The sequence below is a fragment of the Proteus hauseri ATCC 700826 genome (genome assembly GCF_001654965.1).
GTDB classification, from domain to species: Bacteria; Pseudomonadota; Gammaproteobacteria; order Enterobacterales; family Enterobacteriaceae; genus Proteus; species Proteus hauseri.
On sequence record NZ_LXEV01000037.1, the window covers coordinates 1 to 56,745 of the forward strand.

44 protein-coding genes are annotated in these 56,745 nt (G+C 37.1%); 17 read left to right on the forward strand and 27 right to left on the reverse strand.

Translation table 11 applies throughout. The annotated features are described in order from the left end of the window. The 3 genes from M997_RS16765 to yddG all read right to left on the reverse strand — a co-directional run. Positions 1-373 (reverse strand): hypothetical protein (locus M997_RS16765; RefSeq protein ID WP_156510832.1); only part of this gene is annotated, 373 nt, incomplete at its 3' end. Between the two features lie 129 nt (positions 374-502). Further along, positions 503-1,777, reverse strand: coding sequence for a bifunctional O-acetylhomoserine aminocarboxypropyltransferase/cysteine synthase (locus M997_RS16770; RefSeq protein ID WP_064721302.1), 1,275 nt, complete (start codon positions 1,775-1,777; stop codon positions 503-505). Between the two features lie 211 nt (positions 1,778-1,988). Further along, positions 1,989-2,903: an aromatic amino acid DMT transporter YddG gene (gene yddG / locus M997_RS16775; RefSeq protein ID WP_064721262.1), complete on the reverse strand. Its 915-nt coding sequence runs from the start codon at positions 2,901-2,903 to the stop codon at positions 1,989-1,991. 1,246 nt (positions 2,904-4,149) lie between these two features. Here yddG and M997_RS16785 point away from each other — a divergent pair. After that, positions 4,150-4,452: a helix-turn-helix domain-containing protein gene (locus M997_RS16785; protein WP_064721264.1), complete on the forward strand. Its 303-nt coding sequence runs from the start codon at positions 4,150-4,152 to the stop codon at positions 4,450-4,452. Between the two features lie 144 nt (positions 4,453-4,596). Here the strand turns inward: M997_RS16785 and potD are convergent, their stop codons facing one another. The 6 genes from potD to cuyB form a co-directional block, all read right to left on the reverse strand. Continuing rightward, complete coding sequence (gene potD / locus M997_RS16790) at positions 4,597-5,640, reverse strand: spermidine/putrescine ABC transporter substrate-binding protein PotD (RefSeq protein WP_064721265.1); 1,044 nt, start codon at positions 5,638-5,640, stop codon at positions 4,597-4,599. 114 nt (positions 5,641-5,754) lie between these two features. Further along, positions 5,755-6,537 (reverse strand): spermidine/putrescine ABC transporter permease PotC, encoded by a 783-nt coding sequence (gene potC / locus M997_RS16795; RefSeq protein ID WP_064721266.1) that lies wholly within the window; start codon positions 6,535-6,537, stop codon positions 5,755-5,757. Further along, complete coding sequence (gene potB, locus M997_RS16800) at positions 6,534-7,394, reverse strand: spermidine/putrescine ABC transporter permease PotB (protein WP_064721267.1); 861 nt, start codon at positions 7,392-7,394, stop codon at positions 6,534-6,536. Before potB ends, potC begins: the two co-directional genes overlap by 4 nt. After that, on the reverse strand, positions 7,378-8,493 hold the full coding sequence (gene potA, locus M997_RS16805) for a spermidine/putrescine ABC transporter ATP-binding protein PotA (protein WP_064721268.1): 1,116 nt from the start codon (positions 8,491-8,493) through the stop codon (positions 7,378-7,380). The genes potB and potA overlap by 17 nt, the downstream gene beginning before the upstream one ends. 712 nt (positions 8,494-9,205) lie before the next feature. Beyond that, entirely contained in the window at positions 9,206-10,507 is a 1,302-nt protein-coding gene (locus tag M997_RS16810) for an anaerobic C4-dicarboxylate transporter (RefSeq protein ID WP_064721269.1), read from the reverse strand. Positions 10,508-10,655: 148 nt separating this feature from the next. Then, the gene (cuyB, locus tag M997_RS16815; RefSeq protein WP_064721270.1) at positions 10,656-11,357 is read right to left on the reverse strand and encodes a cysteate racemase; all 702 of its coding nucleotides are present in this window, start codon (positions 11,355-11,357) and stop codon (positions 10,656-10,658) included. 438 nt (positions 11,358-11,795) lie between these two features. Between cuyB and hypT the strand changes: the two genes are divergently transcribed. Next, positions 11,796-12,704: a hypochlorite stress DNA-binding transcriptional regulator HypT gene (hypT, locus tag M997_RS16820; protein WP_064721303.1), complete on the forward strand. Its 909-nt coding sequence runs from the start codon at positions 11,796-11,798 to the stop codon at positions 12,702-12,704. A 79-nt stretch (positions 12,705-12,783) separates the two neighbouring features. Here the strand turns inward: hypT and M997_RS16825 are convergent, their stop codons facing one another. Both M997_RS16825 and cbrC read right to left on the reverse strand, forming a co-directional pair. Beyond that, positions 12,784-14,079, reverse strand: a complete 1,296-nt coding sequence (locus M997_RS16825) for a S8 family peptidase (protein ID WP_064721271.1) — start codon at positions 14,077-14,079, stop codon at positions 12,784-12,786. Positions 14,080-14,257: 178 nt separating this feature from the next. Further along, a complete protein-coding gene (gene cbrC, locus M997_RS16830; protein ID WP_064721272.1) occupies positions 14,258-14,848 on the reverse strand; it encodes a PF03691 family colicin E2 tolerance protein CbrC in 591 nt (196 codons plus the stop codon). A gap of 275 nt (positions 14,849-15,123) precedes the next feature. Here cbrC and dusA point away from each other — a divergent pair, with 275 nt between their 5' ends. Next, on the forward strand, positions 15,124-16,158 hold the full coding sequence (gene dusA, locus M997_RS16835; protein WP_064721273.1) for a tRNA dihydrouridine(20/20a) synthase DusA: 1,035 nt from the start codon (positions 15,124-15,126) through the stop codon (positions 16,156-16,158). A 53-nt stretch (positions 16,159-16,211) separates the two neighbouring features. Here the strand turns inward: dusA and M997_RS16840 are convergent, their stop codons facing one another. Both M997_RS16840 and M997_RS16845 read right to left on the reverse strand, forming a co-directional pair. Beyond that, on the reverse strand, positions 16,212-16,526 hold the full coding sequence (locus tag M997_RS16840) for a hypothetical protein (protein ID WP_064721274.1): 315 nt from the start codon (positions 16,524-16,526) through the stop codon (positions 16,212-16,214). A gap of 183 nt (positions 16,527-16,709) precedes the next feature. After that, positions 16,710-17,693 (reverse strand): quinone oxidoreductase, encoded by a 984-nt coding sequence (locus tag M997_RS16845; protein WP_064721275.1) that lies wholly within the window; start codon positions 17,691-17,693, stop codon positions 16,710-16,712. 155 nt (positions 17,694-17,848) lie between these two features. Between M997_RS16845 and dnaB the strand changes: the two genes are divergently transcribed. The 3 genes from dnaB to M997_RS16860 are packed head-to-tail and all read left to right on the forward strand — an operon-like array spanning position 17,849 to position 21,641. Next, positions 17,849-19,258 (forward strand): replicative DNA helicase, encoded by a 1,410-nt coding sequence (dnaB, locus tag M997_RS16850; RefSeq protein WP_064721276.1) that lies wholly within the window; start codon positions 17,849-17,851, stop codon positions 19,256-19,258. Positions 19,259-19,299: 41 nt separating this feature from the next. Continuing rightward, positions 19,300-20,391, forward strand: coding sequence for an alanine racemase (gene alr / locus M997_RS16855; protein WP_064721277.1), 1,092 nt, complete (start codon positions 19,300-19,302; stop codon positions 20,389-20,391). Between the two features lie 53 nt (positions 20,392-20,444). Continuing rightward, positions 20,445-21,641 carry an amino acid aminotransferase gene (locus M997_RS16860; protein ID WP_064721278.1) on the forward strand — a complete coding sequence of 399 codons (1,197 nt, stop codon included), beginning with the start codon at positions 20,445-20,447 and terminating at the stop codon, positions 21,639-21,641. Positions 21,642-21,736: 95 nt separating this feature from the next. Here M997_RS16860 and M997_RS16865 read toward each other — a convergent pair whose 3' ends face one another. The 3 genes from M997_RS16865 to uvrA all read right to left on the reverse strand — a co-directional run bounded on the left by M997_RS16865 (position 21,737) and on the right by uvrA (position 27,979). Next, complete coding sequence (locus M997_RS16865; protein ID WP_064721279.1) at positions 21,737-23,086, reverse strand: L-cysteine desulfidase family protein; 1,350 nt, start codon at positions 23,084-23,086, stop codon at positions 21,737-21,739. A 64-nt stretch (positions 23,087-23,150) separates the two neighbouring features. Continuing rightward, positions 23,151-24,482 (reverse strand): SLC5/6 family protein, encoded by a 1,332-nt coding sequence (locus M997_RS16870; protein WP_064721280.1) that lies wholly within the window; start codon positions 24,480-24,482, stop codon positions 23,151-23,153. A 662-nt stretch (positions 24,483-25,144) separates the two neighbouring features. Further along, entirely contained in the window at positions 25,145-27,979 is a 2,835-nt protein-coding gene (gene uvrA / locus M997_RS16875) for an excinuclease ABC subunit UvrA (protein ID WP_064721281.1), read from the reverse strand. Between the two features lie 249 nt (positions 27,980-28,228). Between uvrA and M997_RS16880 the strand changes: the two genes are divergently transcribed. Beyond that, on the forward strand, positions 28,229-28,759 hold the full coding sequence (locus M997_RS16880; protein ID WP_064721282.1) for a single-stranded DNA-binding protein: 531 nt from the start codon (positions 28,229-28,231) through the stop codon (positions 28,757-28,759). A gap of 335 nt (positions 28,760-29,094) precedes the next feature. Then, entirely contained in the window at positions 29,095-29,625 is a 531-nt protein-coding gene (gene zur / locus M997_RS16885; protein ID WP_064721283.1) for a zinc uptake transcriptional repressor Zur, read from the forward strand. A 98-nt stretch (positions 29,626-29,723) separates the two neighbouring features. On the opposite strand, the gene lexA is transcribed toward zur, so the two are convergent. Together lexA and M997_RS16895 are read right to left on the reverse strand one after the other, a co-directional pair. Beyond that, positions 29,724-30,335, reverse strand: coding sequence for a transcriptional repressor LexA (gene lexA / locus M997_RS16890; RefSeq protein ID WP_064721284.1), 612 nt, complete (start codon positions 30,333-30,335; stop codon positions 29,724-29,726). Between the two features lie 127 nt (positions 30,336-30,462). Further along, entirely contained in the window at positions 30,463-30,834 is a 372-nt protein-coding gene (locus M997_RS16895) for a diacylglycerol kinase (RefSeq protein ID WP_064721285.1), read from the reverse strand. A gap of 130 nt (positions 30,835-30,964) precedes the next feature. Here M997_RS16895 and plsB point away from each other — a divergent pair, with 130 nt between their 5' ends. Next, positions 30,965-33,442, forward strand: coding sequence for a glycerol-3-phosphate 1-O-acyltransferase PlsB (gene plsB / locus M997_RS16900; protein WP_064721286.1), 2,478 nt, complete (start codon positions 30,965-30,967; stop codon positions 33,440-33,442). A gap of 123 nt (positions 33,443-33,565) precedes the next feature. Here plsB and ubiA read toward each other — a convergent pair whose 3' ends face one another. The 3 genes from ubiA to pgi form a co-directional block, all read right to left on the reverse strand. Then, on the reverse strand, positions 33,566-34,420 hold the full coding sequence (ubiA, locus tag M997_RS16905; protein WP_064721287.1) for a 4-hydroxybenzoate octaprenyltransferase: 855 nt from the start codon (positions 34,418-34,420) through the stop codon (positions 33,566-33,568). Positions 34,421-34,449: 29 nt separating this feature from the next. Beyond that, positions 34,450-34,959, reverse strand: coding sequence for a chorismate lyase (gene ubiC, locus M997_RS16910; RefSeq protein WP_064721288.1), 510 nt, complete (start codon positions 34,957-34,959; stop codon positions 34,450-34,452). A 220-nt stretch (positions 34,960-35,179) separates the two neighbouring features. Beyond that, positions 35,180-36,826: a glucose-6-phosphate isomerase gene (pgi, locus tag M997_RS16915; RefSeq protein ID WP_064721289.1), complete on the reverse strand. Its 1,647-nt coding sequence runs from the start codon at positions 36,824-36,826 to the stop codon at positions 35,180-35,182. A 265-nt stretch (positions 36,827-37,091) separates the two neighbouring features. Between pgi and lysC the strand changes: the two genes are divergently transcribed. Next, positions 37,092-38,465: a lysine-sensitive aspartokinase 3 gene (gene lysC, locus M997_RS16920; RefSeq protein WP_064721290.1), complete on the forward strand. Its 1,374-nt coding sequence runs from the start codon at positions 37,092-37,094 to the stop codon at positions 38,463-38,465. A 151-nt stretch (positions 38,466-38,616) separates the two neighbouring features. Further along, the gene (locus M997_RS16925; RefSeq protein ID WP_064721291.1) at positions 38,617-39,441 is read left to right on the forward strand and encodes a hypothetical protein; all 825 of its coding nucleotides are present in this window, start codon (positions 38,617-38,619) and stop codon (positions 39,439-39,441) included. Positions 39,442-39,485: 44 nt separating this feature from the next. Here M997_RS16925 and M997_RS16930 read toward each other — a convergent pair whose 3' ends face one another. Continuing rightward, complete coding sequence (locus tag M997_RS16930; protein ID WP_064721292.1) at positions 39,486-40,064, reverse strand: hypothetical protein; 579 nt, start codon at positions 40,062-40,064, stop codon at positions 39,486-39,488. Between the two features lie 125 nt (positions 40,065-40,189). Then, positions 40,190-43,870, reverse strand: coding sequence for a methionine synthase (gene metH / locus M997_RS16935; RefSeq protein WP_064721293.1), 3,681 nt, complete (start codon positions 43,868-43,870; stop codon positions 40,190-40,192). 516 nt (positions 43,871-44,386) lie between these two features. Here metH and iclR point away from each other — a divergent pair. The 3 genes from iclR (at position 44,387) to M997_RS16950 (ending at position 48,118) form a co-directional block, all read left to right on the forward strand. Continuing rightward, positions 44,387-45,223 carry a glyoxylate bypass operon transcriptional repressor IclR gene (gene iclR / locus M997_RS16940; protein WP_064721294.1) on the forward strand — a complete coding sequence of 279 codons (837 nt, stop codon included), beginning with the start codon at positions 44,387-44,389 and terminating at the stop codon, positions 45,221-45,223. 327 nt (positions 45,224-45,550) lie between these two features. Next, entirely contained in the window at positions 45,551-47,407 is a 1,857-nt protein-coding gene (gene edd / locus M997_RS16945; RefSeq protein ID WP_064721295.1) for a phosphogluconate dehydratase, read from the forward strand. 69 nt (positions 47,408-47,476) lie between these two features. Next, positions 47,477-48,118: a bifunctional 4-hydroxy-2-oxoglutarate aldolase/2-dehydro-3-deoxy-phosphogluconate aldolase gene (locus tag M997_RS16950; RefSeq protein ID WP_064721304.1), complete on the forward strand. Its 642-nt coding sequence runs from the start codon at positions 47,477-47,479 to the stop codon at positions 48,116-48,118. A gap of 78 nt (positions 48,119-48,196) precedes the next feature. Here M997_RS16950 and aceK read toward each other — a convergent pair whose 3' ends face one another. The 3 genes from aceK to aceB all read right to left on the reverse strand — a co-directional run bounded on the left by aceK (position 48,197) and on the right by aceB (position 52,979). Then, entirely contained in the window at positions 48,197-49,933 is a 1,737-nt protein-coding gene (gene aceK, locus M997_RS16955; RefSeq protein ID WP_064721296.1) for a bifunctional isocitrate dehydrogenase kinase/phosphatase, read from the reverse strand. 77 nt (positions 49,934-50,010) lie between these two features. After that, positions 50,011-51,318, reverse strand: a complete 1,308-nt coding sequence (gene aceA, locus M997_RS16960) for an isocitrate lyase (protein ID WP_064721297.1) — start codon at positions 51,316-51,318, stop codon at positions 50,011-50,013. Positions 51,319-51,386: 68 nt separating this feature from the next. Next, positions 51,387-52,979, reverse strand: coding sequence for a malate synthase A (gene aceB / locus M997_RS16965; protein WP_064721298.1), 1,593 nt, complete (start codon positions 52,977-52,979; stop codon positions 51,387-51,389). A gap of 340 nt (positions 52,980-53,319) precedes the next feature. On the opposite strand from aceB, the gene metA reads away from it, so the two are divergent. After that, positions 53,320-54,249 (forward strand): homoserine O-acetyltransferase MetA, encoded by a 930-nt coding sequence (gene metA / locus M997_RS16970; protein ID WP_064721299.1) that lies wholly within the window; start codon positions 53,320-53,322, stop codon positions 54,247-54,249. 57 nt (positions 54,250-54,306) lie between these two features. Here the strand turns inward: metA and M997_RS16975 are convergent, their stop codons facing one another. Further along, a complete protein-coding gene (locus M997_RS16975; RefSeq protein ID WP_064721300.1) occupies positions 54,307-55,410 on the reverse strand; it encodes a glycerol dehydrogenase in 1,104 nt (367 codons plus the stop codon). A gap of 263 nt (positions 55,411-55,673) precedes the next feature. On the opposite strand from M997_RS16975, the gene M997_RS16980 reads away from it, so the two are divergent. Further along, complete coding sequence (locus M997_RS16980) at positions 55,674-56,318, forward strand: epoxyqueuosine reductase QueH (RefSeq protein ID WP_064721301.1); 645 nt, start codon at positions 55,674-55,676, stop codon at positions 56,316-56,318. A gap of 125 nt (positions 56,319-56,443) precedes the next feature. After that, a partial coding sequence (locus tag M997_RS16985; RefSeq protein ID WP_156510833.1) for an isopentenyl-diphosphate Delta-isomerase occupies positions 56,444-56,745 on the forward strand: 302 nt, incomplete at its 3' end.

Sequence of the window (56,745 nt, forward strand, 5' to 3'; positions counted from 1 at the left end):
CTATTACTGAGTTATTTTCACCCTTCGAATATTTAAAGCCTTTTACTAAAGTAAGAGACTTTTCATATATTTCAGCATGGTCAGCATGGTCATCTAAATTATCTTTTTTACATTTGCTGTCTAAAAAACACTTTAGAGAGGAGAGCGAATTTGTTTTTCCCTTATCCATACTATGACAATAACTTGCAATATCATATTCAGATGAATAGAATTCCGATTTCATTGAACTCTGTCTAAAAGGAGTACTACTATTAAATAATCCTATTACACTAGAACTAAGACTAGAAAAAAAATCAACAATATTATTGATTGACTTTAGCACTCCTGTAGAAAATTGACTAGCGGTATCTCTAATAAATGAAACAACACCCATAATATATCCTTATATTAAATAGATGAGTATTAAATTTAAGTGTCAGATATTAATAAAACTACAAAGTTTAAATATAAAAAAACCTCCTTTAAATAAAGAAGGCTTAATGTTAATTATTTGAATAGCTAATTAAATACTGGCTTTTAATGCCTGTTCTAAATCATCTAAAATATCGTCAATATGCTCAATACCAATAGATAAACGAATTAAATCTCGTGAAACACCTGCTCGTGCTAATTCTTCATCATTTAATTGGCGATGTGTCGTTGATGCCGGGTGACAAGCTAATGACTTAGCATCACCAATATTTACAAGACGTACAATTAATTGTAACGCGTCGATAAATCTAGCACCTGCTTCTGCACCACCTTTGATCCCAAAAGAGAGAATACCTGCGGGCTTACCTGACATATAACGTACCGCTAAATGGTGTTCAGGATGATTGCTTAATCCTGCATATTTTACCCATGCCACTTGAGAATGACTTTGCAGATATTCTGCCACCTTTTGCGCATTTTCAGTATGTCTATCCATACGTAAAGCCAGCGTTTCTAAACCTTGTAAAATTAAAAAAGCATTAAAAGGTGATAATGCTGCACCTGTTCCACGCAAAGGTGCAACACGACATCTTGCTATATAAGCAGCAGCACCAAAATGCTCAACATAATTCACACCATGATAAGAAACATCGGGTGTATTTAATATTTCAAAGCGATCTTTATGTTCAGCCCACGGAAATTTACCAGAATCCACAACAATGCCGCCAATCGAATTACCATGACCACCTATATATTTGGTTAACGAATGAATAATAATATCCGCACCATGTTCAAAAGGACGACACAAATAAGGTGTTGCAACCGTATTATCAACAATTAAAGGCACACCATGACGATGAGCAGCATCTGCTAATGCTTTAATATCAACAATATTCCCACTTGGGTTTGTTATTGTTTCGCAAAATACCGCTTTGGTATTTTCATCAATTAGCGCTTCAAGTGCAGCAATATCATCATGAGGAGCAAAACGCGCTTCAATACCAATTCGTGGAAATGTATGCGCCATTAAATTATATGTGCCGCCATAAAGCTTAGCGACAGAAACAATATTGTCACCCACTTGGGCAATAGTTTGAATAGCGTAAGTAATTGCCGCCATACCTGATGCCACAGCAACAGACGCAATTCCGCCTTCTAATGCCGCAACCCTTTTTTCTAATACGTCATTGGTTGGGTTCATTATGCGGGTATAAATATTTCCAGGTACTTTTAAATCAAATAGATCAGCACCATGTTGCGTATCATCAAACGCATAAGAAGTCGTTTGATAAATAGGCACAGCGACCGCTTTTGTGGTTGGATCAGGTGAATAACCGGCGTGAACAGAAAGTGTCTCAAGTTTCATAGCAATCCCTTTTTGTTGCATTTGTTCTTATCGTATTACTTAGATACTAAATCGAAGTAGGATCTTTTAGTTTATAACTAATATAGATAAGCTGATATTTCACCTATCGCATAGTGAAATTATTTCAACTTCGATTAATTAACTGAAAGACGAATAGAATTCACTTCTCAATAAATACGCAATTTGGCTTATATTGAAGCTAATTTTCGTGCTATTTAGCCATTTTAGGTGATTTAATCCTTTTTTGACGAGTGGCTAACCAGCAAATTAAAGAGCCCGCTGTCACCATCATCACACCTTGCCAAAAAGAAAAAGAGAGTGCGGTTGATAATAATAAAGATGAGAATGCCGTCGAAATTACAGGAGTAAAATAAGAAAGAGTCGCCAATAGCGTGACATTACCTTTTATCATTCCCATCGTCCAAGCGGCATTAGCCAGACCGATAGCGGCCCCCGTAATTAGCAATAATAAAATACTTTTATTATTTATCACCCATTCAACGGGCGATGAAAAGATGTATTGCCCCCACAAGGCTAATGAAGTCAATAAGAAGAAAGGAACAATGCCGTTATACCCGCCAGAAATAAGGCGCGTTAAGTTACTATAAAATGCCCATAAAATAGCGCCAGAAAACGCCAATATATAACTAACAGGATTAGAACAGATATTTTTCCATAACCCATCTATTGTTAATGGGTTATCACCACTCACAACCCAAATCAAACCACTAAATGAGCATAATAATCCGATAACGAGTAAAATTGAAAAACGCTGCTTATTGAGTATAACCGCCAGTGCTAATGTAAAACTTGGCCATAAATAGTTGACCATACCCAGTTCTATTGCTTGCGTTCGATTTGATGCAAATCCAAGCGCCAATGATAAACAGACTTCATAGGTGACAAATAATAAGCCTCCCCAGAAAAGATATTTTTTAGGATAAAGCGATAACTTAGGCCAACCGAATAATAAAATAAGGAAAAGCGTTCCTGTTGAGTAAATTAATGCGGCACCCCCCACAGCACCAAAATACTCACTGATATTACGAATCAATCCAACAATCGTGCTCCAAAGTAAAATAGCAACAATGCCATACAACGTTCCTTTTGATGAGCTAGAAATCATTTTGTGCCTTCACATGTTAGATTTTGTCATTAGAGTCGATATTAAAACAGAATCCAATTAATTGCTTTAATTACTATCATACAAAAATTCAAAGAGCCTCTGATCAATGAAACATCTTGTTACAATTAATAGCAAAGATAAAAAACACCATTCTACTCTCGCTGGTTGTAAAAAAGGGAGTATCAATTAAAAATGAAAAAATTATCGTTTTTAATTTCAATCAAAAATGAATAAATATTATTTCTATTTTTTTCAATGAAAAATAAATTCATATTTTTTATTTTTATAAAAAATCTTTCCATTCTATATTTCTTACTCAAAAAAATATAAATTTTTGTGATAATGTATAAATAATTTCAGCTTGAAATATGTTCTATGAAACATTAGTTTATCAGTAAATACATCACATCTATTTAAGATGCTCCTTATTAGATCAAATCAAACAAAAAAAGATAAAAATAAAAACAATAAATATCAATGAGATAATAAAGTACACAAAAATACATTAGATAAAATTATGAATTATCTTGTTTTTTAAGTTAAAAAATATCTATAATTATTAATTGATCAATAGGCTTTAACTATAAAAAATCACAAAAATGATCGTTTAAAACGATTTCTCTAATTTATTTAACACATTTATAATTCATGAAAATTTCACTTAAGTGAGCCCAGTAAAGTCATTATTGTTTTTTAAATAACATCATATTTATGGGATAACCTATAGCATTTGAAATAAAATTATTAATATTTAGGTTATTTAGATAAATGCTCTTATTAAAAAAATTAGAGTGAGCAATAAAAAATCGCCAAAAATTATAGTGACTCATTTATAATTATTTTATTACTTTTGATTGATATCTTAATGCTAAGGATGGCATATCTTTTTATCAAAAAAAATAGCCATATGATTTATTAGTCCGTTATTTTAAATTATTATGAAAAAGGTACTTATATTGTTAACCTTCCCTTTATTTATAAAAACAGCTTATTTATATAGTGTTAAATTATTTTTTCTATATGTTTTTTATCACTATAATATAAAAAAAATAAAATTTATTTCTACTTCCATTGAACAATTGAAACAATCTTTAATTAATCGCATAAACTCTAATAACGAAAACTATATATTAAATCTGCCAACACATTATATCACGACTGGAGCATTAAAACCTGATAAAACAAACGGGTTAGCCAGTCTGACTTTTTCTTATCAATAATGATTTGAATTTTTAAGGCTGATTAAATGATTGATAACAGCAAAACCATTAATTTTCGTATAGGACAACGAATACGCCATTTACGAAAAAAATTAAAATGCTCAGGAACATTATTTGCTCAAGAGTTAGGAATAAGTCAACAACAACTTTCTCGCTATGAACGAGGAACAAATAGGATCAGCATTGAACTTATTTATCTAATTTCTGAAAAGTTTGATGTTCATATTAGCTATTTTTTACAAAGTAATTATTTAATTAATATTGAACAACAACATAAAACTCAAGAAAAAAATAATCGACTTGTTGCTGAATGCTGTATAAAAAAATAATATAAATTATACTTATTTTTTTATTATATTTTACTAATTCTGCCTCTCTATTTTATTTTTACTATGATTTTTAATGGAAATTTTTATCTCACTTTGACATAAAAAAAGCCACCTAAAGGTGGCTTTTTAGCAATAAAAACGTAATTAACGTCCTGCTTTTAATTTTTGGTAATAGCTTTCGTATAATATTGTGGCATCACCCACATCATTTTGCCATTCACCTTTATTAATAATCTCTTCACTTGGATAAAGTGAGCTATCTTCAGTAATAACATTTGGCAGCAATTTTTGAGCCGCTAAATTAGGTGTTGGATAACCAATATTTTCAGCGACTTTTGCTGCAACCTCAGGACGTAATAAGAAATCGATAAGCTTATGAGCGCCTTCAACATTCTTTGCATTAGCAGGGATCGCTAAGCTATCCATCCAAAAAATTCCACCTTCTTTTGGCCACACCATATCAATAGGCGCACCCGCATCTCGTGCAATAAAGGCAGAACCATTCCAAATCATCCCTAAATTAACTTCCCCTTGCATATAAGGATTAGCAGGATTATCAGAATTGAAAGCTAATACATTTGGCATTAACTTTTGTAGCTCTTTATAAGCTTCTTCAATCTGTTTCGGATCAGTAGTATTACCTGAATATCCCAGCTTTAATAATGCGATTTGGAAAACTTCGCGGGCATCATCCGTCAGCAGTAAGCTATCTTTATATTCAGGTTTCCATAAATCAGCCCATGAAGTCACGCTGCTCGCATCAATTTCATCGCCATTAATCCCAATGGCTGTAGCACCCCAAATATAAGGAATGGAGTAGTCATTTTCAGGATCAAAAGATTTATGTAATAAACTTGGATCAAGGTTATCAAAATTGGTTAATTTTGATTTATCAATCTTTTGTAACATCCCTTCATGACTCATTTTAGAAATAAAATAAGTTGAAGGAACGACCAAATCATAAGCCCCATCTTTATAGGTTTTTAGTTTGGTATACATGCTTTCATTGGATTCATAGGTTGAATAGATAACCTTAATCCCAGTTTCTTTCGTAAACTGTTCAAGTAAACCAGGCGGCACATACTCCGTCCAGTTGTAGAAATATAATGTTTTACTATCATCAGCCGATGCTGTACTGATGCTCAATGCCATTACGCTGGCAGCAAGCACAGAGGACCACTTTTTCATTTATGTTTCCTTCAGTGGTTGATGCGTTAATATCAAATAGGCAGTCAGCCTACCTCCAACAGATTGGTCCTATAGACCCCAAAAAGTACGAAAAATCGTACTAATACGTGTAAATTACGCCGTTTTCCCTGTTCTATCTCTTAAGATCAACTGGCTAATTAATACTAATACTAATGATAGACCTAAAAGGATCGTTGCTAACGCATTAACCTCTGGTGATACGCCAACTTTTACCATTGAGTAAATTTTTAATGGCAATATTTCGTAACTAGGGCCAGTTACAAAAGAGGAAACCACAACGTCATCCATCGATAATGTAAAACTTAATAACCAACCTGAAGCTATTGCAGGCATCGCAAGAGGCATAATGATTTTACGTAAAATAGTAAATTCACCTGCACCTAAATCTTTAGCCGCTTCTAACATTTTTACATCAAAACCACTGAGTCGTGAGTAAACCGTTACCACAACAAAGGGTAAGCAAAATGTAATATGTGAAAATAACAGCGACCAAAAACCTAATGAAACACCCAGTATCATAAATAATACAAGCAATGAAATTGCCATCACGATATCTGGAGACATCATCACAACAAACAGCATACCACCAACAAATTTCTTACCACGAAAACGATAGCGATATAACGCAACAGCGGCTAACGAACCAATTAATGTGGCAAAAGTGGCTGATGTTACAGCCATTGTTAATGAGTGCCCAGCAGCTTGAAGCAGGCTATCATTATTAAATAAAATGGTATACCAATCTGTGGTAAAACCTTTCCAGTTAATCCCGAAGCGTGATGAGTTAAATGAATTAACTATCAGAATGATAATCGGGATATAAAGATACGCGTAAATAATGGACATAAATCCACCACGCAATAACCGTCCTATCATTCTATTTCTACCTTCTTATGCAGTAGCTTCACGGCGCGATAATAAACAAATAGCATTAACCCCATTACCAGCGTTAAACAAATACTGGTCGCTGCACCAAATGGCCAGTCTCGAATATTTAAGAATTGGCTTTTTATTACGTTGCCAATTAATAAGTTTTTCGCGCCGCCCATTAAATCCGCGACAAAGAATAGTCCCATTGCTGGCAACATCACTAATAAACAACCCGCAATAATACCAGGCATTGTGAGTGGAATAATAATGCGGATAAAAGTCTGCAATTTATTCGCACCTAAATCACGCGCTGCTTCTAAACAAGGTTTATCAAGCTTTTCAATGCTGGAGTAGAGTGGCAATACCATAAAAGGTAATAAGATATAGACCAATCCCAATACAACGGCTTCAGGGGTATAAATAATTCTTAATGGTTTATCAATCAGACCAATCCACAATAGAAATTCGTTAAAATAGCCTTTAGTGCTTAGGAAAATCTTTAATCCATAGATACGAATTAATGAGTTAGTCCAAAATGGCACAATCAATAAAAACAGCATTAACGGTTGTAATTTTTTAGGCATTTTTGCAAGAAAAAAAGCAAAAGGATAACCTAACAATAAACACGCTAATGTCGCCACTAACGCCATATTGATAGAGTGCAGCAGAACTTCTGCGTACATGGGATCAAATAAGCGATAGTAGTTATCGAGTGTAAATACCATTTCAACCAAGTTAGCATCATTACGGGTTAAAAAACTGGTCGCAATGATCATGATATTCGGCAAGAAGACGAACACCATCAACCAACCCACAACACCCGTAATAACGATGTTTTGAAATAGTTTACGTGTTTTCTTCATCAGCCAGCACGACCTCCCAGCTTTCAACCCAAGTAACTGCAATTTTTTGATCTAACGAATGGTCTACATCAGGGTCATCTTCATTAAAGAATTCACTGACCATCACCATTTTGCCATTTTCCATTTCAACAACAGAGTCCAGCGTCATCCCTTTATAGTTACGCTCACGTACATAACCAATAAGTCCAGGGAGGTTCTCCAGATCATGAATTTCTTCTACACGAAGATCTTCTGGCCTTAGTAATACTTTAAGTTGCTGATTAGGTTTCACAGGCAATGTCGTGTAAATATCACACTCATGCCCTTCAACATCTGCTCGAATACATGCTTCATCAATACGATGTAAGACACGAGCATCAAAGATGTTTATTTCACCAATAAACTGCGCAACAAACAGGTTGGTTGGCTCTTCATAAATCTCACGAGGTGTGCCATCTTGCTCAATTCGCCCTTCACGCATAACCACGATGCGATCTGACATTGTCAGCGCTTCTTCTTGATCATGAGTAACAAAAATAAAGGTTATTCCTAATTTTCGTTGTAAGGCTTTTAATTCATTTTGCATCTGTTTACGTAATTTGTAATCCAGCGCAGATAATGATTCATCAAGTAATAAGACTTTTGGTTTATTCACAACAGCACGAGCAATTGCAACACGTTGTTGTTGTCCACCTGAAAGATGTGCAGGACGACGTTGGGCGAAATCTTCAAGTTGCACCATACGCAATGCTTCTTCAACACGGTGATTGATTTCGTCAGCAGGTCTTTTCTGCATACGTAAACCAAACGCCACATTTTCAAACACAGTCATATGTGGAAAAAGTGCATAACTTTGAAATACAGTATTTACAAAACGTTGTTCAGCAGGGAGATGAGTTATATCCTGCCCATCGAGGATGATTTGACCATCATCAACGTCTTCCAAACCTGCGATTAAGCGTAAAACCGTCGTCTTACCACAACCTGAAGGGCCAAGTATTGTTAAAAACTCGCCATGGTTGATAGTGAGATCGAGGCGGGAAATGATTTGTTTTCCGTCGAAACCTTTACTTAAGGATTTTAATTCGACAAGTGGTATCAGAGATGTTTTCTCAGTCATTTAAGGTAATACTCTATCCCGAAGAATAATGCAGATAGAACCGCCGCCGGAAAAGACTGTGTGAGCTGCCGGAGCATTATGCTCCACAGAAGCCCAAAACCAGCAACGCCGTATGTATAATAGTACAAGGGGCAAATGATAAACGCAGCGACGTCAAATTGAAAGCAAAAAGGCACTTTAGATATGAAAAACTATTCATATTTGAGCAATTCCTCATAAATCATCTTTTTATATTTATAAGGAAAAAACATAATAAAATCAGAAAGCTAATATTTATTATATATTAAACCGATTCATTCATTTTTATGATTAATTAATTTTTGCCATCTAAACAACATAATAATAGCGTATTTAAACCAAAACCTAGCTGATTAACTTAATTAGTTCACTATGATAGCAATAAAAATAACAGACTATTTAAAGGGCTATTAGGTTGTTTTCCCTATTATTAAATTTCTATTTTATTTTTATTATTTTGATTAATATTTATCCTTAAAAAGGAAATCCCTGATCACAAATCCATTATGATCAGGGGCAATAAGAGATATGACACGCTCCGCTACTCTGACAAAGCATTTTATTTGTATTTTTCAAGAAGTACCGTTCTTATTTGCGCTTAGAAAGCGGTTTTCTTGATAACACTTTCTTTCTCAATAAAGATTATTTGCTTATTAATATTGTCATTAACGACTTGAATTATTACCCGCCCCTTTTAAACAACCATTGGTGCAACAATAAAGCCAAAAAGTACACCAGCAATAATTCCGCCTAGGCCCGGTAGCATAAATGGATGATTTAATATGTATTTTCCTACTCGCGTTGATCCTGTTGAGTCAAATTCAATCGCAGCAAGTGATGTAGGATAGGTCGGTAATACAAATACACCAGTAACTGCAACGTAAGAAGCCAAAATAGCCCATGTCGGTACATCTAAAGCTATCGCCAGTGGAATAATTAATGGTGTTGTTGCGCCTTGTGAATATAACAACGCACAGGTAAAGAAAAGTACGGCAGCAAGTAAAATAGGATAAGCCGTTAAAATATCCCCTGCGACAGCTTTTATTTCTTCAATATGAAAATCAACAAAAGTAGTACCTAATGTCACGATCCCTAAAATAACCGCTAACGAACTCATGCCAGAGCGAAATGTTGGTGTCATGACAATGGCATCAGGAGACGTTTTACAAAAGACCACCATCAGACAAGCTGCACTTAACATACAAATCACGATGATGTCACGTGTTCCCATTGTTTTTCCCAAATCAAAACCTGGACGTAATTCTGGGAAAGCCGCAAGGACTACGACTGCAATTGTAGATAATAAGAATAATACGACAGAAAATTTAGCCCAAGCGGTATCATTACCTTTTTTCTCTTCGTACTTTTTAACTAAACCCGCTTTTAGACGCTCAATATAAACTTCATCATCTTTTAATTCACACCCTTGGCGAGACGCAATAAACGCAGCGACCATTGCGGCAACAAATGATGCGGGTAAACAAACCGCCATTACAGTGATAAACGACACACCATTCACTTCCATGATCGTCAACATAGCCGCCATTGCAGCACTAATGGGTGATCCTGAAATAGCAACTTGTGAAGCGACCACAGAGCCAGCAAGGGTACGTGAAGGACGAACACCTGAGTCTTTAGCAATTTCAGCAATAACCGGTAAGGTTGAGAAAACAATAAACCCTGTTCCTGCTAAAATGGTCATTGTCCAAGTAATCATTGGCGCAATAATATTTATATATTTAGGATTCTTGCGCATAAATTTGCCCGCAAGACGTACTAAATAATCCATCCCGCCTGCTGCTTGTAATGCAGATGCCGCAACAACAACGGTCATAATAATTAAAATGACATCAACAGGAGGAGAGCCTATTGGTAACCCTAATCCAATAGTTAATATAACTAATCCTAATCCGCCACATAAACCAATACCAATTCCTCCCATTCTAATACCGAAGAATATGGCACCTAATACCACAAGGATTTCTAACCAAATCATAATTGGCTCCAGTAGATATTTAAATTAATAATTCTATTTATGAGATATATATTGTTTAAATTTAATTATTGTGATTGCGCTTATTTATTTTTATTAATTACTTTATGGCTACATTATTAAAAAAATATAAAATTCCATTAGCCTAAAATTAATTTCGCTGCCTTTTTTGATACCAATTAATACCCGCATGAACTAATGCACTGGTTGAATCAATATACTTATCTTTATATTTATCAATCTCTTTATTCAAAATAACAGGTACTTCTGTACAACCAAGAACAATAACTTCGGCACCTTGTTTAAAAAGCTGATCTGCTATTTCTTTCATTAAATTTTCAGCCTTTTCTATTTCCCCCGATTTTAATAAGTAAATACTTTTCATTACTTTTTGTTGTTCTTCTTTATTGGGTGTTAAGCAATTCAAACCTAGCTCTTCTATTTTTTGTTGATATAACCCCATATAAACCGTTGCATTAGTTGCAAGTAATCCAATGTTTTTTTTCTTGGAATTAACGACCTCCTGCATTGTGGAATCAATAATGCTAAGCAGCTCAACATGGCAACTCTCTTTTAATTGAGAAAACCAGTAATGAGCCGTATTACATGGAATAACAATGCATTCTGCACCTGCGCGTTCTAATAAATGTAGATAGTTTTGCATTAATGGTAATGGGGAATTTCCATCATGCATTAATGCTTGCGTACGATCAGGAATATTAGGAATTGAAGAAATAATAAGTGGAATATGCTCTTGATCACAATTAGCTTTAGTAAAAGCAATAAACTTATTAAATAAATCAGCAGTCGCCGCAGGCCCCATTCCACCAAGAACACCAATTAAACCTTTCATAGAAAACTCTCTTTAGTGATAGCCATTTGATAAAAATCATTAATCATTTTCTAAAAAATAAAATAACAAAAGTTGATTACTAATAACTTCTATAAAAATAAGATGATTAATATCTAAGCTTGTTTTTAGCTAAAAGAGAAATGCAAGTAAGTATGGGATTATGCAGATCCCGCATTAAGATTTAAATTACACTTGCTATCTTTAATATATATTTATCAATTAAATTAATAAGATAAATAACATTACAACCAGATAAGCCTAGTATTGATATTTAATTTTATTATGTCGTAATAACTAAAGTGAAGGTGCAATGCATAATTCGAATTAGAATAAAACATAATAAGATAAATTTAATAACTAATATTTAACCATAAATATAAGAATTAAACGTGAATAATGAACATTACATAAAGAATAAATAAAGGGGAAAACATTATGATGAAGAATATAGAAACTAAATGGCTTTATGATTTTCTAACGCTAGAAGCTTGTCGTCATTTTTCACATGCAGCAGAGCAACGTAATATTTCGCAACCTGCGTTTAGTCGACGAATTCAAGCATTAGAATCCGCCATTGGTGTGCCATTATTTGATAGAACAACACTGCCTTTACAACTCACAGAAGAAGGTAAACTTTTTCATTCACAAACGCGAAGTCTTTTACAACAGCTAGAATGTAATTTAAGCGAATTATCTGGCTACAATATTTTGAGTATTCCTAATATTAATATTGCTGCAGCACATTCTTTATCATTAACTTTACTTCCTAAGCTTATTCACTCACTTTCACAATTTAGTGAAGAGTTTGTTTATCATGTAGAAGCCATCGATGTTGTTCAGGTCGTAAACGCCTTACGAGAAGGTCGAAGTGATTTTATTATCTCCTTTTATGATGAAGATTTAATGCAGCCTCCATTTTGTTGTTTAAAAATATTTGAATCTGAAATGTATCCAGTATGTGCAGCAACAGCAGATGGTAAACCAATGTATGATATTTATCAGCCTCAAGTTCCTTTATTAAATTACACCGATGCCTCTTATATGGGCCGTTTGGTAAATAAACGGCTACGCGAAGTCGGTGAAATTACGACTCGTACGCTTTTTATGTCTTCTATGAGCGAATTATTAAAAAATATGACATTAGATGGGCATGGTATTGCTTGGTTACCTATTTACTCAATTGAACATGAGTTAAAAGAAAAAAAACTCGTTCGCCTTAATACTCCTGAATTAACAATTCCGATAGAAGCATATATTTATCGAATGGATACTCGACTCAATAAAACAGCAGAAAATTTTTGGCAGATATTAAAGAAAAGTCTTCCTCACCACTTAGTTAAAAAATAGTTTTCAATTATTAAAAATAAAAGACCACCTTTAATTTTGGTGGTCTTTTATCTTACCTATAAAACTCGCTCTTTTATTATTATTTTAATTTTATAATTCTTTTTAAGTGTAAAATAGCATTATTAACATTAGGCAAAGGCCCTATATTATCTTTCAATAGAGGGAAAGTTCCTGTTTTAATTAATAAATTGCGCATTTGTATTGGGCTTAAAACATTTTGTGTTTTGTTTTTATACCATGACTGAATAACCGCAGCAGCACCCGCAACTAATGCACTGGCTGACGATGTTCCACTAAAATTAGCTGTATATGTATGGTTTTCATCGCTATGAAATAAATCTCCATAACCTGCTGTTGTCACTTCTTCCCCCCATGCTTGCACATGTATGGGGGACCCATAAGTTGAGAAAGGTAATCTATTTAATGTGTAGGGAGAACCCGCGCCTACACGTATTGAGCAATTATCGTTACGTTTTCGATAATTGGCATAAGCGGGTAAATCAAGATTAACACCTCCATTTCCTGCGGCCATAATAACAATAATACCTGCATCAGTTAATGCTCTAGTGGCCTCCCAAATATGCATCTCATAATCAGCTGGTACAAAAGCTTGTTGTTCACAAACTGTTTGCATTTCATACAGAACAATATCACCTTCATTTAATATTCTTTTACTTGCAATAATGGCGTCAATTCGCCCACAAGTAAGTTCTGATATGGCATAAAACATATCTAATTTATGAGCTAACCCCGTGATCCCTTTTCCATCCTTTTTCCCCATAATGAGTCCAGCAACAGCTGTGCCATGATCAGCTTGATTTGTTTTTTCATTAAAAGGCAATAAAGGCGTGATATTATTTGTCGCTAAGTCATGATGAGAAAGATTAAAATCCCATTCAATATCCGCAATTTGAATACCTTGTCCATAAGCTTTTTGCTGCCATGCTTCTTCTATTCCTAATCCTTTTATTTCATAACTATTTAATACTTTATTCGGTGTTTTTAAGTAGTGCTGATGCTGAATAAAATCTGGTGTAAAACTTGGCGGTTCCACCGGTTGAATAGGAATAATTTGTGTATATTCAATATCAGGATGTTGTTTTAATATATCAATTATTTTATCTAACGAATATTCACTATCGTAAGGTGGAACAATATAATAGTAATTATTTAACTCATTAAAATTAATCGCGATTGATACTGTATTTACTCTTGGTGGTATTTGTGATATAGCGGGAACAACAGGTATTAATAATATCTTCGATAAAAAATCGTAATACTTATTACAACAATCATATAATGAAAACCTTTTATTATTATAATTAGATTTATTTATATTCTTTGTTTTTATCAGGATTTTTCTTTGAATATTCATACTCAATGCTCCTTTATTATTTTTTTGCTTTTATAGCGTAAATAATTGAACATTGACTATTTTTATTTTTGATAGGAACAATATAAAATTAAGACTTAACTTTACTATTACAATCTCGTGAGGCTGATTAAAGATAAATTATCCTAACGAGATTGTAATAGTAAATAAAAATAAGTAATTAGCTAAAATCAATATGTAAACGTAATTTATTGCAACAACAACATTTAAATAAATACCCCTGACATGCACCGTCACTCCATAAACGATCAGGTAAATCAGACAACTCAAAGCCGATATTATTAATATCTTGTTCTAAGCAAACAAACTGTTCTAATTTATTAGCAATATCTTTCCATTCAACATAACCAATAAAAGCACAAGGCTCGCCACAATGTATTAACCAATGTTCTTGCTGCCAACCGTGATAACCTGGTGTTCGCTTTGTTAATTCATCAAGTGCATCTTGAGATATCTGGGGCAAGGTAGAGCCACAATATTCCCCTTCATCATCATATAATGTTTCTCCGCCTTCAATACTCGCACTATCTTGAAATTCACCATTAAATGTTTTACTCGCTGAGCCATCAGCAATACACCAAGGGCAAAGTACATCAACATCTTCTACTGAGTAAAAAGGACTCGCATAATAAATATCGGTTTCTTTACCACAGCTATCGCAAATAACCGTGTTACCTGTTAGAAATGCTTCTGTTTTTAATGGTTCAGGATGATACTTAAAATAAGGCAAACTTCTTTTTTTTGATGTCATTATCGTTTCCTTTTTGCTGCTGATTGTTTAGTTTCTATTTTATAAAAAAGTAATTTTTATCTAGAAAAACAATATAAAGCGTATTGAGATAAATTTATCTTTATATTGTACAGTTAAATAACTAAGGGAAGAGATTGTTTTGCAACTTGCTTGTGCTCTATAAAATAAGAGAACTCATACACACGCTATTCTCTATGCTATAATGCGCGCTTATTTTATGCCCTTATCTTAAAATAGGGTTACACTAGCGCCTAAATAGACGAAAGAATCACAGCATGTCCGAAACGAATTTATTAAATAAAACAACAAAAAATCATGATGTTAATAGCAATTCAAAAACGTATAATTTAAACCGTTTTTCGGTTGCTCCAATGCTTGATTGGACTGATCGCCATTGTCGTTATTTCTTTCGTCAATTAAGTAAAAATACGTTGCTTTATACCGAGATGGTAACAACAGGAGCCATTATTCATGGCAAAGGCGATTACCTAAAATACAGTGAAGAAGAACATCCCGTTTCTTTGCAATTAGGGGGAAGTGATCCACAAGCTTTAGCTCAATGTGCAAAATTGGCACAAGAGCGTGGTTATGATGAAATTAACTTAAATGTGGGCTGCCCTTCTGATCGCGTACAAAATGGACGTTTTGGTGCTTGCTTAATGGGAGAAGCACAACTCGTTGCCGATTGCGTAAAAGCAATGCGTGACGTAGTAGATATCCCTGTTACGGTTAAAACACGTATTGGTATTGATGAATTAGATAGTTACGCATTTTTGTGTGATTTTATTGAAAAAGTAAGTGCAAATAATAATTGTGATACTTTTATTATTCACGCTCGTAAAGCATGGCTATCTGGCTTAAGCCCGAAAGAAAATCGAGAAGTACCGCCACTGGATTACCCGCGAGTCTATCAATTAAAACGCGATTTTCCACATCTAACAATGGCAATTAATGGTGGTATTAAGTCATTAGAAGAAGCAAAAGAACATTTAAAACATATGGATGGCGTAATGGTAGGTCGTGAAGCTTATCAAAACCCATCAATATTAGCGCATGTGGATCATGAATTATTTGATAACCAATTAGCTATTGCTGACTCTGTTAGTGCTGTAAGAGCTATGTATCCTTATATTGAAAAAGAACTCTTACAAGGTACTTATCTTGGTCATGTTACTCGCCATATGTTAGGGATTTTTCAAGGCATTCCTGGTGCAAGACAATGGCGTCGTCATTTAAGCGAAAATGCACATAAACAAGGTGCTGATTTGTCTGTTTTAGAGAATGCACTAAAATTTGTGACTGAGAAATAAGACACAAAATAAAACCAGCCTATCAAGGCTGGTTTTATTTATTTTCATATCAATTAAAGTAAAGAAAAAAAACGATTATAGTTTGCAACTAAATAAGCGATTTGGAATTCAAATGCTTCTTTAACTTCACATTTTCCTTCTTCACTACCTTCTTTTTTCTTAATATCAAAGAATGCGTTTTGCATTAATTGAACTGATACATCCATAGATTTTTGAAATGCAGATAAATTATTATTTTCACCAAAACGCATAAATAACGCTTCAATTTTTTCATCAGCAACATCACGAATAAATTGTAATTCAACATTACTTACACGATTATCTTCATATATAAAATCAATAAAGTCTTTTAATTCATCCTTTTGCATAAATACTCCACACTTAGTTAATGAAACCCGATAGAAATATAAATTAAAAGAGAGAAAAATAAATCTAAAATAAAAATAATGGTTATTTCTTGATAATGAAATAAGAAAAATAAATTATCTAGATTAATTAAAGATTAAAATTTACCTAATCTATTTAGGCAAATTTTAATCTTGAAATAATAATTAAGGAATAAGTAAACTTGAACCTTGAGATTGACGACTCTCAAGGTAATAATGCGCTTCTTTAGCATCTGCTAAAGCAAATTTTTGATTCTCTGGCACACTCACATCAATTTTACCACTACCAATCAAATCAAATAGTGCAGCACTAGCCTGATCTAACTCTTCACGAGTCGTGATATAACCTGAAATCGATGGGCGAGTTACGTATAACGAACCATGTTTATTTAAAATACCCAAATCAACCCCCGTTACTGCACCGGATGCGTTACCAAAGCTCACCATTAAACCACGGCGCTGTAAGCAATTTAATGAATCTAACCACGTGGCTTTACCGACAGAGTCATAAACTACAGGTACTTTCTGATTATTGGTCAGCGCTAATACTCGTTCTACAATAGATTCAGTTTGGTAATTAATCACCTCCCATGCACCCGCTGCTTTTGCTGTTGCTACCTTTTTATCACTACCCGCGGTACCTATCATTTTGGCACCTATCGCTTTTGCCCATTGGCTAGCGATTAATCCAACACCACCCGCTGCCGCATGAAATAAGAAGGTTTCTCCTGCCTGCAATTTATGCGTTTGATTGAAGAGATAATAGACCGTGAGCCCTTTTAAGAAAGAGGCTGCAGCTTGCTCAAAAGAGATATTATCAGGCAGGCGAGCAACTTTATTTTCTGGTACATTATGCGTATCGCTATATGCCCCTAGTGGAGATTGCGCATATACAACTCTATCCCCTTCTTTTAGTGAAGTGACGTTAGCGCCCGTTTTTATAACAATGCCTGCTGCCTCAGTTCCTAATCCACTTGGGAATTGATTCACTGGATATAACCCGCTACGCACATAAGTATCAATGTAATTAATGCCAATTGCTTTATTGGCGACTTGTACTTCATTATCGCCAAGAGGTGCTGGGGTAAATGTTGCTAGCTCAAGAACATCTGCACTACCATGAGCTGCAAATTGGATGCGTTTAGCCATTGTGATCTCCATCATTTTTCTAGGGTAAAATAAGCGAGCGTTCTAAAGACCTGAAGAGATAATGACAAATGAAAGTTATTTCTACAAGGCACAGATAATTGGGTTAGCGTATACTGAAGCGCTGATTGACTTTTTTTCGACTTTGCGCAGGATTTATGGCCAGAAATAAGACCACTGACAAGCTGATGTCTGATATCAAAGACCGACAAATGGAGGGGCTGAAACTTCCTCCCCATTCGCTAGAAGCCGAACAGTCCGTGTTAGGCGGTCTGATGATAGATAACGAACGTTGGGATAATGTCTCTGAGCGTGTTACCGCAGAAGACTTTTATAGCCGACCTCACCGTACTATTTTCATGCAGATGCAGCGGTTGCTTGAGTTAGGTAAACCTATTGACCTAATTACTTTATCAGAAGCATTAGAACAAAATAACGAACTAGAAAATGTTGGCGGTTTTGCTTATTTAGCAGAGCTTTCCAAAAATACGCCAAGTGCGGCAAATATCAATGCTTATGCTGATATCGTCCGAGAGCGTGCCGTTGTTCGCGATATGATAAAAGTTGCCAATGAAATTGCAGATGCTGGCTTTGACCCACAGGGTCGCACCAGTGAAGATCTCCTTGATTTCGCTGAATCAAGAGTGTTCCAAATTGCAGAAACTCGCGCCAATAAAGACGAAGGCCCAAAAGCTATTGATGCTATTTTAGAAGAGACTGTCGAAAAAATAGAACAACTGTATCAAAAGCCTCATGATGGTGTTACCGGTGTTTCAAGTGGTTATCAAGACTTAGATAAAAAAACAGCAGGATTACAAAAATCTGACTTAATTATTGTTGCAGCGCGTCCTTCTATGGGTAAAACCACTTTCGCGATGAACTTATGCGAAAACGCAGCAATGACAGAAGATAAACCTGTATTGATCTTTAGCTTAGAGATGCCTGGCAACCAAATCATGATGCGTATGTTGGCATCTCTTTCACGGGTTGACCAAACAAGAATTCGTACCGGCCAGCTTGATGATGAAGATTGGGCTCGAATTTCAAGCACTATGGGTATTTTGCTTGAAAAACGCAATATGTATATTGATGACTCTTCTGGATTAACGCCGACTGAAGTGCGATCTCGTGCTCGCCGTATTTATCGTGAGCATGGTGGTTTAAGCCTTATTATGATTGACTACCTGCAGTTAATGAGAGTACCTTCACTCTCTGATAACCGTACTTTAGAAATTGCTGAAATTTCACGTTCTTTGAAAGCACTAGCTAAAGAACTGCAAGTTCCTGTCGTTGCACTTTCACAGTTAAACCGTAGTTTGGAACAACGTGCTGATAAAAAACCAGTGAACTCTGACTTACGTGAATCAGGCTCTATCGAGCAGGATGCCGACCTTATTATGTTTATTTATCGTGATGAGGTTTATCACGAAAATAGTGATTTAAAAGGCATTGCCGAGATAATTATTGGTAAACAGCGTAATGGCCCTATTGGTACAGTACGACTGACATTTAACGGTCAGTGGTCTAGATTTGATAATTACGCAGGTCCTTCTTACGACGAAGAATAACGACCTAGCATGACCTCAATTAGAAGGAATTTTGGAATAATATGAAAGCGGCAACTGCAGTGATAGACCGCCGCGCTCTGCGTCACAATTTTCAGCATGTGAGAGACTATGCACCACATAGCCGCCTGATAGCTGTCGTGAAAGCAAACGCTTATGGCCATGGGTTACTAGAAACAGCGTTCACCTTAATGGATAATGCTGATTGTTTTGGTGTTGCACGTATAGGAGAAGCACTCATACTGCGTAGTGGCGGTATTGTTAAGCCTATACTGCTGCTAGAAGGCTTTTTTGATGCCGCAGATTTGCCTATCTTAGTTGTTAATCATATTGAAACAGTTGTCCACAGCATTGAGCAACTTGATGCTTTAGAACAAGCTGATTTAGAAGAACCTGTGAAAGTGTGGATGAAGCTAGATACAGGTATGCACCGTTTAGGTGTACGACCAGAAGATGCTGATGCTTTCTATCAACGCCTTTGTGCTTGTAAAAATGTGCAGCAACCGGTCAATATTGTAAGCCATTTTAGCCGCGCGGATGAGCCTGAAATTCCTGAAGTGACACTTAATCAAATCAACCTATTTCAAAACTTTATCCAAAATAAAACAGGAGAGAAGTCCATCTCTGCTTCTGCTGGTATTTTATTTTGGCCACAAGTCCACTATCAATGGGTTCGCCCTGGCATTATCACTTATGGTATTTCACCTACAGGTGATGAAAAAACAGGAACTGACTTTGGTTTAATCCCCGCAATGACACTGAAAACCAGTTTAATTGCTGTACGTAAACATAAAGCTGGTGAACCCGTCGGTTATGGTGGTACATGGGTAAGTGATAAGGATACTTATCTTGGTGTTATTGCCATAGGTTATGGTGATGGTTATCCACGTAGTGCACCTTCAGGTACGCCTATTTGGATTAATGGCAGAAAAGTACCTATTGTTGGTCGTGTTTCTATGGATATGATCAGTGTTGATCTGGGCTCTGAACTTGTTGATCATGTGGGTGATGAAGCTATCTTATGGGGTGATGTTCTGCCTGTTGAAGAAATTGCCAGATATAGTGGTATTAGTGCCTATGAGTTGATCACCAAATTAACCTCTCGCGTCATTATGGAATACCTAGACGAACGATAATACACAAGATATTGTATAAATCTGACACACAAAAAGTGATTGGAGAATAAGCCGTGTTTCAACAGGTTGAAGCGTTTCCGGGAGATCCCATTCTCTCATTGATGGATGTTTATAATAAAGACCCGCGTCAGGATAAAATTAATTTAAGCATTGGTCTTTATTATGATGAAGAAGGCAAAACCCCTATTTTAGGAACTGTTTCTGTTGCGCGTCAGCAACTCAACGCCATGACACCCACCGCAACACTTTATTTACCGATGGAAGGCCTCGCACCTTATCGCAGTGAAATACAGGCATTACTCTTTGGTGCTGATAATCCACTGATAGCCGAGAAAAAAATAGCGACAATACAATCGCTAGGTGGATCAGGTGCATTAAAAGTAGGTGCTGATTTTCTACATCGCTACTTCCCTGAATCACAAGTTTGGATTAGTGATCCTACATGGGATAACCACGCCTCTATTTTTGCTGGCTCTGGCTTTAGAGTGAATTACTACCCGTATTTTGACCCAGAAACCAAAGGCGTTAAATTTGAAGCGCTGCTAGATTGCTTTAAAAATCTACCAGAAAAAAGCATTGTACTCATGCACCCTTGTTGCCATAACCCAACAGGTTCAGATTTAACCACACAACAGTGGGATCAAATCACCGAAGTATTAAAATCCCGCCAAGCAATTCCATTTTTAGATATTGCTTATCAAGGATTTGCTGAGAATTTAGATGAAGATGCTTATGCTATTCGTACTATGGCAGCAGCTGGGTTGCCAGTGTTAATCAGTAACTCATTTTCAAAAATCTTTGGTATTTACGGTGAACGCGCAGGCGGATTATCTATTGTTTGTGGTAATGCGACAGAGTGCGAGCACGTTTTAGGTCAGCTTAAAGCGGGAGTGCGTCGTATTTACTCAAGCCCAGCTAATTATGGTGCTCAAATTGTTAATCAGGTACTTTCAGACCAAGTATTAACTGCGCAATGGCAAAAAGAAGTTGCTCATATGCGTGATCGCATTAAAGAAATGCGCACAACACTTGTTGAAGCACTTAAGGTTGCACTACCTGAAAAAAGCTTTGATCACCTATTGCGCCAACGTGGCATGTTTAGCTATACCGGATTTTCACAATCACAAGTTGATAGACTGCGTGATGAATTTGGCATTTATTTGGTTGGTACTGGTCGTGTTTGTATGGCTGGTGTGAATACCAATAACGTGCAACGTATTGCTCAAGCCTTTGCTGCCGTGAGTATCTAAATGAAAAGAGACCTACTAATAAAAATAAGTAGGCCTCTTCTTTTACTGTTTTTACTACATCACAATGTCTACTGCCACTTTAGGCTTTTAATCTATTATAGGCTGATAGCTTGCTTATTTTCCCCAGCATGTCGACGTGCTTTTTCTTCCATGATCTCAATAATTTGAATATCTGTATGTTGCATAGCATGAGTTGCTAATGCACAAAGATTTGCGATTGAGCTATCGACATCATCACTCACAATTCCGTCAGTTCCTGCAACACCTTGATTTTGCATCGCCATTAAGACAGCTTTATAAGCTGACGCAGCACTGCTCGATACCTTCATGGCACAACTATTAGAAGCACCATCACAAATGATGCCGCTAATGTCGCCAATCATACTGTTGATAGACATGCTGACGGTATTAAAGTCTTTTGTGAGTAACCATGCCATCCCTGCGGCGGCTCCCATTGAGGCGGTAGTCGCAGCACAAAGAGCAGAAAGTGGAGGGAAATGACTATGAACATAAATCGCCATTAAGTGTGATAAAACTAATGCACGTAATAGAGTTTCATCATCAGCCTTAATAAATTCGGCAACAACCATTACAGGCAATGTCGCTGCAATACCCTGATTACCCGATCCTGAGTTACTCATTGCAGGCAATACAGCGCCCCCCATTCGCGCATCAGATGCAGCAGATGCACGTATCATGATTTCATTAAGTAAATCCTTACCTAATAAACCTTTTTCCTGCTGACAAATTAAGGTACGACCAATAGCTAATCCATAGGCATTACGAAGCCCTTCTTCTGATAATGCACCGTTTAAGTGAGCAGCATCGAGCATAAACTCGATATCACTTACCGGAACATTCAGCGCAAATTGATAAATATCTTCTGCACAAACATCAGTAAAAGGTTTATTACTAGCACATTGACTATCATTTGTTAGCGATGTTTTATCTTCTGCAAAAACAACGCTGCCATTGCATTCGCAACGAACAACATGTGTATGCTCTCTAGCAATACTGACTGTTGCATAACCAGACAGGCCATACACTTTAGCTTCAGAGTAAAGTACGTCTTCACAAGGTGATTTCACACCCACTGTAACCTTACCTTGAGCAACTAGTGTTTTAGCTTGCGCTACTGCATCGGGAGAGGCTTTTAGCAGAACTTCTAATCCTGCTTCGGGATCTCCACCTGTGGCACCAAGTGCAGCCGCAATAGGCAAACCGGCCATTCCCGTTCCAGGCACTGTTACGCCCATTCCGTTTTTCATTAGATTTGGCGAAACCCATGCTTCAATACGTATAACTGGCTCACCTAACAATGCAGTGGCTTTCGCGGCTGCAAGTGCTAACGAAATCGGCTCAGTACAACCTACTGCGGGTTTCACACCTTCACGTAATTGACGAACAAACTGTGACCATAAATGAGAATTTCTATTCTGGCTCATAACCTAACACCTTGGATTAATTGTAGTTTCTAAAAACAACTCCTGATAAAACCGAAGCTGGCGACTATGAGAATGCCAAGAACGGAGAGATGCAGAGCAGTAAACCAGTAAAGATAATCAGGTAAAGTGAAGCACCTTTGTATTTATGCAACATCGGTACTTTATAAACCAAATAAGCAGGGATAAGACAACCCACCATACCGAAGATTGGGCTACAAATTGAAGTAAAGCTCAGTACAGGTGCGTTAAGGATGATTGCCCCCCATGCTAATAGCACAGCGAAAATCATGATGCCGTTTTGTACCCATTTTTGGTTAATATTTTCAGCGGGAATATAACGCTGAAGGATGTTCATCACAATCCCTTGTGTTGCTTCACGGAAACCTAAGTAAACACCAAAGAATGCAGTCATTACTGCGAAGATGTTTAGCATTACGCTAACAACCGTTACCCAACCACCAGGGAAGAATTTTGCAGCAATTGCTAAAGCAGAAATATTTTGTTCGTAAGCTTTAACCGCTTCATCATGACCCATCGCTAAAGTGAATGAGATTGCATAGAAGAATACAGTACAGAACAGCACACCAAAGGCGATATTCATTGCACGCAATGCTTTATGACGAGCAACTTCACGATTTTTATTGCGGCCACGGTAAGAAATCACCATTGGACTTAATGTTTGAATAAATAGGATTGAAGTGAGTGTAAATGGCAGTGTAATAATCGCTTCTTTAATTAAACGTCCTGCTGGTGGTAACGCACCAACGTTGTAAAGATGCCACATACCAATCATTGAGATCCCTAATGCAGCGACCACAAGCAGCTTAGTAAGTACCATGAAGCTGGATACTTTAAACAATAATTGTTCACCACGAGAAGAGATAGCCACTAATGCACAGATTAAAATAAGACCATAGAATGGGTTTTCTGATAATAAACCTTCTGTCACACCAAAGGTTTGTAGGTAAGAAGCACTGTCGTTAGTAATAGCGGTTGAATAAACAAACATCCAAATCACTAGCATAACGAAGTAAAGCGCACCTAATAAAATACCCCAGTTTTTACCAAGGTAACCGGTAATAACACTCGGATAGTCTTTACATTCTGGAGATTCTGCCAACGTATTGATAAATAAACGTTGGAATAAATACATTGCTGGATAACCGATAACCGATGAAAGTAAGAAAACCCACAATCCCATTAAGCCAACCTGAACAGGTAAAAACACAATACCTGCACCGATAGCCATACCGATACTCATAATGACCCAGCCCACATCATTGCTGTCGAATTTAATTGCTGCGCGCCATTGTTCTTCTGTCATACCTGCGCGGCGTGCACCAGCACTAGTTGCGGGATAGCTTGTTGTCTCTGTTTTTGAGGAAGCCGTTTCCATGTTAGTACTCACTTTTTATATTGTAATTGTAAATAGCAAAACGAATTTGGGGGTAAAAAAAGGTATTTTCATATTGCGATGACACAATAACCTTACAGCTTGCAGGTATTTCTAGTTATGGCTAAATGATAGGGAATATTACGGAGAAAAAAGTTGTTATAAATCGTGATAGACAGAAATGAATTGGAAAAGTTTTCTCTTGTAAGGAGAAAAGTAGGATTATCTGTTCAAAGAGAACAGTAAATAATAACCTTCCACTTACTGCAACCCTTATAAAAACATAACCACATGATAATATTGGCAAACCTGCTATTGTTATACAATATTAGTCAAGTATAACAATTGAAACAAATCCCTAAATAAACTGTGCTGTCTATCACGATACCCTATGATAATCTTTTCTATTTAACATCTTTCTACCGTATTTAGTTAATGTGTAGTTAAAAAACAGCATATTTAACTATTTAATTTGTTTTTCATAAAAAAAGCGCATTTAGATGATAAAAATATATGAAGAGGATTATCGGCAGAAAGGGACGTTTTTCTAGGAGAATTAAATTCTACAATATTGCTTTGATTTTTTTGAAAGAAAAAGCGCTACATAATGTCATTGACTGACAGTCTGTAGCGCTTAGATTATAAAGGAATAACTAAGTTAGTTATTAATAACCACGTTCTAAAATTGGCTTCAAGAATCTTGCTGTATGTGAGCCTTCAAACTCAGCGACTTTTTCTGGTGTACCTGATACTAAAATCTGTCCACCACCGCTACCACCTTCAGGCCCTAAATCGATAATCCAGTCAGCCGTTTTAATAACATCAAGATTATGCTCAATCACAACAATGGTATTACCTTGATCTCGCAGCTGATGAAGCACTTCAAGTAACAGTTCAATATCAGCAAAATGAAGTCCCGTTGTGGGTTCATCCAGAATATATAGCGTTTGCCCTGTACCACGTTTTGACAATTCTTTCGCCAGTTTGACTCGCTGAGCTTCACCCCCAGAAAGTGTTGTGGCTGATTGTCCCAAACGAATATAAGAAAGCCCGACATCAATAAGCGTTTGTAATTTACGTGCTAAAGCAGGTACGGCATCAAAGAATTCTCTTGCTTCTTCGATAGTCATGTCTAACGCTTCGTGAATATTCTTTCCTTTATATTTCACTTCCAAAGTTTCACGGTTATAACGTTGACCTTTACATTGATCGCAAGGTACATATACATCTGGCAAAAAGTGCATTTCAACTTTAATAACACCATCGCCTTGGCAAGCTTCACAACGTCCGCCTTTTACGTTAAAACTAAAGCGACCCGGTGTATAACCACGAGTACGAGATTCAGGCACTCCTGCAAATAACTCACGAATAGGCGTAAATACACCAGTATAAGTTGCAGGGTTTGAACGAGGAGTTCGTCCTATTGGGCTTTGGTTAATATCAATAACTTTATCGAAATGCTCTAGTCCTTCAACATCTAAATAAGGTGCGGGAATGATATTGGTTGCACCATTTAATTGGCGCTGTGCGATAGGGAATAACGTGTCATTAATTAACGTTGATTTCCCTGAACCTGAAACACCAGTAATACACGTGAATAATCCAACAGGTAATTTCAAATTAACGTTTTGTAGGTTATTCCCTTTAGCACCTAAAATAGTGAGCATTTTCTCACGGTCAACAGGTACTCGTTGTTTGGGTATTTCAATACGGCGTTCACCACTTAAAAATTTACCCGTGAGTGAATCGGGATTATTAATGATGTCTTCTAGTGTTCCTTGAGCAACAATTTCACCACCATGAACACCCGCACCTGGCCCGATATCAATGACATGATCAGCTGCACGGATCGCGTCTTCATCATGCTCAACCACGATCACGGTATTACCTAAATTGCGCAAGTGGATCAGTGTTTCAAGTAGGCGATCATTATCTCGTTGATGTAACCCAATTGAAGGTTCATCTAATACATACATCACACCCACAAGACCTGCACCAATTTGGCTTGCCAAGCGAATACGTTGCGCTTCACCGCCCGATAAAGTTTCAGCAGAACGCGACAGCGTTAAGTAATTTAAACCGACATTAACTAAAAATTTAAGTCTGTCACCAATTTCTTTCAGCACTTTTTCAGCAATCTTAGCGCGTTGACCGCTAAGTTTTAAATTTTGGAAAAAGGTCATCGCATGACCAATGCTGTAATCAGCAATTTCAGGCAGTGTCGTGTTTTCAACATACACATGACGTGCTTCACGGCGCAAACGTGTACCACCACAAGAAGTACAAGAACGATTACTAATATATTTAGAAAGTTCTTCACGTACCGCGCTTGATTCTGTTTCGCGGTAACGGCGTTCCATGTTATTTAATACACCTTCAAATGGATGATGACGAACAACCACATCACCACGATCATTGGTATATTTAAACTCAATATTCTCTTTGCCTGAACCCGTTAAAACCACTTTTTGGATATTATCTGGCAGTGAATCAAACGGCGCTTCAACATCGAAATGATAATGTTCACCTAAAGATCGTAACATCTGAAAATAGTAAAAATTACGACGATCCCAGCCTTTAATCGCACCACCAGCAAGGGAAATTTCACGATTTTGGATGACTAATTCCGGATCAAAAAATTGTTGTACACCTAAGCCATCACAAGTAGGACAAGCACCCGCTGGGTTATTAAATGAGAATAAACGAGGTTCTAATTCGCTCATGCTATAACCACACACTGGACAAGCAAAATTAGCAGAGAAAACAATATCTTCGGCGTTGTTATCGTCCATATCAGAAATAACAGCAGTGCCGCCAGAAAGCGCTAATGCGGTTTCAAAAGACTCCGCTAAACGCTGAGTCAGATCATCTCGTACTTTAAAACGATCTATAACTACTTCAATAGTGTGTTTTTTCTGTAGTTCTAGTGTTGGTGGATCAGAGAGATCACACACTTCGCCATCAATACGAGCACGAATATAACCTTGTGTAGCAAGGTTATTGAGCAACTTGATATGTTCACCTTTTCGCTCTTTAACAACTGGGGCAAGCAACATTAAGCGCTTACCTTCTGGTTGTTCTAAAACGTTATCTACCATTTGGCTGACGGTTTGTGCCGCCAATGGAATATCGTGATCAGGGCAACGAGGCTCACCAACTCGCGCAAATAATAGACGCAAGTAGTCATGAATTTCAGTAATAGTACCCACCGTAGAGCGCGGGTTATGTGATGTCGATTTCTGCTCTATCGAAATAGCGGGTGATAAACCTTCAATATGATCAACGTCTGGCTTTTCCATTAATGAAAGAAACTGACGTGCATAAGCTGAAAGCGATTCAACATAGCGTCGCTGTCCCTCAGCATAGAGGGTATCAAAGGCTAAAGAAGATTTACCTGAGCCAGAAAGCCCCGTAATAACAATAAGTTTATCGCGAGGAATGACCAAATTGATATTTTTTAGATTATGGGTGCGAGCGCCCCGTACTTCGATTTTATCCATGAACATATCCCGGATTAAGAGAGTCGCCGAAAAAGAAATAATCGGATTATTATTACACAAAACCAACTGAATGGATATACAGTATATAAAGTGAAACTTGATGATAATGTAAACGCACGGTTTGAAACATAAAATCTCGACGATCTCCTCAAATGAGAAATTCATCAAGTTCATATTCAAATTTTAGCGTACGTGATAAACTTATTCGCTTATGATTTCAAAAAATTTACTTTCGCAGGAGTACCGCACATGGCGAGCAGAGGCGTAAACAAAGTTATTCTTATCGGTAATTTAGGGCAGGATCCAGAAATCCGTTATATGCCTAGTGGTGGTGCAGTAGCAAACCTGACACTGGCAACTTCAGAAAGCTGGCGCGATAAACAAACCGGTGAAATGAAAGAAAAAACCGAGTGGCACCGTGTGGTAATTTTCGGCAAGTTAGCTGAAATTGCAGGCGAATATCTGCGCAAAGGTTCACAAGTTTATATCGAAGGCCAATTACAAACTCGTAAATGGCAAGACCAAGGTGGTCAAGACAGATATAGCACTGAAGTTGTCGTTAATATCGGTGGCACCATGCAGATGTTAGGTGGCGGCGGTCGAGGACAAGACAACGCACCTTCACAAGGTAGCCAAGGCGGTTGGGGTCAACCACAACAGCCACAAGCATCACAACAATTTAGTGGTGGTGGCGCGCAATCTCGCCCAGCTCAACAACCTGCTGCCCCAGCACAAAACAACGAACCCCCTATCGACTTCGATGATGATATTCCGTTCTGATAGATTTATCTAAGAACTGGTTCGTAAAGAATTAGCCCAGCTTGTCGCTGGGTTTTTTATAATTAGTAAATTATATTTTTTCTTATATAAAGCGCTTTACCTAATAAAGCAGCCTTATACTAGGTGTGTAAAGTAAGCACACATCATTCACATTTATAATCCAAATCAAATACAAAACTGCTTTTTTATCCAAATAAAATGCCAATAAACAATGTGTAACAAAAAAATAAACAAGCAAAGTTATTTTCATAAAACCCCACTTTACACAAAGGTTTACTCTTGAAAAATATGGTAGGATCTGGGCAATTAATAACGTCTGAGAGCATCTTATCCCCATGAATGAAGAGAAATTGCTCGCTCAGGCAGAAAAGATCTGCCAGAAACGAGGTGTTCGCCTGACTTCACAACGTCTGGCAGTATTGCGTCTGATCATGCAGCAACCTTCTGCTATCAGCGCCTACGATTTATTGGATTTACTACGCCAAATTGAGCCACAAGCAAAACCGCCAACGGTTTACCGCGGGCTAGAATTTTTACTCGAGCAGGGATTTATCCATAAAATAGAATCCACCAATAGTTATGTGCTGTGTCATCATTTTGATGATGTTGAGCACACTTCGGTGATGTTGATTTGTGATCGCTGTTTATCTGTTACTGAAAAAAACAGCCATAAAATCGAAGATGCAATAGCAATTTTAGCAAAGGATGGTGGTTTTCATTTACGCCATAGTGTGATTGAAATTCACGGCTTATGTTCACAATGCCATGAAGCACAAGAGTGTACACATCCTGAAGGTTGTCATCATGACCATAGTATTGATGAAAATCTTAAACATAGAAAAACGGGCGACTATAAGCCACGTTGATAGCGTTTAGAACAAACAAAAAATGCAGATGATTTAGTGAATAAACACATCATCTGCATTTTTATAAAATAAGTTGTTTTGACTTACTTTGGTACAAATTATAACCATTCACCGTTACGAATAACACCTACAGCTAAACCTTCAACAGTAAAGCTTTGTTCACGTAAATCGACAATAATGGGTGAAAACTCAGGGTTTTCTGCATGAAGCTCAATTTTATTACCGCTTTTCTTAAAGCGTTTTACCGTAACTTCATCTTCAATGCGGGCAACAATAACTTGTCCGTTATGTACATCTTGGGTTTTATGCACAGCAAGTAAATCGCCATCCATAATACCAATATCTTTCATCGACATACCATTAACACGTAATAAGAAGTCTGCACTTGGCTTAAATAATGCAGGATCTACTTGATAATGGCTTTCGATATGTTCTTGCGCTAAAAGAGGTTCGCCAGCAGCAACTCGCCCAATTAATGGCAAGCCATCTGGCTCTTCTTCTAGTAGCAAACGGATACCTCTAGATGCACCAGAGATAATTTCTATCACGCCTTTACGAGCAAGAGCTTTTAAGTGCTCCTCTGCCGCATTTGGTGAGCGAAACCCAAGTTGAGAAGCTATTTCAGCCCGTGTTGGTGGCATACCCGTTTGCGAAATGTGATCACGAACCAAATCGTAAACCTGTTGCTGCCTTGCAGTTAATGCTTTCATTCCGCCCCCTGTTTGTTTATACAGTCAGACTGTGAGTATATACAGGTATATGCAGATTTGGAACCACAAATGAATATAAAACACTCATCTTTAGATTATTTTCAGGCTAAAACCGACTTTTTTACCTTTAAGAGAAAAAATGCCCCCAAAGAATAGTTCCCCAAGTAAATAATCCCAATATAATAGCAATAAGAACGGCGGCAGAGCCCATATCTTTGGCTCGTCCTGAAAGTTCATGGTATTCAGGGCCAATGCGGTCTACAACAGCTTCTATTGCGCTATTAACCAGTTCTAAAATAACCACCAGCACGACGGAACCGATGAGTAAAATGCGCTCTAGCACACTGACATCAATGAAAAATGTAAGGATAATTGCCACTAACATTACAACGGTTTCTTGTCTAAATGCAGCTTCATTAAGCCATGCTGCACGAATGCCCTTGTATGAATAACCACCCGCTTTTATGATCCGGGTAAAACCTTTATTTTGATTAGCCATAATAAACTCTATCGAAAACAAACTATTATTTTGCCACTTTTCTCTATTAATATTGTCACAGCACCACAGATCTCAGAAAGACTTTCTGTTATGCTTTCAAAGTATTGCTAATAAGAGGCTACAACTATTTATGTCAGCTTGGCGTAAAATATATTATAACACATTGAATTTACCACTAAAATTACTGGTAAAAAGCAAGCGAGTCCCGACTAATCCTATCACAGAATTAGGGTTAGATACGTCGCGATCTTTCCTTTATGTTCTGCCTTATCATTCTAAGGCTGACTTACTTACATTACGACAGCAATGTTTGTCTTTAGGCCTGCCTGATCCACTGCAGCCAATAGACATTAGCGGAACCAAATTACCTGCCTACGTCTTTATTGATGATGGCCCAAGACTCTTTCGCTATTATTCACCAGATCCGCGTAAAGACTCGGTAAAAACGTTTCATGCGTATCTCGATGCGCATCGCAATAACCCTCATCTTGATATAGAGATGTTGCCTGTTTCTGTGATGTTTGGTCGATCTCCTGGTCGAGAAGGTCATAATGGCGTTCCTCACCTAAGATTGCTCAATGGGATCCAGAAATTTATGGCGATCCTGTGGCTTGGTCGAGATAGCTTCGTTCGTTTCTCGCCAACCGTCTCGATGCGAGATATGGCAAATGAACATGGCACTGATACCAGTATAGCGAGAAAACTTGCACGTGTTGCTCGTATTCACTTTTCTCGCCAACGCCTCGCTGCGGTTGGTCCTAAACTGCCAGCGCGCCAAGATCTCTTCAATAAATTATTGGCATCAAAAGCCATTGAAAAAGCAATTGAAGATGAATCAAAAGCGAAAAAAATCTCGTTGGATAAAGCTCGCAAAAATGCCACTGATATTATGGAAGAAATTGCTGCTAACTTCTCTTATGAAGCCGTGCGCATTAGCGACCGAGTATTAAGCTGGACATGGAATAAGCTCTATCAAGGTATTAACGTTTACAACGCTGAACGTGTTCGCCAATTGGCGCAAGATGGACATGAAATTGTCTATGTACCTTGCCATCGTAGTCATATGGACTACTTGCTTCTTTCCTATGTACTTTATCATCAAGGGTTAGTACCACCGCATATCGCAGCAGGAATTAACCTTAACTTCTGGCCAGCAGGCCCGATATTTCGCCGCTTAGGGGCATTCTTTATACGAAGAACCTTTAAAGGCAATAAGCTTTATTCCACCATTTTCCGTGAATATTTAGGTGAGCTATTCTCTCGTGGATACTCTATTGAATATTTTGTTGAAGGTGGACGTTCACGAACAGGTCGATTGTTAGATCCTAAAACAGGAACTCTTTCAATGACTGTTCAAGCCATGTTACGTGGTGAAACTCGCCCTATTTCTGTAGTGCCTATTTATATTGGTTATGAACACGTTATGGAAGTGGCTACTTATGCCAAAGAATTACGTGGTGCAACTAAAGAAAAAGAAGGCTTTATGCAGATGATCAAAGGGTTACGTAAATTGCGTAATCTGGGTCAAGGCTATGTTAACTTTGGTGAACCTATTTCTGTAGCACAATATCTTAATCAAGTTGTGCCACAATGGCGTGACGATATTGATCCTATCGAGCCACAACGCCCAAGCTGGTTAAACCCAGCGGTAAGCTCGTTGGCTGATAACATTATGGTGAATATTAACAACGCGGCATCGATTAATGCGATTAATCTCGTTTCAACAGCACTACTAGCATCGCGTCAGCGTGCACTCACCAGAGAACAGCTGTTAGAGCAAATCGATAGTTATCTTCAACTGTTGCGCAATGTTCCATATTCAAGCGATATGATTGTTTCTGATAAAAATGCTGAAGCATTATTAGAACATGCGCTGCAAACAGATAAATTCCAAGTCGAAAAAGACAGCCTTGGCGATATTGTGGTGCTTCCTCGCGAAAGTGCGGTATTAATGACCTATTATCGCAATAATACGATTCACTTGGTGATAACTCCGTCATTGATCGCCAGTATTATTCTGCACCACGAACGTATCCATCGTGATGATTTAATGAAACAGGTTGAGTTAATTTTTCCTCTTATCAAGTCGGAACTATTTATCCGTTATGAAAAGGAAGAACTTCCTGAAGTCATTAATACTCTGATTGCAGAACTGTGTCGCCAGCGTCTTATTAGTTGTGATAATGATGGCTTACTACGTATCAATCCAGCACGTATTCGTCCATTACAACTTTTAGCGGCCAGTGTGAGAGAAACCTTACAACGCTATGGCATTACCCTCTCTTTACTGAATTTCGCACCAGAAATCAGTCGTTCTTTACTCGAAAAAGAGAGTCGTATCTTGGCTCAGCGTCTTTCCGTGTTGCATGGTATTAATGCACCTGAATTCTTTGATAAGGCAGTATTCTCAACATTAGTCTCGACGCTACGCGAAGAAGGCTATCTCAACGATAATGAAGATATCCTAAAGGCAGATGCTTCTGCGCTTTACCAAGTGATTGCGAAATTGATGTCACCTGAAATTCGTTTAACTATTGAAAGCGTAGGCATTGCTGAAGATAACAATACAGCAATTCCTGAAGATAAAGAGACGACCAAAGCAAGCTGATAAATAATTGCTTATATAGATTGATTTTGGCGACAATATTAATCTAATAAAAAGTAAAAGGGATAAGCCGTGGCTTATCCCTTTTTATTTTATAAATCACTAATAGTTAGCAGTAAACTCAACTTAAAAATAACTAAATACAATACCCGCAAATAAAACAAAGCCAACATAGTTATTATTCATAAAGGCTTGAAAACACGGGGCGCGTTCACGCTCTGCAATAAGTTTTTGTTGATAAATAAACAGCGCTGTAACCAATAAAAGAGACCAATAATAGATACCTTTTAGGTTTAAAATAATACCGATAGCCACTAATAGCGCTAACATTATTAATTGTAAAATACCAATAATAATTTTGTCGTAATGACCGAATAAAATCGCAGTAGATTTCACGCCAATTTTCAAATCATCATTACGATCAACCATTGCATATTGTGTATCGTAAACGACTGACCAAATAATATTGACCAAAAACAGCAGCCAACATACAAAAGGCAAGCTTTCAGAAACAGCAGCGAATCCCATTGGAATTGACCAACCAAATGCCATACCTAAAATAAGTTGAGGTAAGTTACTGAATCTTTTTACAAAGGGATAAAACCATGCCAGCGCTAATGCAGCAACAGATAACCAAATGGTCATCGTATTTAATGTCAGCACTAATCCAAATGAAAAAAGAACCAAAACAATAAAGATTATTTTGCTTTCTTTTTCTGTTACGACTCCACTAGGTAAGGGTCTGTTTTTAGTTCGTTCAACACTGCCGTCAATTTTTCTGTCAGCAAAGTCGTTTATTACACACCCAGCGGCACGCATAGAAAACACACCAATAGTAAATACAATCAGGATATGCCAATCAGGAAAGCCTTTTGCGGCAATCCATAAAGCCCAATAAGTTGGCCAAAGTAATAATAGCGCTCCGATAGGCTTATCTATACGCATTAAACGGCTATATGCCTGCCATTTATTGTGCGTCATACTTCCCTCCAATTTTTAGCTCCCCTTAACTACTTTTCATACACTGGTGATGCTGGTAAGAATACCTCGGTTAATAATAAAGGTTTATCTGAAAGCTGGAAACGAGAACGGCGTAACCAATACCCATTTTGTTGCCCAATATGAATAAAATCACGACTTAGTGCCGTTTCCTGAAACAAATAGCGCCCAAGAGGAACCGTTCTCAAATTCACAAGTTTGCGATCTTCACCTGTCAGTGTCTCTTCTGGTACTAAAGTACGTCCTAACAACCAAGGCACTTCATCACCACACAGCACAACTTCTCTTAACCAATAGCGCCGACTTTGAGGTAAACAGGCTTTCTCATCATCGGGTTCAATAATATCGATAAATCCTTCTTGATAAGGCATTACCGTGACTTTTTGACAATGCTGCTCAAAACGCCGAGTCATTGAGCCTAATTCCATTAACCAACTTAATGTCTCTTCTTCGACATTAGATTGTTCCTCACTAGATAGCCAATGGATAGGTATATGGGTAATTATTGATTTCTTGAGCATTCTTTCATCATCAAACGTTGATGATCCTAACTTTGTGAATCATTATGCCTTAAGGATATCATGATGTGACTACTGGAAGTTAAAAGCTAATAACATTTCGCATAAATAACCTAAAAAATAGCTAAGAACAGAAAATTATCCAACAACTTCCAATAAGAAAAAAAGGAGGTTATATAAACCTCCTTTTATCTAACCTATTACATACACTCGTTTTATTTTATTAACGCCATGCTTTATAACGATTAATTAGGTTGTTTGTTGAGCTATCATGGCTGTTAACACTTTCCTTACCTTTTAATTCAGGAAGAATTCGATTAGCCAATTGTTTTCCTAACTCAACCCCCCATTGGTCAAAGGTGAAAATATTAAAAATAACGCCTTGAACAAAAATCTTATGCTCATACATCGCAATTAATGCGCCCAGTGAATAAGGGGTAATTTCTTTCAGTAAAATAGAGTTTGTCGGGCGATTACCTACAAAAACTTTAAAGGGTGCAACATAATCCATAGTTGCAGGATCTTTTCCTGCTGCGGCAAATTCAGCGTCAACTTGTTCACGAGTTTTACCAAAAGCCAGTGCTTCTGTTTGTGCAAAAAAGTTAGACATCAACTTAGCATGGTGATCACTTAATGGATTATGACTAATTGCAGGCGCAATAAAATCACAAGGGATCATTTTTGTACCCTGATGAATTAATTGGTAAAACGCATGCTGACCATTAGTTCCTGGTTCACCCCAAATAATAGGTCCAGTTTGATAGTTAACTGCGTTACCATCGCGATCAATATACTTACCATTTGACTCCATATTGCCTTGTTGGAAATAGGCTGCAAAACGATGCATGTATTGATCATAGGGCAGAATCGCTTCAGTTTCTGTACCAAAAAAATTGTTATACCAAATGCCAATCAGCGCGAGGATCATTGGTAGGTTATTTTCAGCAGCTGTCGTTTGGAAATGGTTATCCATTGCATGGGCACCTTCCAATAATTGCTCAAAATTATCATAACCAACGGAAAGAGCGATAGACAAACCAATAGCTGACCATAATGAATAACGACCACCAACCCAGTCCCAAAACTCAAACATATTCGCAGTATCAATACCAAACTTTTCAACTTCAGTACTGTTCGTTGATAACGCGACAAAATGTTTGGCAACAAAGGCACTGTCTTTTGCTGATGCTAAAAACCAGTCTCTTGCTGAATGCGCATTAGTCATGGTTTCTTGTGTTGTAAATGTTTTAGAGGCGATTAAGAATAGTGTTGTTTCTGGGTCACATTTTTTCAATGTTTCTGCGATATGCGTACCATCAACATTAGAAACAAAATGCATAGTAAGGTGATTTTTATATGGGCGCAGCGCTTCCGTCACCATATAAGGGCCTAAATCTGATCCGCCAATCCCGATATTGACTACATCAGTAATTGTTTTACCTGTATAGCCTTTCCATTCACCACCAATAATACGCTCACTGAATTTTTTCATTTTATTCAGTACCGCATTAACTTCTGGCATGACATCTTTACCATCAACAATCACTGGGGTATTGCTACGATTACGTAATGCAGTGTGTAATACGCCACGATCTTCAGTGCAGTTAATTTTTTCACCAGCAAACATACTTTTTATCGCGCCAGCAACATCACATTCCTTAGCTAAAGCCTGTAATTTTTCTAATGTTTCTTCCGTAATTCGGTTTTTTGAAAAATCCACTAGAATTTGATCTGAAAACATTTTGGAAAAGCGTTCAAAGCGAGATGGATCCTGTGAAAACAATGTTTTCATTTCAGTGTTTTTGATCACTGAAAAATGGTCTTCTAATGCCTTCCATGCCAAGGTATGAGTTGGGTTTACATTTTTCATTCACAATACTCTCTTAAGGTTTCAATCTAATCTCATCAGATTGTAGCCTGACATTTAATAGTTACAGTCTATTCTTTCTCATTTGATGATATTGGTCAAAAGCATCCAGTAATTCTAGTACTAATTACTAACATAGGTAAAAACGATAATAATCGAGTGATTATTAATTAAATTGATTATTCTTCACTCTGCATTGACTCTCTATTCAATAACCGATATTTCTAATTGTGTCCAACATCTCATTTTTGCCTAAAGGAATACGACAATGACCGATAATACTGCTATGCCCTCTTCTTCGCCTTACACTATTGCTAAATTTGGTGGCACAAGTGTCGCAAACTACTCAGCGATGGAAAAATGTGCAGATATTATCCTGAAACAAAAGTCAGTGCGTGTTGTGGTTCTTTCGGCTTCTGCGGGTATCACTAACCTATTAATTGAACTGGCAGCAGGTGTTGAACCATCTCAACGAGAAAAATTACTTAAGCAAGTGCGTGATATTGAGTATGCCATTATCAACCAGCTATCTCAGCCTGAAATTATTTCTCAAGAAATAAATCGACTACTTGAGAATATTGAAATGTTGTCAGAGGCGGCCTCATTAGCAACTTCTGATGCATTAACAGACGAGTTAGTCAGCCACGGTGAATTAATGTCAACATTACTCTTTGTTGAACTATTACGTGAAAAAGGCGTGCGTGCAGATTGGTTTGATGTCAGAAAAGTAATGAAAACTAACGACCTATTTTGTCATGCAGAGCCTGATATGACGCAATTAACCCAACTCACACAAAGCTTAATTCAACCACGTCTAGAAGAAACGGTAATTGTGACTCAGGGCTTTATAGGTCAAGAATCGAAAGGACGAACCACGACATTAGGTCGGGGCGGTAGCGACTATACCGCAGCATTAATTGGCGAAGCGTTAGGCGTTTGTCGAGTGGATATTTGGACTGACGTTCCTGGTATTTACAGTACAGACCCAAGAATTGTGCCGCAAGCACATCGAATCGACCAAATTGCCTTCGATGAAGCCGCTGAAATGGCTACCTTCGGTGCTAAAATATTGCATCCAGCCACGCTATTACCGGCTGTGCGCAGTGGTATTCCCGTTTTTGTAGGTTCAAGTAAAGCCCCAGAAGAAGGTGGCACATTGGTTTGTGCACAAACTGAAAACCCACCTGTTTTTCGCGCTATTGCACTGCGTAGAAAACAAACTTTACTCACATTACACAGCCTGAAAATGCTTCATGCACGTGGCTTTTTAGCTGAGATATTTACTATTTTATCGCGTCACCATATTTCGGTTGATGTAATAACCACATCAGAAGTAAGCATCGCTTTAACGCTAGATACAACCGGCACCACAAGCTCTTCAGGAAGTCTCTTAACCAATGCATTATTAACTGAGCTTTCAGCCCTGTGTCGTGTTGAAGTTGAAGAAGACTTAGCTTTAGTCGCAGTGATTGGTAACGACTTATCACAAGTGAATGGATTAGGCGTTAAAATCTTTGGCGCATTAGAAAACTACAATATTCGTATGATCACCCACGGCGCAAGTACACATAATCTTTGTTTATTAGTAGATGGCAAAGACGCCGATAATATTGTACGTAAATTGCATGATACGTTGTTTTAATTAATCATTTTATTCCTATCTATAACAGAGAGATAAGTAATTATTTTTCTGTTATTTTTTAACCTTATTTTTATAAATGGCATAAGTTTTGAAGTTACTTTATTTTCTTTGATTAAAATAAAAAATTCATGTAATTAATGGAATAATCCCAATGAGAATAAGTAATAATCTAGATATATATAGCACTATAAATAAGACCGCCAATAAAACATTCGTTTCAAAAGCAAATTTAGAAAAAATAAAAACAAAAATTGACAGTCTTTATAACTCTCCCATTAATAACAACAATATAAATAATAACCAAACTCTTAATCTCTTATATCAAATAGAAAACAATAGTATAAAAACAACAAAATATATACCATCAGAAATAAATATAGAATACTTAAATTCAATGATTAAAATTCATAATAAAGTAAATAAAGAAGCGCCACAAATCAAAGGATATACTATGATATTAAATTCTCTTGAGATAGATAAATATAAAAAAAATAGTAAAACGAGAGACTTTATATATGAAAACCTGATTAAAAAAGAACTATTAAATGAAGTTGACACTTTAGAGAAAAAAATCAAAACAATTGAGATATTTTTAAATTTTATTTTAAAGGAACATAAACTTTATTTTAATAAATTAATGAGTAAATTAGAAAGCTTGGATGTGAAAAAATCATTTGAAGATAAACGAAAAGAGTTTAATAATAAAAACTCGGCTCTATCAACATTAATTGAATTTAAAAAACCAGGATATTTTGATAAACAAGATATCTCAGAAATAGAAAGAAATTTAGCTAAAAAACAAGAACATAATAAAAAATTAGACGATATAATTGAAGTTTTAAAAGAAATTACGTCTCTCTATAATGATAATGATAAAAAAACGACAACAAACACGCCTATCACCTCTGAAAGCATCTTAAAAACTATCAATAATCATATTGATAAATTAAAAGAAATAAATTCAAAAAAAATTTAACTTATTAAAAAGGCTTCTTTCTCTAAGAAGCCTATTCTCTATTTTTAATACACCCGATAACCACCATATTTTTTAGCAAATAGATTAAATTTACCAAAATCAATTAACGCAATTTCTAAAGAACGATGCGCAAGATGAGACATCTTTGCAATTTTTTCGACAAAGACACGATTCTCTTCAAGTAGTTTAACCGTTAATGTTGATGCGATAATTTCACACTCTTTAGTAGTAATAATCCAACCATCATTAGTGGAAAATTTATAAATAGGAATGCAGCCTTCTTTTTCACTCTCTTTAGCTAAAATTGCTTCTTCTTCTTTCATTGCTTGTTTAAATAGCTGAATTTCTTCTTCAACAGGCTCTGGTGACGTAGGAATTTTATGATAAATATAGTCACCAACTTCTTCTATTCTAGCAGGTGTCATTTCAGCTTTTAGCCAGATTTTATCAAATGCTTGATCGTCAATAGTGGCATCGATATCTAAAGCGCCCGTTAACTGCATCAGATTTAAAAAAGCATTAATTAATACTTCATTTAATGGATAAGTACCTTTAGCTAAGGTAGGAAAAGGAAGCTCAGTGCCAGCAGGAGGGGTTTGCTGAAGGTATAAAGTATAGCTCATCATAATATCCTTTTTTCTGATACAGACTCACAGCTTAAACAGGTTTAATGGGAACTGCCAGAAAAAAACCAAAGAGAGAGTAATATCTCTTTGGTTTATATAATAACTTAATGTGATTAATTAGATTATTCCACGTCATATCCCAAATTAGGTGCTAACCAACGTTCAACTTCGCTGATACTCATCCCTCTGCGTTTAGCGTAATCTTCTACCTGATCTTTTTGAATTTGAGCTACTGCAAAATATTTACTCTCAGGATGACTGAAATACCAACCCGAAACAGAAGCTCCCGGCCACATTGCATAAGCATCGGTTAGTTTCATACCAATGCGATTTTCTACATCAAGCAATTGCCAGATTTTAGCTTTTTCAGTGTGTTCAGGACAAGCTGGATACCCCGGAGCAGGCCGTGTACCTTGATACTTTTCTCTAATTAACTCGTCATTAGAAAGATTTTCATTAGGGCTATATCCCCAAATTTTCGTTCTAACTTGCTGATGGAGATATTCAGCAAAAGCTTCTGCTAATCTATCTGATAACGCTTTTACCATAATTTTATTGTAATCATCATGGGCATTATCATAAGCATTAGCCAGCGCATCTTCTTCAAGCCCACCCGTTACCGCAAAAGCACCAAAGTAATCAGCAACCCCACTTTCAACTGGTGCCACAAAATCAGCTAAACAGTAATTAGGAAACTCTTTTTTCTCTGTTTGTTGACGTAAATGACAACTGTGTAATAGCTCGGATTGCCGACTTTCATCTTGATAAATCACAATATCATCACCAAAGCGATTAGCTGGAAATAAACCTACTATTCCTTTTGGCATTAATCGTTTCTCTTCGCTCAGTTTATCAAGCATAGCATTGGCATCAGCAAATACACGTTTCGCCTCTTCACCAACGACCTCGTCTTCTAAAATACGTGGATATTTTCCTGCTAATGACCACGTCATAAAAAATGGCGTCCAATCAATATATTCACGCAATATTTCAATGCTTGCGGTTATCTCTTGTACACCTAATTGATTCGGTTTTGGTGGCGTATAGTTTCGCCAATCAATCTGTAATGCGTTTGCTCTCGCAATTTCTAATGAAACAGGCGGTGTGCGCGGTTTTTTTCTTGCATATTGCTGGCGTACCACTTCATATTCGCGACGTGTTTTCGCAACAAAACCCGCTTTTTGCGTTGCCGATAATAGTGCTGCAACCACGCCCACTGTGCGCGATGCATTCTGTACATAAACGGTAGGATGACTGTAATTAGGTTCTATTTTCACTGCGGTGTGCGCTTTTGATGTAGTTGCCCCCCCAATCATTAATGGTAATGAAAAACCTCGCCTTTCCATCTCTTTTGCCACATTTACCATTTCATCAAGCGATGGTGTAATAAGCCCAGAAAGCCCAATAATATCGACTTTTTCATCAATAGCAGTTTGTAAGATTTTATCGCAAGGTACCATTACGCCTAAATCAATAATTTCATAGTTATTGCACTGCAATACCACACCAACAATATTTTTACCGATATCGTGAACATCACCCTTTACGGTTGCTAATAATATTTTACCCGCTGAACTACCCGCTTGTTTTGATGCTTGAATATAAGGCTCAAGATAAGCAACAGCCTGTTTCATCACTCTTGCTGATTTCACCACTTGAGGTAAAAACATTTTACCTTCACCAAATAAATCACCGACCGTATTCATACCATTCATCAACGGTCCTTCAATAACCTCGATAGGGCTTGAAGCTTGTTGGCGACATAATTGCGTATCTTCAATAATAAATTCTGTTATGCCTTTTACTAATGCGTATTCTAAGCGTTTTTCAACATCCCATTGTCGCCACTCGGCAAGCTGATGATTTTGCTCATCACTTTTACTACCGCGATAACGCTCTGCCAATGCGAGTAAATTGTCTGTACTTTCTTCATGGCGATTTAAAATGACGTCTTCAACCGCATTACGCAGTTCGTCTGGTAATGAATCGTAAATAGCGAGTTGTCCCGCATTTACAATTCCCATATCCATACCGTTTTTCACTGCGTAATAAAGAAAAACCGAGTGAATAGCTTCACGGACTGGATCATTTCCCCTAAATGAGAATGAAACGTTAGATACCCCACCAGAAATTAAGGCATAAGGGAGTTGAGATTTAATATCCGCACAGACTTCAATAAAATCAACAGCATAATTATTATGCTCTGCAATGCCTGTTGCGACAGCAAATATATTAGGATCAAAAATAATATCTTCTGGAGGAAAACCAGCTTGCTCGGTTAATAACTGATAAGCTCTGCGACAAATCTCAATTTTGCGTTCTCGAGTATCAGCTTGTCCTACTTCATCAAACGCCATAACCACAACAGCGGCACCGTATTTACGTACCAATTTAGCGTGTTCAAGAAAAGGGATCTCACCTTCTTTCATCGAGATGGAGTTAACAATTCCTTTGCCTTGAATGCATTTTAATCCCTCTTCAATCACTTCCCATTTAGAGGAGTCAATCATCACCGGAACTTTGGCTATATCGGGTTCACCAGCCATCATATTAAGGAAGCGAGTCATGGCTTCAATGGCATCTAACATGCCTTCGTCCATATTGATATCAATGATTTGGGCACCATTTTCAACTTGCTGGCGTGCTACATCAAGCGCTTCTTGATATTGTCCCTCTTTTATCAAGCGCTTAAATTTGGCAGAACCTGTTACGTTGGTTCTTTCACCTATGTTCACAAATAGCGAATTTTCATCAATAATTAATGGCTCAAGACCCGAAAGGCGGCAAGCCTTTTTAATACTTGGTAATTGTCTTGGCGGAATATCTTTTACAGCTTGAGAAATCGCATAAATATGTTCAGGTGTTGTTCCACAACAACCTCCAACAATATTTAAAAATCCGGCTTCAGCCCACTCTTTAATTTCTGCGGCCATTTCTTTCGCATCTAAATCATATCCACCAAATGCGTTAGGCAACCCAGCATTAGGGTGAGCACTGACATAAGTTTCAGAAATTTGTGAGAGTGTTTGAATATATTGGCGTAATTCTTTAGGACCTAAAGCACAATTTAAGCCAAAAGAGAGCGCATCTGCATGACGCAATGAGTGATAAAACGCTTCTGTCGTTTGACCTGTTAACGTTCTTCCTGATGCATCGGTAATAGTGCCAGAAATCATCACAGGTAGATCAATATTAAGTGCTTCAAATTCACTTTTAATCGCAAAAATAGCAGCTTTAGCATTGAGTGTATCGAAAATAGTTTCCACCATAATTAAATCGATACCACCTTTTACTAATCCGCGAATAGCTTCTCGATAAGCAACCACCAGCTTATCAAAAGAAGTATTACGAAAAGCAGGATCATTTACATCAGGAGAAATAGATGCTGTGCGATTTGTTGGCCCTAAAACACCAGCAACATAACGCGGTTTTTCCGGCGTTAAAGCGCTCCATTTATTTGCGCTACTTTTGGCTAAACGAGCGGCTTGTTCATTAATCTCGGCGCATAGTGATTCCATTTGGTAATCAGCCATGGCAATAGACGTTGCATTAAATGTATTAGTTTCAATGATATCAGCACCGGCTTTGAAATAAGCATCGTGAATATCACTGATAATTTCAGGCTGAGTCAACACAAGAAGATCGTTATTACCTTTTACATCACAACACCAATTAGCAAATCGCTCGCCACGATAATCGGCTTCATTTAATTTATACTGCTGGATCATGGTACCCATTGCACCATCAAGCACTAATATCCGTTGTTTTAATGCCGTAGTAAGTTGTTGAGTTATGCTTGCCACATTATTGTCCTCGTAAAAAGACTACTTTTGTTATTTTTATTTCGTTGTTTTTTTATCCTACCATATCTTTTTATAAAGATTTCTAAGACAAAGATGAGAGATTTTCATCTTCATTATAAAATTATTGATAACGAAAAAAGGACAACCCTAAGTTATCCTTATTAAAATTGCTTATTCGTATTATTTAAAAATATTTATTAGTTATAGAAAATAAAAATGAAACAACCAATAGGTGAATTATTTATAGGTAATTGAAAATCTTCCAATCAAATATACTTAATAGGTGTAAAAAGGATTATTTAAATTATAAGAAATCTATTTAATCCATTTTTTTAAAGATAAAAACACCAATTTTAATATTGATAATAACGATTCATTATTTTTCAACTTATTAATCTAGTTTTATATCCATCGAAATGTGCGATAACCTACAAAAACACACAGATCAGAGGAGTTTTATTACACTATATAGTTCATAATAGCGCTTAATATGGACAGCATTTCTGGAGTGTAAGCATGACAGTCTCCCCTACAAATAAAAAAGTTCGTAAGACGAAAACACCTGCTACTCAAAGCACTGCACAAGGAGGGCCCGTTCAATCATTAAGTCGTGGCCTAACGTTATTGGAATATATTTCCGAATCTCCTGGTGGTATTGCTTTAACTGATCTTGCTTTCCAAGCTGGATTACCTAATTCAACAACACATCGTTTATTGACTACACTTCAACAACATGGGTTTGTGCGCCAAGTAGGTGATTTAGGACTTTGGGTTGTAGGCACTCACGCGTTTATTGTTGGTAGTAGTTTTCTGCAAACTCGTAATCTTTTAGTTATGGTGCATCCAATTTTGCGCCAGTTAATGGAAGACTCTGGCGAAACCGTTAATTTAGCAATTCTAGATCAAATTGAATTTGATGCGGTTATTGTCGACCAAGTGCAATGTAATGCGTTAATGAGAATGTCGGCACCTATTGGTGGAAAATTACCTATGCATGCATCCGGCGCAGGTAAAGCTTTTCTTTCGACCTTACCAGAAAACAAATTACTGCCATTACTACAGAAAAAAGGGTTGATGGCCTATACCCCTCACACAAGAACCCTACCATCATCATTGAAAGAGAATTTAGAACAAGCTCGCAAACAAGGATTCTCTTTTGATGATGAAGAACATGCATTAGGTTTACGTTGTATTGGTGCCTGTATTTATGATGAACACCATCAGCCTTTTGCCGCAATTTCACTTTCAGGCCCGGTATCACGAATGACTGATTCTCGTATTACTGAATTGGGCGCACTTGTAATTAAAGCGGCTAAACAGGTAAGTCGTGAATATGGTGGCGTAAGAGATTGATTTTTAATATCTTCCTTATTACTACTAATAATAAAAGTCATAAGGAAGATATGCTGCATACTGCTTTTATAATTATTTGCTTCTCATTCTTTATTTTTAATCTTTATCAGCCAATTTTTATTGAATGTTGAAGAACTGTTACGTTTCAGCAAGAAAAAATTGATGTTGATCACAGATGTTACGTTTGCTGCATCAAGAGTATTGCAACTCTATTTGTTACCCGTAACAATGTTACCGGTAACAAAAACTGTAACTAGGGTTTCAAATGATGAGTTGGCGAAATATTTACAAGCTCATCTCCCTTGAGTAAACAAAGGATGCATCACTATGAGCCAGAAAAACCAAGATAATTTTTATGCCAATTTTGCTCCACTCAATGAAACCGTAAAACAAGTTACAGAACGTATCATTGCGCGTTCACAACCTACGCGTCATGCATATCTGCAAAAAATTGAAGCGGCAAAAAGTCAAACCGTACACCGTGCTCAACTCGCTTGTGGGAATTTGGCTCATGGCTTTGCAGCTTGTCAGGCTGACGATAAAAATCGCTTAAAAAACATGGTTCATAATGATATTGCCATTATCACTTCTTACAATGATATGCTTTCCGCCCATAAACCTTACGAACTTTATCCGCAACAAATTAAAGCAGCATTGCACTCTGTTGGTGCTGTAGGTCAGGTCGCAGGTGGCGTACCTGCTATGTGTGATGGCGTAACTCAAGGGCAAGATGGAATGGAGTTATCGCTACTTAGTCGCGATGTGATTGCCATGTCAGCGGCGGTGGGTTTATCTCATAATATGTTTGATGGTGCGCTTTATTTAGGGATCTGCGATAAAATCGTTCCTGGTTTAGCAATGGCAGCGCTCTCTTTTGGTCATCTTCCTGCGATTTTTGTTCCTGCAGGTCCAATGACAAGCGGTTTGCCTAATAAAGAAAAAGTGCGTATTCGCCAACTCTATGCAGAAGGAAAACTAGATCGTGATGCATTGTTAGAAGCTGAATCGGCATCTTATCATAGCGTGGGTACTTGTACTTTTTATGGCACCGCTAATTCTAATCAAATGGTTATGGAGATGATGGGTTTACATTTACCTGGTGCATCTTTTGTTCATCCTGATACCCCTTTACGTGATGCTTTAACTGAAGCCGCGGCACACCAAATTGTTCGCTTAACAGAAAATTCAGGTCACTATTTACCTATCGGCCATCTTGTTGATGAAAAAGTAATTGTGAATGGCATTATTGCATTACTTTCTACTGGTGGATCAACCAATCTCACTATGCATTTAGTTGCTATGGCTAGAGCCGCAGGCATTATTATTAATTGGGATGATTTTTCTGAGCTCTCTCAAGTTATCCCATTAATTGCTAGAATTTATCCTAATGGCCCAGCTGATATTAATCAGTTCCAAGCTTCAGGCGGTATTGCATTAATTATTCGTGAATTACTAAAAAAAGGGTTAATTCATCGTGATGTAAATACTGTTGCTGGCTTTGGCCTTGAACGCTATACCCAAGAGCCGTGGTTAAATAATGGTCAATTAGCTTGGCGAGAAGGCGCTATCAGTTCTTTAGATAAGAATGTTATAGCTGATATCAATACCCCTTTCTCACCTCACGGCGGTACTCAGGTAATGCAGGGTAATTTGGGTCGAGCTGTAATGAAGACTTCTGCGGTGCCAGACGAAAATAAGATAATAGAGGCACCCGCCGTAGTGTTTAATAGTCAGCATGACATTACCGCAAAATTTGAAGCGGGAGAGTTAAACAAAGACTGCGTTGTCGTTGTCCGTTATCAGGGCCCCCAAGCTAACGGTATGCCTGAATTGCATAAATTAATGCCACCGTTAGGGGTATTAATGGATAAAGGCTATAAAGTTGCATTAGTCACTGATGGACGCCTTTCAGGCGCTTCAGGAAAAGTGCCAGCAGCGATTCATGTCACTCCTGAAGCTGTTAATGGTGGATTATTAGCAAAAGTATGTGATGGCGATATTATTCGTGTTAATGGTAAAACTGGTGAATTGACCCTACTCGTTGATGAGCAGGAACTTAATTCACGCCGAGAAGTTAGCATTGACCTTAGTACTAATAACATAGGTTGTGGTCGCGAATTATTTGTTAACTTACGCCGCCATTTATCAGGCGCAGAGCAAGGTGCTTGCTGTATCGATTTTTAGTACCTAACGACTTACTAAGAGCGAATGCATACCGTTCGTTCTTCAATCTCTAATTAGGGAATACAAATGATGAATCATTGGAATACAAGTGCAGAATCTGTACTGAAATCAGGGCCTGTTGTTCCTGTTATTGTAATTAATGATATTAAAGATGCTGTACCTGTTGCTAAAGCGCTTGTCGCTGGTGGCGTAAAAGTATTAGAAGTTACACTACGTACAGAGTGCGCAATTGAGGCTATCCGACTTATCGCTAAAGAAGTTCCTGAGGCGATAGTTGGTGCTGGTACGGTTATCAACCCTCAGCAATTAGCTCAAGTTACTGAAGCGGGAGCTCAATTTGCTATTAGCCCAGGTTTAACCGAAGCGTTATTAAAAGCTTCAGTCGCGGGCACTATTCCATTAATTCCAGGTATTTCGACAGTTTCTGAATTAATGTTGGGTATGAGTTACGGTTTAAAAGAGTTTAAATTCTTCCCAGCAGAAGCCAATGGTGGCGTTAAAGCATTAAAAGCCATTGCGGGGCCATTCTCTCAAATTCGTTTTTGTCCAACGGGTGGTATTTCACCAGAGAACTATCGTAACTATCTTGCGCTAGAAAGTGTGCTTTGTATTGGTGGTTCGTGGTTAGTCCCTAACGATGCTGTAAAATCGGGCGATTATCAACGTATCACTGAGTTAGCAAAAGAGGCTGTATCTGGCGCTCAGCGTTAATAATTTTATGATCTAGCGCTCAATGTTGCATTATTAATGTATTTATAAAAAACAGGTGTTTCCTCTTACACCTGTTTTTTATTTCTGAATATCCAATTTTCCACTATGGCGATAATTAAATCGTTTAGTTTGTGAATAGGCATAAACATCCTCAATATATCCATCTCTAATTCTTTGCTGTTGTTGCTGCCAATAATCGGCTGATAACAGGTCTTGGTGATGCTGTTCAAAATAATGACAAACTTGTTTATCACTACATAAAAAATAACGAAATTCTTCAGGAAAAACATCATTTAAACCAACGCTATACCAAGGTTCACTAGCTAATTCATCTTCAGGATAACGAGCCGGTGGAATTGCTCTAAAATTCATGTCTGTCATATAACTAATTTCATCATAATCGTAAAAAATAACACGATGGTGACGAGTCACACCAAAATTTTTAAACAGCATATCGCCAGGAAAAATATTAGCGGCAATAAGTTCTTTCAATGCTTGACCATAATCTTCGACAACAGCCTGGAGTTGATTGCTATCACATTGTTCCATATAAATATTTAATGGTGTCATTCTCCTTTCCATATATAAATGGTGGATCAGCAGCTTATCACCAAGATCTTCTAATTTATTAGGGATCTCTTGTTGAAAGATCGTCATTAATTCAGGACTGATCCGTTTTTTCTCAATAATAAAATTCTCAAACTCTTGAGTATCAGCCATTCTTCCTACACGATCATGTTCTTTAACTAATTGATAGCACTCTTTCACTCGCTCAGCAGTGATTGTTTTTTGAGGAGCAAACTTGTCTTTAATGACTTTAAAAACGCGATCATAAGTTGGTAAGGTAAACACCAACATCACCATACCTTTAACTCCTGGCGCTTCTATAAATTGCTCTGAGGAAAAATTCATAAAGGCAAGATATTCACGGTAATACTCAGTTTTACCGTGTTTTTGGCAGCCAATAGACATATAAAGTTCTGCGATAGATTTTCCTGGTAAAATATCTCGTAACCATGCCACGAGCGCAGAAGGAAATGGGGCATAGACCATAAAATATGAGCGAGCAAATCCAAATACGATACTGGCTTCATCTGCTGTTATTAAACAGGTATCAATAACTAATTGTTGCTCAATATTATGAATAGGTAATAAAAATGGTGTGTAGTTTCCATTAACAATAATTTTACCAATCAGCCATGCTGCTTTGTTTCGATAAAAAAGTTCATTGGCTATTTGAAAAGTTGCACTTTTTAACTGTTGCTCTGAAAACTGAGCATTAAGCAATTGGCAAATAGATTGAATATCTCTGGCTTTATTTTGCCAAGGCAAACGTAGAGGTAGACGCGATACAATATCTTGCAATAATTCTGATAAGTTTGTTTGTATTACAAACTGTTTAGATAATGGCCTTGGCGCATGATTAAAGCGGTATGCTGGTTGAGAAGAAAAAACAAATAGATTTTTTTTATTTAACTCACGATGATGAAATAAGCGACAATAAACTGAGTTAAAAAAACTTTCTGCAATTTCAAAACGGGGATAATGAGGTAATAATTGAGTATACTTTTCTTTCACTTTTTGCAGAAAAAGGCTTTCTTTATCAATATCATGTCGAATACATTTTAATTGAGCCACAACCAAACCAACATGATTATCGTATAAACGAATTCGTTTTTTCATTACCAGTTGTACACCATGCCAATCTGCCTGCTCAAAACGATATTGAGCACCTGCCGTTATCTCTAGAAAGCGGCCATATTGTGCATCAAAACCTTGTAAAATAGTTTGAGCAATTAAATCTTCTGATGTCATCAAATAACCTCGTAAAAAAGAGGAGCATCCTGCTCCTGAATTATCACCACAAAAGGTATTAACGATATTTAATCAAATTAAAACTGTTGCTCTTCTGTAGAGCCCGTTAATGCGGTTACTGAAGACACTCCTCCTTGAATAATTGTTGTGACTTTATCAAAGTAACCGGTACCAACTTCTTGCTGGTGGGATGCGAAGGTATAACCTTTAGATTGTGATGCGAACTCTTTTTCCTGCACTTTTTCTACATAGTGCTTCATTCCTTCACCTTGAGCATAGTCATGAGCTAAATCAAACATGTTGAACCACATGCTATGAATACCTGCCAAGGTAATAAACTGGAATTTATAACCCATTGCAGAAAGCTCGTCTTGGAAATGAGCAATGGTGTGATCATCTAAATTCTTCTTCCAATTAAAAGAAGGTGAACAGTTATAAGCCAACATCTTACCCGGATATTTATCATGAATAGCTTCAGCGAATTTAGCCGCCATTTTCAGATCTGGTGTTGATGTTTCACACCACACTAAATCGGCATAAGGTGCATAAGCAAGACCACGACTAATAGCTTGATCAATACCAGCATGAGTACAGAAAAAACCTTCTGATGTACGTTTTCCTGTTAAGAAGGCGCTATCGTAAGGATCACAATCAGACGTTAATAAATCAGCAGCATCAGCATCTGTTCTTGCAACTAATAGAGTGGGTACATCAGAGACATCTGCCGCCAATCTTGCTGCAACCAATTTCTGTACAGCCTCTTGAGTAGGAACTAAAACTTTTCCCCCCATATGACCACATTTTTTTACTGCGGCAAGCTGATCTTCAAAGTGAACACCTGAAGCACCTGCTTCAATCATCGCTTTCATTAATTCAAATGCGTTAAGCACGCCACCAAAACCGGCTTCTGCATCAGCAACAATAGGTAAAAAGAAATCAATATAGTCTTTATGTTGAGGCCCAATACCATTAGACCATTGAATTTGATCTGCTCGTCTAAAGGTATTATTAATACGCTGCACAACATTAGGCACTGAATCAACAGGATATAAAGATTGGTCTGGATACATACTTGCGGCAGTATTTGCATCAGCTGCTACTTGCCAACCTGAAAGATAAACTGCTTCTAATCCAGCTTTAGCTTGTTGTAGTGCTTGCCCTCCCGTTAATGCGCCGAGTGCATTTACATAACCTTTTTTCGATTTTCCATTTAATGATGACCAAAGTCTTTGTGCGCCGCGTCGTGCTAAGGTATGTTCTGGGTTAACTGAACCTCGTAGCTTAATCACATCTTCAGCGCTATAAGGTCGAGTAATTCCTTTCCAGCGAGGTTGTTCCCACTCTTTCTCTAATTGGGCAATTTGCTCTGATCTACTAATAGTCATAAAAACAGCTCCTATAAATACGGTAGTGATAGTGTTTGCAGTTTATAAATACGTTTTACGTATCTTTTTTAATTTAAAAGTTGGTAACCCGGTAAGGTCAGAAAATCGACCAATTCATCTTGGGTTGTAATATTGTCCATCAATGCAGCAGCTTCTTTGAAGCGGCCTGATAAAAAACGTTCTTCACCTAATTCTTGGCGAATCACATCAAGCTCTTCTGTTAGCATTTTGCGAAATAGCGCTTTGGTAACAACTTGTCCATCAGATAATGTTTTCTGATGACGGATCCACTGCCAAATAGAAGTACGTGATATTTCGGCTGTAGCTGCATCTTCCATTAGACCGTAAATAGGGACACAGCCATTTCCTGAGATCCAAGCCTCGATATATTGCACAGCGACACGAATATTTGCTCTCATGCCCTTTTCAGTTCTCTCACCAGTACAAGGGGCAAGTAACATTTCAGCCGTAATTTTGTCATTGCGCTGTACATCTAACTGATTTAAACGATCCCCTAATACTGCATCAAAAGCGGCTAAAACTGTTTCAGCAAGCCCTGGATGTGCTATCCAGGTACCATCGTGTCCGTTGCTTGCTTCAAGCTCTTTATCGTCATAAACCTTTTGTAAGATCGCACCATTTTGCTCAGGATCTCGACTTGGAATAAAAGCCGACATCCCTCCCATCGCAAAAGCACCGCGCTTATGGCAGGTTTGAATTAATAGGCGGGAATAAGCACTTAAAAATGGTTGGGTCATCGTGATCCCTTGTCTGTCAGGCAACACTCGATCAGGGTAGTTTTTTAATGTCTTGATATAACTAAATATATAATCCCAGCGACCACAATTAAGGCCCACAATATGCTCTTTCATATGAAATAAAATCTCTTCCATCTGAAATACTGCGGGTAGCGTTTCAATTAATACAGTTGCTTTAATTGTACCAATCGCTAAACCAAAACGTTTTTCTGTAAAATGGAAAACATCACTCCACCACTTAGCTTCTTGCCATGTTTGCAATTTAGGAAGGTAAAAATAAGGACCACTTCCTTTTGCTAATAACGCCTTGTAGTTATGGGTGAAATAAAGAGCAAAATCAAACAAACAACCAGCAATAGGCTCGTCTTTCCATAACACATGTTTTTCTGGCAAATGTAACCCTCTTACACGCGCAATAAGTACGGCAGGTGAATCTTTTAACTGATAACATTTACCTTGTTCATTGGTATAAGAAATAGTGCCTTTAACTGCATCTCGTAAATTAATTTGCCCATCAATAACTTTTTCCCATGTTGGTGCTAGTGAATCTTCAAAATCAGCCATAAATACTTTTACATTAGCATTTAACGCATTAATGACCATTTTGCGATCAACTGGTCCTGTGATCTCTACGCGCCGGTCTTGTAGATCCTTAGGAATTGGATTTACTTTCCACCCTGAATCAATAATGGAATTAGATTCCGAAATAAAATTAGGAAGAAAACCATTATCAACTTTATGTTTCCAGTTATTCCTTTCATTTAATAAAGCCTCCCTTCTCCCAGAAAAATGATTCACCAAATCTGTTAAAAACTGTTTAACATCATGATTTATTATATCTTTATCTTGTTCGCAAAAAGGCTGAATAAAACTTAATTCTTCTGTTACTAATGTTTGTGACATTTTGCATTCCCCTAAAATCTTTTGCACACCAGATTAAGATTAATGCAGTTTTTACAAAAATCAAAAATGAATTCCATTTTTATTTAAAAAATATTTAACAATGTGATTACATCGGCGTTTTTTTATTGTACAAATTTGAGTGTTGCAGTAATTACTCGAGGATCATTGAGTAGATGAAATATTGAACGATTAAAATCTCAATTTCATTGCTGATTTTACCTATATAACTTTTACTTATATGAATATTATTCATTAACAATATGAAGACCTCGACATTATAGAGGTTATTAGCTAAATTTAGGCTTCTAGATGTCTAGATGTTTCAGTAGAGGTTGTTGAAATGCCAATTAGAGTACCTGATGAACTCCCTGCAGTGAGTTGTTTACAAAAAGAGAATGTGTTTGTAATGCCATCCAGTCGAGCAAGTATTCAAGATATTCGCCCACTAAAAGTGCTATTACTTAACTTGATGCCAAAGAAAATAGAGACCGAAAATCAATTTTTACGCTTACTCTCGAACAGCCCTCTTCAAATAGATATTCAATTATTACGTATCGACGACCGTGTTCCTAAAAATACCCCCGTAGAGCACCTTGATACTTTTTATTGTGATTTTGAGCAAATTAAAACACAAAATTTTGATGGGCTTATCGTTACAGGTGCACCATTAGGATTGGTTGAGTTTGAAGACGTTGCTTATTGGAATGAAATTAGTGAAGTGATTAATTGGGCAAAGGAGCATGTTACATCAACTCTCTTTATTTGTTGGGCAGCACAAGCTGGACTAAATATTTTATATGACTTACCTAAATACACCTTAAAAAAGAAAATCTCAGGAGTATATAGTCACACAACTTGCGATCCATTAGCGCTGTTAACGCGCGGATTTGACGAAACATTTTTTGCACCACATTCTCGCTATGCTGGATTCCCAATAGATATTATTAAGCAAAACACAGATTTAGAGATCCTTGCAACTTCTGAAGATGCAGGCGCTTACCTCTTTGCTTCAAAAGATAAAAGACTCGTATTTGCTACAGGCCATCCTGAATATGATCCAAATACGCTCGCTGATGAGTATCACCGAGACGTAAAAGCAGGTCTTGAGCCTCAACTACCTGAAAACTATTTTCCTCATAACAACCCAGATAAAAAACCTATTGCATCATGGCGTAGTCACGGACATCTGCTCTTTGCTAATTGGCTCAATTACTACGTTTATCAAATTACGCCGTTTGATCTTGCTGAAATGAATCCGACACTCGAATAAACAAAAAACCCCAAAAATAAATTTGGGGTTTGATATCACAAATAGACTTATTTAATATTATTTGTAACGATGAGCCAAAGCATTAGCTGCGATCATTGCATTATAAACATCATTTTCAGTGATCTTCATTGGCATATTCCCCATGGTGTCACCTTCTGCACAAGCAATTTTTGCTACCATACGCCATTCACTCTCAATAAATTCTTTCATCCCCATATCTTCAAGTGTTAATGGCAGCTCAGCTGCTTTAATAATACGGATAACTTCATCTATCTCTTCTTGCGGGGCATTTTCCAGTACTAACTGAGTTAATAAGCCAAAAACAACTTTTTCACCATGCTGAACATGATGCAGTGATTCAACTGCAGACATACCATTATTAACTGCATGAGCAGCTGCTAACCCACCGGCTTCTGCACCAACACCACTAAGATAGATTGTTGCTTCAATGGTTTCTTCCAATGCAGGAGTTGTAATTTTATGACGAATAGCATCCATTGCTTTATCGATATTTTCACTCAATACTTCAAAACATAACTGTGCAAGTCCAAGCCCCGTACGCGATGGACGTTGATTAACTAAGTTCAGGCCATCCGCTTGATAACAAGCTCGAGCTTCAAAATAAGTTGCTAACGCATCACCCACACCCGCAGAAAAAAAGCGTTGCGGCGCAGAAGCAATAATGGCTGTATCTGCAATCACAACATCTGGATTTTGTGGCAAGAAGAGGTATTTATCAAACTCACCATTCTCTTTATAAAGAACAGAAAGAGCCGTACAAGGTGCATCTGTAGAAGCGATAGTAGGAAATAAAATAACAGGAATATGCTGATAATAAGCAACTGCTTTAGCGACATCTAAAGTTTTACCACCACCAATACCGATAATCACATTCGCTTTATTGCTAATAGCTAATTGCCCAAGTCGATTAACTTCTACTTCTGTACACTCATAATTAAATTTTTCAACAAGTGCAGATAAACCACTTTCTTTAAGTGAAGGGATAGCTTCTTTATTTACTTTATCTAAGAAAAATTCATCACTAATGATAAAAGCATTATCACCAAAATCTTTGACGTATTTTCCGACAGAGCTAAGTAATTGACTACCAATAAAGAATTTTTTTGGTGAAGTGACAGAGCGAGGTAATATAGACGACATAACTAAATTCCTTTATTTTAGATTTTGCTACAAACAAATAGTAGCAGAATTAGTATTTCATCTTACCTCTCATCAGAATATGAATCTAGTAAACTCTCTGATAGATATTATCAATCGAGTCATAGTTATGATTTTAATTTAGTTTATCTAAAACAATAAGTTAGTTTTAGATAATTAAAAATAAAACAGGCAGAAAAACTACGCGCTATTACTTATAATAAAATAATAATATATTTATATTAAAAATCAGTTTAGGAATATCAATGACACTTATAAGAGAAAAGCTCACATTACCTGCGAATGAAACTAAATTATTATTACATTCATGCTGTGCACCTTGCTCTGGTGAAGTCATGGAAGCATTACAGGCTTCGGGCATTGAATATACTGTCTTTTTTTATAATCCTAATATTCACCCTCAGAAAGAATATCTAATACGTAAAGAGGAAAATATTCGTTTCGCTAAGAAACATAATATTCCTTTTGTTGATGCAGATTATGATACTGATAATTGGTTTGAACGCGCAAAAGGAATGGAAAAAGAACCGGAGCGTGGAATACGCTGCACAATGTGTTTTGATATGCGCTTTGAAAGAACTGCACTTTATGCTGCCGAAAATGGTTTTTCTGTTATTTCAAGCTCGCTAGGTATTTCACGTTGGAAGGATATGAATCAAATTAATGATTGCGGAAAACGAGCGGCAGCACCATATCCAAATATGATTTATTGGGAATATAACTGGCGTAAAAAAGGGGGTTCAGCTCGAATGATAGAAATTAGTAAGAGAGAACAATTTTATCAACAAGAATACTGTGGTTGTATTTATTCATTACGAGATACAAATAAATATCGCAAGTCTCAGGGACGAGGGTTAATTAAGATTGGTGTTCAATACTATACGCCATAAAAACTCAATAATATAAAATAAGGCATCATAAATTTGTGATGCTGTAAAAAGTACAATGCAATAAATCGTTATTTGATATACAGACATGTTATATTCCCACTATAACTGCATATTATTTTACTAAGGTGATTTTTGTGGAAGACGCTGTCGTTCTTGTAGATAAAAATGATAATGAGCTTGGCACAATGCCTAAATTAGAAGCTCATATTATAGGCGCCTTACATCGAGCCTTTTCATTGTTTATTTTCAATTCAAAAAAACAACTACTTATTCAGCAAAGAGCTATTACTAAATATCACTCAGGAAGTTTATGGGCAAATACATGCTGTAGCCATCCTCGCCCTAATGAATTACTTTCACAAGCAATTCATCGACGCTTAGATGAAGAATTAGGAATGCAGTGTGATGAAATTCGGACCATTGGCAC

What these genes read in the sequence shown, in the direction of transcription:
- M997_RS16865 (WP_064721279.1), bottom strand. Translation starts at nt 23,086, where the DNA reads ATGAGCCAGAATAGAAATTCTCATTTATGGTCACAGTTTGTTCGTCAA.
- M997_RS16975 (WP_064721300.1), bottom strand. Translation starts at nt 55,410, where the DNA reads ATGTCGTCTATATTACCTCGCTCTGTCACTTCACCAAAAAAATTCTTT.
- ubiA (WP_064721287.1), bottom strand. Translation starts at nt 34,420, where the DNA reads ATGACGCACAATAAATGGCAGGCATATAGCCGTTTAATGCGTATAGAT.
- yddG (WP_064721262.1), bottom strand. Translation starts at nt 2,903, where the DNA reads ATGATTTCTAGCTCATCAAAAGGAACGTTGTATGGCATTGTTGCTATT.
- ubiC (WP_064721288.1), bottom strand. Translation starts at nt 34,959, where the DNA reads ATGCTCAAGAAATCAATAATTACCCATATACCTATCCATTGGCTATCT.
- dnaB (WP_064721276.1), top strand. Translation starts at nt 17,849, where the DNA reads ATGGCCAGAAATAAGACCACTGACAAGCTGATGTCTGATATCAAAGAC.
- cbrC (WP_064721272.1), bottom strand. Translation starts at nt 14,848, where the DNA reads ATGACATCAAAAAAAAGAAGTTTGCCTTATTTTAAGTATCATCCTGAA.
- aceB (WP_064721298.1), bottom strand. Translation starts at nt 52,979, where the DNA reads ATGTCACAAACATTAGTAACAGAAGAATTAAGTTTTATTCAGCCTTTT.
- dusA (WP_064721273.1), top strand. Translation starts at nt 15,124, where the DNA reads ATGTCCGAAACGAATTTATTAAATAAAACAACAAAAAATCATGATGTT.
- M997_RS16880 (WP_064721282.1), top strand. Translation starts at nt 28,229, where the DNA reads ATGGCGAGCAGAGGCGTAAACAAAGTTATTCTTATCGGTAATTTAGGG.
- potD (WP_064721265.1), bottom strand. Translation starts at nt 5,640, where the DNA reads ATGAAAAAGTGGTCCTCTGTGCTTGCTGCCAGCGTAATGGCATTGAGC.
- M997_RS16845 (WP_064721275.1), bottom strand. Translation starts at nt 17,693, where the DNA reads ATGGCTAAACGCATCCAATTTGCAGCTCATGGTAGTGCAGATGTTCTT.
- M997_RS16980 (WP_064721301.1), top strand. Translation starts at nt 55,674, where the DNA reads ATGACACTTATAAGAGAAAAGCTCACATTACCTGCGAATGAAACTAAA.
- M997_RS16950 (WP_064721304.1), top strand. Translation starts at nt 47,477, where the DNA reads ATGAATCATTGGAATACAAGTGCAGAATCTGTACTGAAATCAGGGCCT.
- M997_RS16925 (WP_064721291.1), top strand. Translation starts at nt 38,617, where the DNA reads ATGAGAATAAGTAATAATCTAGATATATATAGCACTATAAATAAGACC.
- metA (WP_064721299.1), top strand. Translation starts at nt 53,320, where the DNA reads ATGCCAATTAGAGTACCTGATGAACTCCCTGCAGTGAGTTGTTTACAA.
- potA (WP_064721268.1), bottom strand. Translation starts at nt 8,493, where the DNA reads ATGACTGAGAAAACATCTCTGATACCACTTGTCGAATTAAAATCCTTA.
- M997_RS16930 (WP_064721292.1), bottom strand. Translation starts at nt 40,064, where the DNA reads ATGAGCTATACTTTATACCTTCAGCAAACCCCTCCTGCTGGCACTGAG.
- lysC (WP_064721290.1), top strand. Translation starts at nt 37,092, where the DNA reads ATGACCGATAATACTGCTATGCCCTCTTCTTCGCCTTACACTATTGCT.
- M997_RS16825 (WP_064721271.1), bottom strand. Translation starts at nt 14,079, where the DNA reads ATGAATATTCAAAGAAAAATCCTGATAAAAACAAAGAATATAAATAAA.
- cuyB (WP_064721270.1), bottom strand. Translation starts at nt 11,357, where the DNA reads ATGAAAGGTTTAATTGGTGTTCTTGGTGGAATGGGGCCTGCGGCGACT.
- plsB (WP_064721286.1), top strand. Translation starts at nt 30,965, where the DNA reads ATGTCAGCTTGGCGTAAAATATATTATAACACATTGAATTTACCACTA.
- lexA (WP_064721284.1), bottom strand. Translation starts at nt 30,335, where the DNA reads ATGAAAGCATTAACTGCAAGGCAGCAACAGGTTTACGATTTGGTTCGT.
- M997_RS16770 (WP_064721302.1), bottom strand. Translation starts at nt 1,777, where the DNA reads ATGAAACTTGAGACACTTTCTGTTCACGCCGGTTATTCACCTGATCCA.
- pgi (WP_064721289.1), bottom strand. Translation starts at nt 36,826, where the DNA reads ATGAAAAATGTAAACCCAACTCATACCTTGGCATGGAAGGCATTAGAA.
- M997_RS16840 (WP_064721274.1), bottom strand. Translation starts at nt 16,526, where the DNA reads ATGCAAAAGGATGAATTAAAAGACTTTATTGATTTTATATATGAAGAT.
- M997_RS16810 (WP_064721269.1), bottom strand. Translation starts at nt 10,507, where the DNA reads ATGATTTGGTTAGAAATCCTTGTGGTATTAGGTGCCATATTCTTCGGT.
- edd (WP_064721295.1), top strand. Translation starts at nt 45,551, where the DNA reads ATGAGCCAGAAAAACCAAGATAATTTTTATGCCAATTTTGCTCCACTC.
- iclR (WP_064721294.1), top strand. Translation starts at nt 44,387, where the DNA reads ATGACAGTCTCCCCTACAAATAAAAAAGTTCGTAAGACGAAAACACCT.
- aceA (WP_064721297.1), bottom strand. Translation starts at nt 51,318, where the DNA reads ATGACTATTAGTAGATCAGAGCAAATTGCCCAATTAGAGAAAGAGTGG.
- M997_RS16895 (WP_064721285.1), bottom strand. Translation starts at nt 30,834, where the DNA reads ATGGCTAATCAAAATAAAGGTTTTACCCGGATCATAAAAGCGGGTGGT.
- alr (WP_064721277.1), top strand. Translation starts at nt 19,300, where the DNA reads ATGAAAGCGGCAACTGCAGTGATAGACCGCCGCGCTCTGCGTCACAAT.
- potB (WP_064721267.1), bottom strand. Translation starts at nt 7,394, where the DNA reads ATGAAGAAAACACGTAAACTATTTCAAAACATCGTTATTACGGGTGTT.
- hypT (WP_064721303.1), top strand. Translation starts at nt 11,796, where the DNA reads ATGAAGAATATAGAAACTAAATGGCTTTATGATTTTCTAACGCTAGAA.
- potC (WP_064721266.1), bottom strand. Translation starts at nt 6,537, where the DNA reads ATGATAGGACGGTTATTGCGTGGTGGATTTATGTCCATTATTTACGCG.
- M997_RS16870 (WP_064721280.1), bottom strand. Translation starts at nt 24,482, where the DNA reads ATGGAAACGGCTTCCTCAAAAACAGAGACAACAAGCTATCCCGCAACT.
- aceK (WP_064721296.1), bottom strand. Translation starts at nt 49,933, where the DNA reads ATGACATCAGAAGATTTAATTGCTCAAACTATTTTACAAGGTTTTGAT.
- uvrA (WP_064721281.1), bottom strand. Translation starts at nt 27,979, where the DNA reads ATGGATAAAATCGAAGTACGGGGCGCTCGCACCCATAATCTAAAAAAT.
- M997_RS16785 (WP_064721264.1), top strand. Translation starts at nt 4,150, where the DNA reads ATGATTGATAACAGCAAAACCATTAATTTTCGTATAGGACAACGAATA.
- zur (WP_064721283.1), top strand. Translation starts at nt 29,095, where the DNA reads ATGAATGAAGAGAAATTGCTCGCTCAGGCAGAAAAGATCTGCCAGAAA.